The 56,141-nt window shown below is 64.6% G+C and carries 51 protein-coding genes and 1 other RNA gene (1 of these 52 running past the window's edge); 25 read left to right on the forward strand and 27 right to left on the reverse strand.

Annotated features, from left to right (window positions below; translation table 11 throughout):
- Positions 1-376: 376 nt before the first annotated feature.
- Positions 377-925 carry a phasin family protein gene (locus tag ACSQ3O_RS10360; RefSeq protein WP_094290910.1) on the reverse strand — a complete coding sequence of 183 codons (549 nt, stop codon included), beginning with the start codon at positions 923-925 and terminating at the stop codon, positions 377-379.
- Between the two features lie 200 nt (positions 926-1,125).
- On the opposite strand from ACSQ3O_RS10360, the gene ACSQ3O_RS10365 reads away from it, so the two are divergent.
- From ACSQ3O_RS10365 to ACSQ3O_RS10405, 9 genes are all read left to right on the forward strand, one after another.
- Positions 1,126-2,064, forward strand: coding sequence for a histone deacetylase family protein (locus ACSQ3O_RS10365; RefSeq protein ID WP_436138784.1), 939 nt, complete (start codon positions 1,126-1,128; stop codon positions 2,062-2,064).
- Entirely contained in the window at positions 2,061-2,552 is a 492-nt protein-coding gene (locus ACSQ3O_RS10370; RefSeq protein ID WP_436138785.1) for an acyl-CoA thioesterase, read from the forward strand. The genes ACSQ3O_RS10365 and ACSQ3O_RS10370 overlap by 4 nt, the downstream gene beginning before the upstream one ends.
- Positions 2,553-2,784: 232 nt before the next feature.
- Positions 2,785-4,005, forward strand: coding sequence for a nicotinate phosphoribosyltransferase (gene pncB / locus ACSQ3O_RS10375; protein ID WP_436138786.1), 1,221 nt, complete (start codon positions 2,785-2,787; stop codon positions 4,003-4,005).
- A gap of 84 nt (positions 4,006-4,089) precedes the next feature.
- Entirely contained in the window at positions 4,090-5,502 is a 1,413-nt protein-coding gene (locus ACSQ3O_RS10380; protein ID WP_436138787.1) for a sodium:proton antiporter, read from the forward strand.
- Between the two features lie 4 nt (positions 5,503-5,506).
- On the forward strand, positions 5,507-6,496 hold the full coding sequence (locus tag ACSQ3O_RS10385) for a 2-hydroxyacid dehydrogenase (RefSeq protein ID WP_436138788.1): 990 nt from the start codon (positions 5,507-5,509) through the stop codon (positions 6,494-6,496).
- A 71-nt stretch (positions 6,497-6,567) separates the two neighbouring features.
- On the forward strand, positions 6,568-8,292 hold the full coding sequence (gene rmuC / locus ACSQ3O_RS10390; protein ID WP_436138789.1) for a DNA recombination protein RmuC: 1,725 nt from the start codon (positions 6,568-6,570) through the stop codon (positions 8,290-8,292).
- A complete protein-coding gene (locus tag ACSQ3O_RS10395) occupies positions 8,289-9,488 on the forward strand; it encodes an MFS transporter (RefSeq protein WP_436138790.1) in 1,200 nt (399 codons plus the stop codon). Before rmuC ends, ACSQ3O_RS10395 begins: the two co-directional genes overlap by 4 nt.
- A 50-nt stretch (positions 9,489-9,538) precedes the next feature.
- Entirely contained in the window at positions 9,539-10,876 is a 1,338-nt protein-coding gene (locus tag ACSQ3O_RS10400) for a surface lipoprotein assembly modifier (RefSeq protein WP_436138791.1), read from the forward strand.
- Positions 10,877-10,932: 56 nt separating this feature from the next.
- Positions 10,933-11,892 (forward strand): FecR family protein, encoded by a 960-nt coding sequence (locus ACSQ3O_RS10405; RefSeq protein WP_436138792.1) that lies wholly within the window; start codon positions 10,933-10,935, stop codon positions 11,890-11,892.
- A gap of 36 nt (positions 11,893-11,928) precedes the next feature.
- On the opposite strand, the gene ACSQ3O_RS10410 is transcribed toward ACSQ3O_RS10405, so the two are convergent.
- The 5 genes from ACSQ3O_RS10410 to ACSQ3O_RS10430 all read right to left on the reverse strand — a co-directional run bounded on the left by ACSQ3O_RS10410 (position 11,929) and on the right by ACSQ3O_RS10430 (position 16,251).
- The gene (locus ACSQ3O_RS10410) at positions 11,929-12,792 is read right to left on the reverse strand and encodes a TIGR00730 family Rossman fold protein (protein ID WP_436138793.1); all 864 of its coding nucleotides are present in this window, start codon (positions 12,790-12,792) and stop codon (positions 11,929-11,931) included.
- A gap of 118 nt (positions 12,793-12,910) precedes the next feature.
- Entirely contained in the window at positions 12,911-13,294 is a 384-nt protein-coding gene (crcB, locus tag ACSQ3O_RS10415; RefSeq protein WP_436138794.1) for a fluoride efflux transporter CrcB, read from the reverse strand.
- Positions 13,295-13,414: 120 nt separating this feature from the next.
- Positions 13,415-14,719 (reverse strand): TRAP transporter large permease, encoded by a 1,305-nt coding sequence (locus ACSQ3O_RS10420; RefSeq protein WP_436138795.1) that lies wholly within the window; start codon positions 14,717-14,719, stop codon positions 13,415-13,417.
- 20 nt (positions 14,720-14,739) lie between these two features.
- Positions 14,740-15,249 (reverse strand): TRAP transporter small permease, encoded by a 510-nt coding sequence (locus ACSQ3O_RS10425; RefSeq protein ID WP_436138796.1) that lies wholly within the window; start codon positions 15,247-15,249, stop codon positions 14,740-14,742.
- A gap of 18 nt (positions 15,250-15,267) precedes the next feature.
- A complete protein-coding gene (locus tag ACSQ3O_RS10430) occupies positions 15,268-16,251 on the reverse strand; it encodes a TRAP transporter substrate-binding protein (protein WP_252658713.1) in 984 nt (327 codons plus the stop codon).
- Between the two features lie 187 nt (positions 16,252-16,438).
- On the opposite strand from ACSQ3O_RS10430, the gene ACSQ3O_RS10435 reads away from it, so the two are divergent.
- Positions 16,439-16,993 carry a winged helix DNA-binding protein gene (locus tag ACSQ3O_RS10435; protein ID WP_252658714.1) on the forward strand — a complete coding sequence of 185 codons (555 nt, stop codon included), beginning with the start codon at positions 16,439-16,441 and terminating at the stop codon, positions 16,991-16,993.
- A 102-nt stretch (positions 16,994-17,095) separates the two neighbouring features.
- Entirely contained in the window at positions 17,096-20,746 is a 3,651-nt protein-coding gene (locus ACSQ3O_RS10440) for a hydantoinase B/oxoprolinase family protein (RefSeq protein ID WP_436138797.1), read from the forward strand.
- A gap of 51 nt (positions 20,747-20,797) precedes the next feature.
- Here ACSQ3O_RS10440 and ACSQ3O_RS10445 read toward each other — a convergent pair whose 3' ends face one another.
- The 16 genes from ACSQ3O_RS10445 to gyrA all read right to left on the reverse strand — a co-directional run bounded on the left by ACSQ3O_RS10445 (position 20,798) and on the right by gyrA (position 39,653).
- On the reverse strand, positions 20,798-21,190 hold the full coding sequence (locus tag ACSQ3O_RS10445; RefSeq protein ID WP_436138798.1) for a monovalent cation/H(+) antiporter subunit G: 393 nt from the start codon (positions 21,188-21,190) through the stop codon (positions 20,798-20,800).
- Positions 21,187-21,465 carry a K+/H+ antiporter subunit F gene (locus ACSQ3O_RS10450; protein ID WP_137746486.1) on the reverse strand — a complete coding sequence of 93 codons (279 nt, stop codon included), beginning with the start codon at positions 21,463-21,465 and terminating at the stop codon, positions 21,187-21,189. The genes ACSQ3O_RS10445 and ACSQ3O_RS10450 overlap by 4 nt, the downstream gene beginning before the upstream one ends.
- Positions 21,462-21,992, reverse strand: a complete 531-nt coding sequence (locus ACSQ3O_RS10455; protein ID WP_137746487.1) for a Na+/H+ antiporter subunit E — start codon at positions 21,990-21,992, stop codon at positions 21,462-21,464. Before ACSQ3O_RS10455 ends, ACSQ3O_RS10450 begins: the two co-directional genes overlap by 4 nt.
- The gene (locus tag ACSQ3O_RS10460; protein ID WP_436138799.1) at positions 21,989-23,713 is read right to left on the reverse strand and encodes a monovalent cation/H+ antiporter subunit D; all 1,725 of its coding nucleotides are present in this window, start codon (positions 23,711-23,713) and stop codon (positions 21,989-21,991) included. The genes ACSQ3O_RS10455 and ACSQ3O_RS10460 overlap by 4 nt, the downstream gene beginning before the upstream one ends.
- The gene (locus ACSQ3O_RS10465; protein ID WP_094290930.1) at positions 23,710-24,075 is read right to left on the reverse strand and encodes a Na+/H+ antiporter subunit C; all 366 of its coding nucleotides are present in this window, start codon (positions 24,073-24,075) and stop codon (positions 23,710-23,712) included. The genes ACSQ3O_RS10460 and ACSQ3O_RS10465 overlap by 4 nt, the downstream gene beginning before the upstream one ends.
- Positions 24,066-27,032 carry a monovalent cation/H+ antiporter subunit A gene (locus tag ACSQ3O_RS10470; protein WP_436138800.1) on the reverse strand — a complete coding sequence of 989 codons (2,967 nt, stop codon included), beginning with the start codon at positions 27,030-27,032 and terminating at the stop codon, positions 24,066-24,068. The genes ACSQ3O_RS10465 and ACSQ3O_RS10470 overlap by 10 nt, the downstream gene beginning before the upstream one ends.
- Before the next feature lie 114 nt (positions 27,033-27,146).
- On the reverse strand, positions 27,147-27,611 hold the full coding sequence (locus ACSQ3O_RS10475) for a ComEA family DNA-binding protein (RefSeq protein ID WP_436138801.1): 465 nt from the start codon (positions 27,609-27,611) through the stop codon (positions 27,147-27,149).
- Between the two features lie 40 nt (positions 27,612-27,651).
- Positions 27,652-28,809 (reverse strand): lipopolysaccharide assembly protein LapB, encoded by a 1,158-nt coding sequence (gene lapB / locus ACSQ3O_RS10480; protein ID WP_436138802.1) that lies wholly within the window; start codon positions 28,807-28,809, stop codon positions 27,652-27,654.
- Positions 28,799-29,137, reverse strand: coding sequence for a LapA family protein (locus ACSQ3O_RS10485; RefSeq protein ID WP_298452293.1), 339 nt, complete (start codon positions 29,135-29,137; stop codon positions 28,799-28,801). Before ACSQ3O_RS10485 ends, lapB begins: the two co-directional genes overlap by 11 nt.
- Positions 29,138-29,257: 120 nt before the next feature.
- Positions 29,258-29,593 carry an integration host factor subunit beta gene (locus tag ACSQ3O_RS10490; RefSeq protein WP_063460558.1) on the reverse strand — a complete coding sequence of 112 codons (336 nt, stop codon included), beginning with the start codon at positions 29,591-29,593 and terminating at the stop codon, positions 29,258-29,260.
- A gap of 85 nt (positions 29,594-29,678) precedes the next feature.
- Entirely contained in the window at positions 29,679-31,379 is a 1,701-nt protein-coding gene (rpsA, locus tag ACSQ3O_RS10495; RefSeq protein WP_274110633.1) for a 30S ribosomal protein S1, read from the reverse strand.
- 180 nt (positions 31,380-31,559) lie between these two features.
- Positions 31,560-33,590 (reverse strand): bifunctional 3-phosphoshikimate 1-carboxyvinyltransferase/cytidylate kinase, encoded by a 2,031-nt coding sequence (locus ACSQ3O_RS10500; protein WP_436138803.1) that lies wholly within the window; start codon positions 33,588-33,590, stop codon positions 31,560-31,562.
- Between the two features lie 135 nt (positions 33,591-33,725).
- Entirely contained in the window at positions 33,726-34,598 is an 873-nt protein-coding gene (locus ACSQ3O_RS10505; RefSeq protein ID WP_137746496.1) for a prephenate dehydrogenase, read from the reverse strand.
- Positions 34,599-34,610: 12 nt separating this feature from the next.
- A complete protein-coding gene (gene pheA / locus ACSQ3O_RS10510; RefSeq protein WP_436138804.1) occupies positions 34,611-35,708 on the reverse strand; it encodes a prephenate dehydratase in 1,098 nt (365 codons plus the stop codon).
- 49 nt (positions 35,709-35,757) lie between these two features.
- A complete protein-coding gene (gene serC / locus ACSQ3O_RS10515) occupies positions 35,758-36,867 on the reverse strand; it encodes a 3-phosphoserine/phosphohydroxythreonine transaminase (RefSeq protein ID WP_436138805.1) in 1,110 nt (369 codons plus the stop codon).
- A gap of 113 nt (positions 36,868-36,980) precedes the next feature.
- Positions 36,981-39,653, reverse strand: coding sequence for a DNA gyrase subunit A (gene gyrA, locus ACSQ3O_RS10520; protein WP_436138806.1), 2,673 nt, complete (start codon positions 39,651-39,653; stop codon positions 36,981-36,983).
- Between the two features lie 224 nt (positions 39,654-39,877).
- Between gyrA and ompA the strand changes: the two genes are divergently transcribed.
- The 4 genes from ompA to ssrA all read left to right on the forward strand — a co-directional run bounded on the left by ompA (position 39,878) and on the right by ssrA (position 42,398).
- Entirely contained in the window at positions 39,878-40,522 is a 645-nt protein-coding gene (ompA, locus tag ACSQ3O_RS10525) for an outer membrane protein OmpA (protein WP_094290942.1), read from the forward strand.
- Between the two features lie 90 nt (positions 40,523-40,612).
- Entirely contained in the window at positions 40,613-41,323 is a 711-nt protein-coding gene (gene ubiG / locus ACSQ3O_RS10530) for a bifunctional 2-polyprenyl-6-hydroxyphenol methylase/3-demethylubiquinol 3-O-methyltransferase UbiG (protein WP_436138807.1), read from the forward strand.
- A 10-nt stretch (positions 41,324-41,333) separates the two neighbouring features.
- On the forward strand, positions 41,334-41,999 hold the full coding sequence (locus ACSQ3O_RS10535; RefSeq protein WP_137746501.1) for an HAD family hydrolase: 666 nt from the start codon (positions 41,334-41,336) through the stop codon (positions 41,997-41,999).
- 12 nt (positions 42,000-42,011) lie between these two features.
- Positions 42,012-42,398: a transfer-messenger RNA gene (gene ssrA / locus ACSQ3O_RS10540) on the forward strand.
- 746 nt (positions 42,399-43,144) lie between these two features.
- Here the strand turns inward: ssrA and ACSQ3O_RS10545 are convergent.
- The 5 genes from ACSQ3O_RS10545 to ACSQ3O_RS10565 form a co-directional block, all read right to left on the reverse strand.
- On the reverse strand, positions 43,145-44,452 hold the full coding sequence (locus tag ACSQ3O_RS10545; RefSeq protein WP_436138808.1) for a TniQ family protein: 1,308 nt from the start codon (positions 44,450-44,452) through the stop codon (positions 43,145-43,147).
- On the reverse strand, positions 44,452-44,775 hold the full coding sequence (locus ACSQ3O_RS10550) for a hypothetical protein (protein WP_436138809.1): 324 nt from the start codon (positions 44,773-44,775) through the stop codon (positions 44,452-44,454). The genes ACSQ3O_RS10545 and ACSQ3O_RS10550 overlap by 1 nt, the downstream gene beginning before the upstream one ends.
- A 21-nt stretch (positions 44,776-44,796) precedes the next feature.
- Entirely contained in the window at positions 44,797-45,600 is an 804-nt protein-coding gene (gene istB, locus ACSQ3O_RS10555; RefSeq protein WP_436138810.1) for an IS21-like element ISThsp10 family helper ATPase IstB, read from the reverse strand.
- Positions 45,590-47,116, reverse strand: coding sequence for an IS21 family transposase (gene istA / locus ACSQ3O_RS10560; RefSeq protein ID WP_436138811.1), 1,527 nt, complete (start codon positions 47,114-47,116; stop codon positions 45,590-45,592). The genes istB and istA overlap by 11 nt, the downstream gene beginning before the upstream one ends.
- A 102-nt stretch (positions 47,117-47,218) precedes the next feature.
- A complete protein-coding gene (locus ACSQ3O_RS10565; protein WP_436138812.1) occupies positions 47,219-48,409 on the reverse strand; it encodes a hypothetical protein in 1,191 nt (396 codons plus the stop codon).
- A 336-nt stretch (positions 48,410-48,745) separates the two neighbouring features.
- Between ACSQ3O_RS10565 and ACSQ3O_RS10570 the strand changes: the two genes are divergently transcribed.
- From ACSQ3O_RS10570 to hutC, 10 genes are all read left to right on the forward strand, one after another.
- Positions 48,746-49,006, forward strand: coding sequence for a hypothetical protein (locus ACSQ3O_RS10570; protein WP_212742262.1), 261 nt, complete (start codon positions 48,746-48,748; stop codon positions 49,004-49,006).
- Between the two features lie 139 nt (positions 49,007-49,145).
- Entirely contained in the window at positions 49,146-49,424 is a 279-nt protein-coding gene (locus ACSQ3O_RS10575) for a hypothetical protein (protein WP_436138813.1), read from the forward strand.
- A gap of 145 nt (positions 49,425-49,569) precedes the next feature.
- A complete protein-coding gene (locus tag ACSQ3O_RS10580; protein ID WP_436138814.1) occupies positions 49,570-50,040 on the forward strand; it encodes a Spy/CpxP family protein refolding chaperone in 471 nt (156 codons plus the stop codon).
- 16 nt (positions 50,041-50,056) lie between these two features.
- Positions 50,057-50,386 carry a hypothetical protein gene (locus ACSQ3O_RS10585; protein WP_436138815.1) on the forward strand — a complete coding sequence of 110 codons (330 nt, stop codon included), beginning with the start codon at positions 50,057-50,059 and terminating at the stop codon, positions 50,384-50,386.
- 17 nt (positions 50,387-50,403) lie between these two features.
- Positions 50,404-51,090, forward strand: coding sequence for a response regulator transcription factor (locus tag ACSQ3O_RS10590; RefSeq protein WP_298452253.1), 687 nt, complete (start codon positions 50,404-50,406; stop codon positions 51,088-51,090).
- A complete protein-coding gene (locus tag ACSQ3O_RS10595) occupies positions 51,087-52,475 on the forward strand; it encodes a sensor histidine kinase (RefSeq protein WP_436138816.1) in 1,389 nt (462 codons plus the stop codon). The genes ACSQ3O_RS10590 and ACSQ3O_RS10595 overlap by 4 nt, the downstream gene beginning before the upstream one ends.
- 383 nt (positions 52,476-52,858) lie before the next feature.
- Positions 52,859-53,824, forward strand: coding sequence for an ABC transporter substrate-binding protein (locus ACSQ3O_RS10600; protein ID WP_436138817.1), 966 nt, complete (start codon positions 52,859-52,861; stop codon positions 53,822-53,824).
- A gap of 22 nt (positions 53,825-53,846) precedes the next feature.
- Positions 53,847-54,683: an ABC transporter permease gene (locus ACSQ3O_RS10605; protein WP_436138818.1), complete on the forward strand. Its 837-nt coding sequence runs from the start codon at positions 53,847-53,849 to the stop codon at positions 54,681-54,683.
- Positions 54,680-55,459: an ABC transporter ATP-binding protein gene (locus ACSQ3O_RS10610; RefSeq protein WP_108625319.1), complete on the forward strand. Its 780-nt coding sequence runs from the start codon at positions 54,680-54,682 to the stop codon at positions 55,457-55,459. The genes ACSQ3O_RS10605 and ACSQ3O_RS10610 overlap by 4 nt, the downstream gene beginning before the upstream one ends.
- A 30-nt stretch (positions 55,460-55,489) precedes the next feature.
- Positions 55,490-56,141, forward strand: the 5' portion of a protein-coding gene (gene hutC / locus ACSQ3O_RS10615; protein ID WP_108497401.1) for a histidine utilization repressor. The gene runs 161 nt beyond the window's last position; 652 of the gene's 813 nt are visible here — the first part of the coding sequence; the start codon lies at positions 55,490-55,492; its stop codon lies beyond the right edge, outside the window.

A 56,141-nucleotide genomic window follows, 5' to 3' on the forward strand; every position in this document is an offset into this window, starting at 1 on the left:
TACTGGCGCAATGATAAAACAAACGCGAATTATTCTTAATAAATGTCCGGAATAGGGGCCGGGAATGCGCGGGGAGGCTGATGCAGCGCAAGAGCGATCTGTGTGGGGTTCGGCAGGCCTATGTTTGTCACTGGTGCCTGGGTGGATGTGCCGCGCGCCATGGTGCTCACCCGAGAGGAGAGGGCCGCGAGCAGGCAAAAAAAAGCCCGGTCGTAAAACCGGGCTTTAAAAGGATCCTTGAAACGGGGGTTTCGAGAGGATCCAAGGAGACAACTCGCGCGCTGAACACAGGGTGTGTGTCGCAGCGCTTGGGTGAATTATCAGGGTATTCCCTGAACGCGGCCTAGAGGTTGCACTCCAGACCGCAGGTAGGTGATTAACGCTTGCGGGGCGCAGCCGTCTTGGCGGCGTTGGCAGCGGTGCTGGCCACGGCGTTGAAGTTGGCTTCGGCCACGTCAGACGCTTGCTTGACGGCCTTTTGCACCGACTCAAAAGCGTTGTTGGCGGCGGAGACGGCGCTTTTCATCACGGCCACGGCGGTTTCGGAACCGGCGGGAGCGTTCTTGGCGGCGCTGTCCACCAGGTTGGTGAAAGCCTTTTGCGCGTCGGTGGCTTGCGACTCGAAAGCCTTGCCGAATTCGGCGCCGGTGCCCGAAGCGATGTCATACAGGTGACGGCTGTAGGCGGCGGTCTTTTCAGCCAGGGGCTGGAACAGGCCGGCTTGCAGGGCCAGCAGTTCTTGTGCGTCCTTCACGCCCAGCACGGCTTGGGTGTGGTTGGCGGCTTCCGACAGGGCAGCGCGCGAAGCGGTCACGTTCAGTTCCACCAGCTTTTCCACGCCTTCAAAGGCCTTGGTCGTCAGACCGAACAGGGTTTCGATGTTGGCTTTGTGCGAGGCCAGGATTTGTTCAGCGGTCAGCGTCATGTCATATCTCCTAAAAATGGGACCCAGAGGGCCAGGGTGGCTTACAGACATCTGCGCTGACCTTGACCCGGTAGAGTCATGTTGCAGTGCAGCATGGGTTGAATTTTAGGGGCTTGCTGCGCGTTTGCAAGGGTTTTTTGTTGCACTGCAGCAAATTAGGTACGGCGCCCCAGAAATCCCGGGCTTGCCACAATCGCGTCATGTTCGCCTACTACGCCGACCACTTTGTGCTGCCCCTGCCCGAGGGCCACCGTTTCCCCATGGCCAAGTACCGCATGCTGCGTGACCGGATTGCGCAGCAGCTGCCCGGTGTGGCGCTGCAGGTGGCAATGCCTGCGTCAGACGATGACCTGGCGCTGGCCCATACCCCGAAATACATCGACGCGATTACACACGGCACGCTGCCACCCGCTGCGCAGCGCGAGATCGGTTTCCCCTGGAGCGAGGCCATGGCCGAACGCGCGCGGCGATCGGTGGGCGCCACGGTGGCCGCCAGCCACCAGGCCCTGCGCGATGGCGTGGCGGGCAACCTGGCGGGCGGCACGCACCATGCCTATGCCCACAAGGGCAGCGGGTTCTGTGTTTTCAACGACGTGGCCGTGGCCGCCCGGCGCATGCAGGCTGAGCACGCCGCAGGGCGGGGCCACGGCGCCCCACCGCTGCAGGTGGCCGTGATCGACCTGGATGTGCACCAGGGCAATGGCACGGCGCATATCTTCCATGGCGATGACAGCGTGTTCACGCTGTCGCTGCACGGCGCGCGCAACTTCCCTTTTCGCAAGGAGGCGGGCGACCTCGATGTGGATCTGCCGGACGGCTGCGGCGATGTGGAATATCTGCAGGCGCTCGACGAAGCCCTGGTGGCGCTGGACCAGCGCTGTACGCCTGGCCTCGTGTTCTACCTTGCCGGGGCCGACCCGCACGAGGGCGACCGCCTGGGGCGCCTGGCCGTGACGCACGACGGCCTGGAGGCGCGCGACCGGCGGGTGTTCGACTGGGCCTGGCAGCGGCGGATCCCGCTGGTGTTCGCGATGGCGGGGGGATATGGCAATGATCTGGAAGACACCTTGAAGGCCCAGCTCACCACCTGGCGCGTGGCTTTGCAGTACCACCAGCGCTGGCAGAATGGGCGGCCATGACCTCTGCCGCCAGCACCCCGTCCACTACCCCCGCCACGCCTTCCGCTTCTACCCGCCCGGCCCCGCAGCCGCGCAGCGCCTACCGCGTGTTCCGCCCCATCACCACACGCTGGGCCGACAACGATGTGTATGGCCACGTGAACAACGTCGTGTACTACAGCTGGTTCGATACGGCGGTCAACGCCCACCTCATCGACCAGGGCGTGCTCGACATCCATGCGGGCGCCACCATTGGCCTGGTGATCGAGACCCAGTGCAACTACTTTGCGCCGCTGGCGTTTCCGCAGACGGTGGAGGCGGGCATCCGGGTGGCCAAGCTCGGGGGCTCCAGCGTGCGCTACGAGGTGGGGCTGTTCGCGCAGGGCGAGCCGCTCTCTGCCGCCGCAGGCCATTTCATCCATGTATATGTGGACCGCGACACCCGCCGCCCGGTGCCCGTGCCCGAGGCGCTGCGCAGCGTGCTGCAGGCGCTGGTGGTGCCCGCCTGACGGCTTGCATCGCGCCGGGGCTGTGTTTGCAATGGATTTGATAGCAAACAATCCATAAGCAGTGCGCGCAGGCGGCCAAAAAATTTCAAATAATCGCCCCGCAGGCGGCAGCGCCTGAACGCTGGCTGACGCTGGGGGCCGCGCCCGGCGCTGCGGGCTCCTATGGCCTACACTTTGCGGCTTCGCTGAACGGCCCCCCGCACCCTGGCTCCACCTTGCGCCCGCCCCGTCCATGATCATCACCAGCCTGCTCGACACCGACCTGTACAAGTTCACCATGATGCAGGTGGTGCTGCACCAGTTTCCAGGGGCGCAGGTCGAATACAAGTTCAAGTGCCGCAACCCCGGCGTGCAGCTGGCGCCATTTGCCAACGAGATCCGCGACGAGATCCGGTCGCTCTGCAGCCTGCATTTCCAGGACGCCGAACTGGCTTACCTGCGCTCGCTGCGTTTCATCAAGAGCGACTTCGTGGACTTTCTCGGGCTGTTCCGGCTCAACGAGAAATACATCACCGTCACGCCCCAGCACAACGGCGAGATCGAGATATCCATCCGGGGGCCCTGGCTGCACACCATCCTGTTCGAGATCCCGGTGCTGGCCATCGTCAACGAGGTGTACTTCCGCAACACGCAGAAGGTGCCCGACTTTCCGGAAGGCCGCAGGCGCCTCGACACCAAGATCATGCAGCTGCAGGGCGAAGGCCTGGGCGATCTCAAGATCGCCGACTACGGCACGCGCCGCCGCTTCAGCCGCGCCTGGCACGAAGAAGTGCTGCGCGTGCTGGTGGCGCGCCTGGGCACCGGCGACCGCCGCCCGGGCTCGCCCGCTGGCCCGGGCCAGTTTGCAGGCACCAGCAACGTGCTGTATGCGATGAAGCTGGGCGTGACGCCGCTGGGCACCATGGCGCACGAATACCTGCAGGCCTGCCAGGCCCTGGGCCCGCGCCTGCGCGACAGCCAGGTGTTCGGCTTCGAGATGTGGGCCAAGGAATACCGGGGCGACCTGGGCATTGCGCTGTCGGATGTGTATGGCATGAGCGCCTTCCTGCGCGACTTCGACCTGTACTTCTGCAAGCTTTTCGACGGCGCGCGCCACGACAGCGGCGATCCGTTTGCCTGGGGCGAGCGCCTCTTGGAGCACTACCGCAAAAACCGCGTCGATCCGCTGACCAAGACGCTGATCTTCAGCGACGCGCTCACGATTCCGCGCACCATCGAGCTGTACCAGCAGTTCCGGGGCCGCTGCCAGCTGGCCTTTGGCATTGGCACCAACCTGACCAACGACCTCGGCAGCCCACCCGCACACGAGCCGCTGCAGGTGGTGATCAAGATGACACGCTGCAACGACCAGCCCGTGGCCAAGCTGTCGGACACCCCCGGCAAGGGCATGTGCGATGACGAAAAATACCTGGCCTACCTGCGCCAGGTCTTCGACATCCCTGTGCCTGCCTGACAGCCCGGGAACTGGTGCACAGCACGCGCTGACTGGCGCCCTGATGCGCCCCTGAATTTTTAAAACTGGATGGAGACACAACCCATGAAACTCACGCGCGGGCTGGCAGTGGCCAGTCTTCTGGCGGCACTGCCCGGCTGGGCCCTGGCCGCAGACATTGATGGCAGCACGCTGTCGGTCCTTTGGGGTGTGCCGTTTGCAGGCATCCTGCTGTCGATTGCGCTCATGCCGCTGCTGGCACCCATCTTCTGGCACCACCATTTCGGCAAGGTCGCGGCCGCCTGGGGCCTGGCGTTTCTGCTGCCCTTTGCCATCACCTTCGGGCCGGGCGTGGCGGGTGTGAGCCTGGTGCATGCGCTGCTGGCCGAATACATCCCGTTCGTGATCCTGCTGACGGCGCTGTTCACCGTGGCGGGCGGCATCTTCATCCGCGGCAACCTGCACGGCAGCCCAGGGCTCAACACCGCCATCCTGGCCATTGGCGCGGTGCTGGCCAGCTTCATGGGCACCACCGGCGCGTCCATGCTGCTGATCCGCCCGCTGATCCGCGCCAACGACAACCGCAAGCATGTGGCGCATGTGGTGGTGTTCTTCATTTTCATCGTCTCCAACGCCGGGGGCTCGCTCACGCCGCTGGGCGATCCGCCACTGTTCCTGGGCTTCCTCAAGGGCGTGGACTTCTTCTGGACGGTGAGCCACATCTTCCAGGAAACCCTGTTCCTCGTGGGGGCGCTGCTGGCCATCTTCTTTGTGCTCGACACCTGGTACTACCGCCGCCGCGAAGAGCTGTTCAAGGCCGACCCCACGCCCGACAGCCGCTCCATTGGTTTTGACGGCAAGATCAACTTTGCGCTGCTGGGCGCGGTGGTGGCGCTGGTGCTGCTCAGCGGCTTTTGGAAGTCGCCCGTGGTGTTCAACATCGCGGGCACCGAGGTCGGCCTGCCCGGCATCGTGCGGGATGTGGGCCTCATCGTCGTGACGTTGGCGTCGCTGTGGCTCACGCCCAAGAAGGTGCACGAGGACAATCAGTTCGGCTGGGGGCCCATGCAGGAAGTGGCCAAGCTGTTTGCGGGCATCTTCCTCACCATCATCCCCGTCATCGCCATGCTCAAGGCCGGGGTCAACGGCCCGTTCGGCGCCATCGTGTCGGCCGTCACGCGGCCCGATGGTTCGCCCGACCCGGCCATGTACTTCTGGGCCACCGGCGCGCTCAGCTCCTTCCTCGACAACGCGCCCACCTACCTCGTGTTCTTCAATACCGCTGGTGGCGACCCGGCGGTGCTGATGACCACCCTGGCGCCCACGCTGGCCGCCATCTCGGCAGGGGCCGTGTTCATGGGCGCCAACACCTACATCGGCAACGCACCCAACCTCATGGTCAAGGCCATTGCCGAAGACCGGGGCGTGAAGATGCCGAGCTTCTTCGGCTACATGCTGTGGTCGGGGGGCATTCTGGTGCCGCTGTTCATCGTCATGACTTTCATCTGGTTTAGATAACTCCATGAGCCAACCCCGCATCCTGGTCGCGCGTGCGATCTTTCCCGACATCGTGGACCGCCTGCGTGAGCATTTCGACGTCGAAGCCAACCCCGACGATGTGATCTGGACCCCGGCCGAGTTGGCCGCGCGCCTGGCCGACAAGGACGGTGTGCTGACCACCGGCAGCCAGCGCATCGACGCCGCGCTGCTGGCGGCCGCGCCGCGCCTCAGGATCTGCGCCAACATGGCCGTGGGCTACAACAACTTTGACGTGGATGCCATGACCGCCGCAGGCGTTCAGGGGACCAACACGCCCGATGTGCTGACCGAGACCACGGCCGACTTCGGCTTTGCATTGCTGATGGCCACGGCCCGCCGCATGACCGAAAGCGAGCATTACCTGCGCGCCGGGAAGTGGACGAAGTGGAGCTACGACATGTTCGCGGGCAGCGACATCCACGGCAGCACGTTGGGCATCATCGGCATGGGCCGCATCGGGCAGGGGATTGCCAAGCGTGGCGCGCATGGCTTTGGCATGAAGGTGGTCTATCACAACCGCTCGCGCCTGTCGGCCGCGCTGGAAGCCGAATGCAAGGCCAGCTATGTCGGCAAAGAAGAACTTCTGCGCACGGCCGACCATGTGATGCTGGTTGTGCCTTACACGTCCGCGTCGCACCACACCATCGGCGCGGCCGAGCTGGCGCTGATGAAGCCCACGGCCACGCTCATCAACATTGCGCGCGGCGGCATCGTGGACGACGCGGCGCTGGCCGTGGCCCTGCGCGAGCGCCGCATTGCGGCGGCGGGCCTGGACGTGTTCGAGGGCGAGCCCAGCGTGCACCCCGACCTGCTCACCGTGCCCAACGTGGTGCTCACGCCCCACATTGCCAGCGCCACGGTGCCCACGCGCCGCGCCATGGCCAACCTGGCGGCCGACAACCTGATCGCCTTCCTGGGCGGGCACGGCCCGCTCACGCCGGTGAACCAGCCCGTGGCGGGTCTGCGCGGCTAGGTTTTGAAAAAAATTGGCTGCTACCGCGCGATGGATAAGCGGTAGCAGCTATCAAAATAATAGTAAATACCTTGACTACCGATACGCTTGTCTTGCTGGCCGTTCTGGCTCTGGTGGTGGTGCTGCTTGCGCTGGTGCTGCTGCGCCGCCCGCGTGTGGAGCTGCCCGCCGAATGGCTGGCGCGCCTGCAGTCACTGGAGGCCACGGCCCAGGCCACGCAGCTGGCCGTGGCCCGCAACGACGGTGCCATGGAGGCGATGGCGAAGCAGCTTTCGGGCTTCACGCAGGCCACGCAGCACCAGCTGGAGGCCCTGCGCGGCGCGGTGGACGAGCGGCTGGCCCAGGCCGTGGGCGAGTCCCGCACCGGCCGGGCCGAGCTGCTGGCCGCCTTTGGCGCGTTTGAGGCCAAGCTGGAGCAGCGCCTGGCCCAGGGCCAGGCCGAGGCCGCCCTGGCGCGCAAGGAGCTGTCCGACGCGCTGGCCGCCTTCCGCGCCGAACTCACGCAGACCGCGCAATCGCTCGCGTCAGACAGCCAGCGCTCGCGCGAGGCGCTGGCCGAAAGCACGCAGCTGTTCGAGCAGCGCATCCAGGAGCGCTTCGAAGCCCTGTCGGCCGCTACGCGCGGCACGCTTGACTCGCTCAAGACCGACATCCAGACGCAGATGGGCACGGTATCTACCGCGCTCAAGGACCAGCTCGAAGCCAACGGCAACCAGATTCGCAACCAGTTCTCGGTGCTGCAGGACGCCGTCTCGCAGCAGCTCACGGGCATGGTGCAGGGCAGCCAGCACAACGCCGAGCAGCTGCGCAATGCGCTCAATGAACGCCTGGCCGCCATCCAGGCCGACAACGCCACCAAGCTCGAAGAAATGCGCCGCACGGTGGATGAAAAGCTGCATGCCACGCTGGAGCAGCGCCTGGGCGAGTCCTTCAAGCTGGTGAGCGACCGGCTCGAACAGGTGCACAAGGGCCTGGGTGAGATGCAGACCCTGGCGGGCAGCGTGGGCGACTTGAAACGCGTGATGACCAACGTGAAGACGCGTGGCACCTGGGGCGAAATGCAGCTGGGCGCCATCATCGACAACGTGCTCACGCCGGACCAGTTCGCGCGCAACGTCAAGACCGTGCCGGGCAGCGACGAGCTGGTCGAATTTGCGATCCGCCTGCCCGGCAAAAGCGACGAGCACCCGGTGTGGCTGCCCATCGACTCCAAGTACCCCGTGGAGCAGTACCAGCGCCTGCTGGACGCGCAGGACGCTGCCGACAAGGCGGCCATCCTGTCAGCGGGCAATGCGTTCGAGACCTCGATCAAGCTTGAAGCGAAGAAGATCTTCGCCAAATACGTCTCGCCCCCGCACACCACCGACTTTGCCGTGCTCTACCTGCCCACCGAAGGCCTGTTTGCCGAAGTCATGCGCCGCCCCGGCCTGGTGGAAGCCGTGCAGAACGACTGCCGCGTGATGATCACCGGCCCGGCCAACCTGGCGGCCATGCTCAACAGCCTGCAGATGGGCTTCAAGACGCTGGCGATCGAGAAACGCTCGTCCGAGGTCTGGAGCCTCTTGGGCATGGTCAAGACCGAGTTCGCCAAGTTTGGCGATGTGGTCGAAGCCACCAAAAAGTCCATCGACGCCGCCGCCAAGAAGTTTGACGAGGTGGGCGTGCGCACCCGCGCCATCCAGCGCAAGCTGCGCGACGTGCAGGAGCTGCCCGCACCCGACGCCGCCCGTGCACCGCTGGCAGGCGCCCGCACGGCGGCCTTGCCTGGGCTGGACCCGGAGGACGACCTGTTGTGAACGCCACACTGGCCCGGTTGATCGCTGGCCAGATTTGCGTGCACGGCAGCATGGCCGGCATGCGCCTGGCCGCGCCGCTGCTGGCGCTGCGCGAGGGCCACAGTGCGGCGGCCGTGGGCTTGCTGGTGGCGCTGTTTGCGCTCACGCAGGTGTTTCTGGCGCTGCCTGCGGGCCGCTATGCCGACCGCCATGGGATCAAGCGGCCGGTGGGCTACTCGGTGGCCGTGGCCTGTGTGGGCGCGGGGATGGCCGTGGTGTTCCCGACCTTTCCCGTGCTGTGCCTGGCAGCGCTGATGACCGGCGCCGCCGCTGGGGCCGCCACGATTGCCGTGCAGCGCCACGCGGGCCGCGCCGTGCACGATGCGACCGAACTCAAGCAGGTGTTCAGCTGGCTGTCCATCGGCCCGGCGGTGTCCAACTTCATCGGCCCGTTTGCGGCCGGGCTGGCGATTGACCTGGCGGGCAGCACGCCGGGCAGCCTGGAGGGCTACCGCGCGGCGTTTGCCTTGCTGGCGTTGCTGCCCTTGCTCAGCTGGTTCTGCGTTCGGGGTCTGCCAGACATTCCGGCCCCTGTGGCTGCTGCGGGGGGCGCGGCGGGCGGCGCACCCCAGCGTGCCTGGGACTTGCTGGGCGATGCGCCGTTTCGCCGCCTGCTGATCGTCAACTGGCTGATCTCCTCTTGCTGGGACGTGCATGCGTTTGCCGTGCCGCTGCTGGGGCACGAGCGCGGGCTGTCGGCCGCCGTGATCGGCACCATCTTTGGCGCGTTTGCGATTGCCGCCACCGTGATCCGCGTGCTGATGCCTTTTGTGGCCAGGCAACTGCGCGAGCAGGCCGTGATGGCGGTGGCCATGCTGGTCACGGCCGTGCTGTTTGCGGTGTACCCGCTGCTGCACAGCGCCTGGGCCATGGGCCTGTGCTCGGTGCTGCTGGGCCTGGCGCTGGGCACGGGGCAGCCCATGGTGATGAGCCTGCTACACCAGATCACGCCGTCCCACCGCCAGGGCGAGGCGCTGGGCCTGCGGCTGATGGCGATCAACGCGTCCAGCGTGCTGATGCCGCTGATGTTCGGCTCGGCCGGGGCGGTGATTGGCGTGAGTGGCCTGTTCTGGGCCGTGGGCGCAGCGGGTCTCGGGGGCTCGCGGCTGGCGTGGCGCATTGCAAACAGGGTTCCCGAGGAGTCCCAAAAAGCGTAAACAGGTGTAAATTGCCTTTACCCGTCAGCGGGTTCCGAGAGGGGGCTGTCATGTACCTTCGATTCTGGTCACGGCGCGTGTTGCCATGGTGCCTGGCCTCGGCGCTGGGCGCGGGCCTGCCGTCTGTAGCGCTGGCCGATGAGGTGGTCGAGCAGGCCACCGCCCTGGTGCGCCAGGGGCAGGCGGCGCAGGCCTTTCAATTGCTGGATGCCCACGAGGCCCGGCGCGCGGGCGACCCCGTGTTTGACGCCGCCATGGGCGAGGCGGCCCATGCCGCAGGCCAGTACACGCGGGCCATCATGGCGCGCGAGCGGGTGCTGGCGGCCGACCCCGGCAACCAGGCCGCCCAGGTGGCGCTGGGGCAGTCGCTGCAGGCCGTGGGCGACCGGCGCGGGGTGCTGGCGCTGCCGCCCCAGGTGCAGGCCTTGCTGATTCCCGTGGATGCGGGGCACACCCTGGACCAGTTCCTGTACTCGTACGACCGCCCCGAATATGGCGGCCATTCCTCGATCAAGGGCTATGTGGAGTTGGGCGTGGGCCATGACTCCAACGCCAATGCCGCGCCCGTGGTGGGCGAGTTGCAGTCCCCCGTGCCGGGCACGCCGCCCTGGGCCCTGCTGCCCGAGGCGCGGGCCACCTCGGGCAACTATGTGGTGGCGCAGGGCGGGCTGCGGGGCCGGGCGGTGATCAATTCGCGCTGGTCGGTGGTGGGCACGGCGCTGGGCGCCACGCGGCACTACACGGGCCAGGCCGACCGGTTTGACCACACGGCCCTGGACGCCGCTTTGGGCATGGCCTGGCGGGCCGAGCGGCATGAGGTGATTGTCTCGGGGCAGGGCTCGTACTACGCACTCGACGGCTCGCGGCTGCGCACCATGGGCGGTGTGCTGGGCGAGTGGATCTACCGCATCGACGGCTTCCGCCAGTGGGGCAGCTTCTTGCAGGTTCTGGAGGTGCGCTACCCCACGCAGGACTTGCGCAACGTGCGGCGCAGCGTGCTGGGCACCTCGTATTCGCACCTGTTTCGCCAAGGCGCCTCGGTCTATGCGGGCGTGTATGGCGGGCGCGAGCAGCCCAAGGCCAGCGATGCCGACCCGCTGGGCCACCGCCTGTGGGGCGTGCGCCTGGGCGGGCAGTGGCCTCTGGCGCCGCAGTGGACGGTGTTTGCCAGCACCGACTGGGAGCACCGGCACTATGGCGGGGCAGACCCGTTTTTTGCCGTGACCCGCACCGACCGCCAGGCCCAGGTGGCGCTGGGCCTGAACTGGACCCCCGCGCCCGGCTGGCGCGTGACGCCGCAGTGGCAGTTCACGCGCAACGCCTCCACGCTGCCCATCACCGACTATGAGCGGCGGGTGTTTTCCATCCTGCTGCGCCGGGAGTTCTGAATGCAGCGGCACGTGTTGACCTGGGGCCTTGCTGCGGCGACGCCATGGAGGTGCTTATGACATCCGACCAAAAACGCGCCCGGCTGGCGCTGCTGATGGGCATGGTGGCGGCCTGGCCACTCACCGGTCTGGCGGCCGCCGGGCTGGTGCAGTTCACGGCGGGCGATGTGCAGCTGCGCCGGGGCGACAGCCTCTCGCGCCTGGCCAAGGGGGCCGAGCTGGACGGCGGCGACGTGGTGCTCACCGGCACCGAGGGGCGCGCGCAGATCCGTTTTACCGATGGCGGCCTGGTGGCGCTGTACCCGGACTCGCAGTTCACCGTGACCCGCTACGCCGACGGCGCAGGCACGGGCGAAGACCATTTTGTGGTCAACCTGCTGCGCGGCGGCATGCGCGCGCTCACCGGGCTCATCGGCAAGCGCAATCCCGCCAGCTACAAGGTCATCACGCCCACGGCCGTGGTAGGCATCCGGGGCTCGGCCTTCATGCTGGCCATCGATGCCAACGGTAAGGTGCTGGTGTCGGGCGAGCAGGACGAGATAGAGGTCTGCACCCAGGCCGGCTGTGTGGGCGTGACGGCTGGCGAGGCGGTACTGGTGCTCTCTGACCAGGAACTGCCGGTGTACACCCACACCCGCGCCTTGCTGCCGGTGCCCGAGCTGCCCACGCCCATGCTGGTGGGTGAGCAGCTGGATGTGCAAGGGCGCCGCGCGTTTGTGTACATCGTCCCGGCGCCCACTCCGGCGCCGGTTCCCGTGGCGCCACCGCCGCCCATCATGGCGCCACCTCCCCCGGTGCCCGTGGCACCACCTCCACCTACGGACGACTCCCAGCCCCCGGCGCCGACCACACCACCGCCGCCCACGCGGCCCACGCCGCCGCCGCCGACGACCACGGCGCCGCCGCCTGCCACCACGGCACCACCACCACCCACGGTGCGGCCACCGTTCGTGTTCGTCCCGGTGCTGCCGATCATCCTGCTGCCTCCGCCGCCACCGCCACCGGTGATCCGTTAGCAGTGGTGGCGCCTGGGCGCCAGTGCGCCCCGGGGGTCAGAGCTTGTAGAACGCCCGGATCAAATCCCAGGCTTCCTGTGGGTCGTCGGTGTAGTGGAAGAGCTTCAGGTCCTGCGCAGAGATGGTGCCTTCTTCCACCAGCACGTCGAAGTTGATCAGGCGCTTCCAGTAGTCCGTGCCGCACAGCACGATGGGCACGGGCTTGGCCTTGCCGGTCTGCACCAGGGTCAGCACCTCGAACAGTTCGTCGAGCGTGCCAAACCCGCCCGGGAAGGCCACCAGCGCCTTGGCGCGCATCATGAAATGCATCTTGCGCAGGGCGAAGTAGTGGAACTTGAAACTCAGCGACGGCGTGATGTAGCGGTTGCCGCTTTGCTCGTGCGGCAGGGCGATGTTCAGGCCCACATTCAGCGCGCCTTCGTCGTGTGCGCCCCGGTTGGCGGCTTCCATGATGCCGGGGCCGCCGCCGGTGCAGATGTACAGGCGCTCGGACTCGGGCTTGCCATTGCTGTACTGCGCGACCAGGCGCGAGAACTGGCGGGCCAGGTCATAGTGGCGCGCGTTGCGCACGGCGAGCTTGGCGCGTGCAATCTGCGTGGCGTCTCCTGTGGCTTCGGCGGCTTTCAGGGCCTCGGCGGCGTCTTCAGGCGCCATGAAGCGGGCGCTGCCAAACACGACGATGGTGTTCTCGATGCCTTGCTCTGTCTGCCCCAGGTCGGGCTTGAGCATCTCCAGCTGAAAGCGGATGCCGCGCGTTTCGCGGCGGAACAGGAATTCGGGGTCGGCAAAGGCCATGCGGTAAGCGTCGGCCTGTAGCGGGTTGCCGTTGGTGGCGTGGTTGTGCAGCTCGGCCCAGGCATCGGCCAGGCGGCGTTCATTGAGTTGGGTGTTGGCTTCCATGGCAGGACTCTTGGTTGGGTCTGTGAATTGGGGGGGGGGCCTTGGGGGCCGACCGGTGACAGGATGGGCAGCAGTGTGGCGGGAATTTATGACAAAAAAACCTGCTTGCGCGCAACCATCAAGCGCGTGACGCTATGAAATATGAAGCAGTTTGCATGCCAAGCACGGTCAGGCCCAGCGAGCCCAGCAGGTGCAGTGCGGTTGTGCCCAGCGCAAGGGCATAACGCTGCGCCATCAGCATCTCGACGACTTCGGCCGAGAAGCTGGAAAACGTGGTGAGTGCGCCCAGAAACCCCGTGACCAGCGCCAGCCGCCACACCGGGTCCAGCTGGGGCATGGCGTGGAACACGGCCACACACACGCCAATCAGGTAGCCGCCCACGAGGTTGGCGGTGAGGGTGCCCCAGGGAATCAGCCCGCCAGGGCTGAGCCACAGGCCCAGGCGCCAGCGCGCCAATGCGCCCACACAGGCGCCGATGCAGATGGCAAAAACGTTCAACATCGGGCCATTGTCGCTGGATTTAAGGGCCTCACAATCGCTTCGCGCCGCCCCTAAAGCACAAAGCGGGGCGGCCTTGATGGGGCCGTCCCGCTTTGCTGTGTCTGCTGGCTGCAGGTGGGTTCAGCGCGCTGCCATCTGCTGCGGCAGCCAGGTCACGATGCCGGGGAAGATGTAGATCAATGCCACGGCGCCGCACATGAGCAAAAACATGGGCACGGTCACCTTGGCAATCCAGGGCAGCTGGCGCCCCGTCATGCCCTGCAGCACGAACAGGTTGAAGCCCACGGGCGGTGTGATCTGCGCCATCTCGACCACCAGCACGATGAAGATGCCGAACCAGATCGGGTCGATGCCGGCCGCCTGCACAGTGGGCATGAGCACGCCCATGGTCAGCACCACCATCGAGATGCCATCGAGGAAGCACCCGAGGATGATGAAGAACACTGCCAGTGCCGCAATCAGCTGCGCCTTGTTGAGCCCTAGCGACGCAATCCATTCGGCCAAGTGGCGCGGCAAGCCGATGTAGCCCATCGACAGCGTGAGGAAAGCAGCACCCGCGAGGATCAGCGCGATCATGCAGTACAGCCGCGTGGCGCCCATGAGCGAGGCCTTGAAGGTGCTCCAGTTCATCGAGCCCTGCACGGCCGAGAGAATGAGCGAGCCCACCACGCCCACGGCCGCTGCCTCGGTGGCGGTGGCAAAGCCGGTGTAGATGCTGCCCAGCACGGCGGCAATCAGCAGCACCACAGGGATCAGGCTGCGCGACTCGGCCAGCTTCTGCATGAAAGTAAGGCGCACGTCGGCGGCCGGCACCTGGTCGGGGTGGCGCAGCGCCCACAGCATGATGTAGCCCGAGAACAGGGCCGCGAGCAGAATGCCCGGCAGCACGCCCGCAATGAACAGCTGCGAGATCGACACCTCGGCCGACACGCCGTACACGATCATGATGATCGACGGCGGAATCAAGAGGCCCAGCGTGCTGGCCCCGGCCAGCGTGCCCACGACCATGTGTTCGGGGTAGCCCCGGCGCGTCAGCTCGGGCAGCGTCATCTTGCCGATGGTGGCGCAGGTGGCCGCGCTGGAGCCCGACACCGCCGCAAAGATCGTGCAGCCCACCACGTTGGTGTGCAACAGGCGGCCCGGCAGCGCCTGCACCCAGGGGGCCAGGCCCTTGAACATGTCCTGCGACAGTCGGGTGCGGAACAGGATTTCGCCCATCCAGATGAACAGGGGCAGGGCGGTGAGCGTCCAGCTGGAGGCACTGCCCCAGATGGTCACGGCCATGGCGTCGCCTGCTGGGCGCGCCGAGAACAGTTGCATGCCGATCCAGGCAACGCCCGAGAGGGTCAGCCCGATCCATACGCCGCTGCCCAGGATCAGAAACAGCGACAGGACCAGCAGGCCGGTAATGGCGAGATCACTCATGGTGGGTAGTGCCCGATTTCTTATTCATTGCGCAGGGCTTCGCCAGAGGCTGCTTCAGAGCGTTTGCCCATCAGCTCCAGCACCAGCTCGTCGATGAAGGCGATGGCCAGGATGACCGTGCCCACGGCCATGGCGATCTGCGGAATCCACAGCGGTGTGGCGTCGCTGCCGGTGGAGATGTCGTGAAACTCGTGCGATTGCCAGGCCAGCTTGCAGCTGTACACCGCAAACAGCACGGCCAACAGCGTGGCAATGGCCAGCGCCCAGATCTCGAACGCCTTCTTGGCGCCGCCCCTCAAAAAGTTGAGCAGCAGCGTGACGCGGATGTGCTCGCCGCGCTTCAGGGTGTGGGCCAGCGCCAGAAAACCCGCAGCGGCCATCAGGTAGCCTGCATAGGCATCGGTGCCCGGCACGTGGAAATGGAACTGCCGGCTGGCGATGGACAACAGCACCATGCCCAGCAGGCCGACCATGAAAAGCGCCGCCAGGGCGGCGGCGCTGTCGTACAGAAAGTCCAGCAGACGACGCATGTGCGTGGGTGCCCGGGCTTACTTGCGGTAGGCGTCGATGAGCGCCTTGCCTTCGGGGCCGGCCTTGTCCAGCCATTCCTTGAGCATGGTGTCGCCCACCTTGGCCATGTCGGCCTTCAGGGCGGCGGGCGGCGCTTCCACGCTCATGCCATTGGCCTTGAGCTTGGCGATGGTGTCGGTATTGACCTTGGCACTGGCGGCCCAGCCGCGTGCTTCGGCATCGGCACCGGCCTTCAGCAGGGCGTCCTGGCTGGGCTTGTCCAGTGCGTCAAACGCCTTCTTGTTCACCAGCACCGCGTTCTTGGGCAGCCAAGCCTGGGTGTCGTAGTAGAACTTGAGGTGCTCGTACAGCTTGCTGTCGACGCCAGTGGCGCCCGACGTCATGGTCGATTCGACCACGCCCGTGGCCAGCGCTTGCGAGAACTCTGCGGCCTGCACCGTCACAGGCTGCGCGCCCACCAGCTCGGCAATGCGGGCGGTGGCGGGGCTGTAAGCGCGCCACTTGATACCCTTGAGGTCGGCGGCCGAGGCCAGGGGCTTCTTGGTGTAGATGCCTTGGGGAGGCCAGGCCACGGCATACAGCAGCACCATGCCTTGTTCGGCCAGCTTCTTTTCAAGGAAAGGCTTCTGCGCGGCGTAGAGCTTTTTGGAGGCGTCGTAGCTGTCGGCCAGGAAGGGCAGGCCATCCACGCCAAACAGCTGCCATTCGTTCTGGAAGTTGGCGAGCAGGATCTCGCCCATCTGCGCCTGGCCGCCTTGCACGGCGCGCTTGATCTCGGGGGCCTTGAACAGCGCGGCGTTGGCATGGACCGTGATCTTGAGCTTGCCGCCCGTGGCCTTGTCCACATCGCTGGCCAGCTGCACCATGTTCTCGGTGTGGAAGTTGGTGGCGGGGTAGGCGGCGGCCAGGTCCCACTTGGTCTGGGCGAATGCCGAGGTGGCAGACAGGCCCGCAGCCAAGGTCAGGGCGAGTGCGGTCACGGGGAAGATTCGACGCTTCATGGATATTGCTCCGCAGGGTTGGATGTACAAGGTTGGATGTAACAAATCACTGTATCGGAAGCCGATCCGATTGCGATAGGTGTTTTGCCTAAACGCTGACAAATTGCCAACAAATTACCATCGACTTGCCTACAATGCCCCATGCATAACCCGTGCCAATGACAGAACCTGCAGGCCCGAACCTTCCATGAAATCTGACGCCAAGCCCAAGGCCAAGTCCGTGCTTCCACCCAAAGCCGACTCCGGCCCCATCGTGTCGTCGGCGCACCTGGTGTCGGCGCAGAGCGCGGAGATGAGCGAGTTCGAGTTTGGCCTCATCGTGGCGGGTAATGCGTTCCACCGCTGGGTGGTGCACTGCATGGCAGCGGCGGGGCTCAAGGACCTGACGCCGCTCGACGTGGTGGTGCTGCACCATGTCACGCACCGCGCGCGCGACAAGCGCTTGGCCGACATCTGTTTCATCATGAACGTGGAAGACACGCACCTGGTGAATTACTCGCTCAAAAAGCTGCAGACGCTGGGTGTGGTGGCCTCGCAAAAGAATGGCAAGGAAGTGACCTATGCCGCCACCGACACCGGCCGCGCCTATGTGCAGCGCTACCGCGAGATTCGCGAGAGCTGCCTGATCGATGCGCTCAAGGCCGACGATGCGCTCAACCGCGACATTGGCGAGCTGGCCCGTTTGCTGCGTGTGCTCTCGGGCATGTACGACCAGGCGGCGCGCTCGGCAGCGTCTTTGTGATGCAGACAGCCTATGTGGCTTGCATGGCTCAAAATCTGAATAAAAAATGGCTCTTGCGCGCAATTTTAAAGCGCTGATAGCTATCAATTGAGTAGCATTGATATGTCCAACCAACCCTCTCCCATGTCCCGCTGGCAGTTCTGGATTGACCGGGGCGGCACCTTCACCGACGTGGTGGGCAAGCGGCCGGACGGCACCCTGGTCACGCACAAGCTGCTGTCCGAGAACCCCGTGCAGTACAAGGACGCGGCCGTGGCCGGCATTCGCCACCTGCTCGGTTTGAAGCCCGGCGAGGCGGTGACGCCCGAGCTGGTGGAGTGCGTGAAGATGGGCACCACCGTGGCCACCAACGCGCTCTTGGAGCGCAAGGGCGAGCCCACGCTGCTCATCACCACCAAGGGCTTCAAGGACGCGCTGCGCATTGCCTACCAGAACCGCCCGCGTTTGTTTGACCGGCACATCGTGCTGCCCGAGCTGCTGTACGAGCGCGTGATCGAGGCGCAGGAGCGGGTGGGCGCGCAGGGTGAAGTGATCGAGCCGCTGGACGAAGCGCATTTGAAGGAACGCCTCTGGGCCGCCTACGACGCGGGCCTGCGCAGCGCGGCCATTGTGTTCATGCACGGCTACCGCTACACCGCCCACGAAGAGGCTGCGGCCCGCATTGCGCGCGAGGTGGGCTTCACGCAGGTGAGTGCATCGCACGCCACCAGCCCCATGATGAAGCTGGTGAGCCGGGGCGACACCACGGTGGTGGATGCGTACCTCTCGCCCATCCTGCGCCGGTACGTGGACCAGGTGGCCAGCGAGATGCCGGGCGTCAAGCTGTTCTTCATGCAGTCGTCGGGCGGCCTGACGGATGCGCAGGTGTTCCAGGGTAAGGACGCTATCCTGTCGGGCCCCGCAGGCGGCATCGTCGGCATGGCCCGCACCGCCGGTTTGGCAGGCCACGACAAGGTCATCGGCTTCGACATGGGCGGCACCAGTACCGACGTGAGCCACTACGCGGGCGAGTTCGAGCGCGAGTTCGAGACCCAGGTGGCAGGCGTGCGCATGCGTGCGCCCATGATGAGTATCCATACCGTCGCTGCGGGCGGCGGCTCCATCCTCGGTTTTGATGGCGCACGCTTCCGCGTCGGCCCCGAAAGCGCGGGTGCCAACCCTGGCCCCGCCAGCTACCGCCGGGGCGGCCCGCTGGCCGTGACGGATGCGAACGTGATGGTGGGCAAGATCCAGCCCGCGCATTTCCCCAAGGTGTTTGGCCATGCGGCCAACGAGGCGCTGGACCGCAATGTGGTGGCGCAAAAGTTTGCGCAACTGGCGGTGCAAAGCGGCCGCTCGCAAGAAGACGTAGCCCACGGCTTCATCCAGATCGCCGTGCAGCAGATGGCCAATGCCATCAAGAAGATCAGCGTCGCGCGTGGCTATGACGTGACGCGCTACACCCTGCAGTGCTTTGGCGGCGCAGGCGGCCAGCATGCGTGCCTGGTGGCCGATGCCCTGGGCATGACCCGCGTGTTTGTGCACCCGCTGGCCGGTGTGCTCAGCGCCTACGGCATGGGCCTGGCCGACCAGAACGTGATCCGCGAACAGGCGGTGGAAACCAAGCTGGTGCCCGAAGCACTCGCAGGCATCGAAGCCACGCTGGAGCAACTGGCCACCACCGCCCGCACCGAGCTGGAGCGCCAGCAGGCGGGCGCGGGCACTGCGGTGGTGCACCGCCGCGTGCATGTGCGCTACGAGGGCAGCGACTCGGCGCTGATTGTTCCGTTTGGTTCATTGGCCGAGATCACCGCTGGCTTTGAAGCGGCCTACCGCCAGCGCTTTGCCTTCCTCATGCAAGGCAAAGGTCTGGTGGTCGAAGCGGTTTCTGTCGAGGCCGTGGTGCCCGGCGACGCCCCCGTGGAGCCACGCCACGCGCTGCAGTCTGCCCGCGAGGTGCCGCGCCGCAGCACCGTGCGCATGTACACCGGCGGCGTGGACGGCGTGCCCGCGTGGCACGACGCCGCCCTGGTGGTGCGCGAGGATCTGCGCCCCGGCGACGTGATCCCCGGCCCGGCCATCATTGCCGAGAAGAACGCCACCACCATCGTGGAGCCCGGCTGGGAGGCCGCGCTGACCGAGCTGGACCACCTGCTGCTCAACCGCCACGTGGCGCGCGCCGTGCAGCATGCCGTGGGCACCACGGTGGACCCGGTGCTGCTGGAGGTGTTCAACAACCTGTTCATGAACATCGCCGAGCAGATGGGCCTGCAGCTGCAGAACACCGCGTACTCGGTCAACATCAAGGAGCGGCTGGACTTCAGCTGTGCGCTGTTCGACACCGCAGGCAACCTGATTGCCAACGCGCCGCACATGCCGGTACACCTGGGTTCGATGGGCGAGAGCATCAAGACCGTGATCCGCGAGAACAGCGGCAAGATGCAGCCCGGCGACGTGTTCGTGCTGAACGACCCGTACCACGGCGGCACGCACCTACCGGACATCACCGTCATCACGCCGGTCTACATTGCCGATGAGGCGACACCCACGTTCTACGTGGGTAGCCGGGGCCATCACGCCGATGTGGGCGGCACCACGCCAGGCTCCATGCCACCGTTCTCCACGCGCATCGAGGAAGAGGGCGTGCAGATCAACAACGTGAAGCTGGTGGAGCGCGGCGTGCTGCGCGAGGCGGAGATGATTGCGCTGCTGGAAAGCGGCGAGTACCCCAGCCGCAACCCGCAGCAGAACATGGCGGACTTGCGCGCGCAGATCGCAGCCAACGAGAAAGGCCAGCAGGAGCTGCGCCGCATGGTGGGCGAGTTTGGCCTGGATGTCGTGCAGGCCTACATGCGCCATGTGCAGGACAACGCCGAAGAGTCCGTGCGCCGCGTGATCACACGGCTCAAGGACGGTGCATTCACCCTGCCGCTGGACAACGGCGCGCAGATCAGCGTGGCCGTGAAGGTGGATGCGCAAAGCCGCAGCGCCACCATCGACTTCACCGGCACCAGCCCGCAGCAGACCCACAACTTCAACGCGCCCACGGCGGTGTGCATGGCGGCGGTGCTGTATGTGTTCCGCACGCTGGTCGATGACGACATTCCGCTCAACGCCGGGTGCCTCAAACCGCTCAACGTCATCATCCCGCCGGGCAGCATGCTCAACCCCAATCCGCCAGCCTCGGTGGTAGCGGGCAATGTGGAGACTTCTACCTGCATCACCAATGCGCTGTATGGCGCGCTGGGCCTGATGGCGGCGGGGCAGTGCACCATGAACAACTTCACCTTTGGCAGCACGCGCTACCAGTACTACGAGACCATCTCGGGCGGTAGCGGCGCGGGTGGCGTGTGGGATGTGAATGGGCAGCTGGTGGGCGGGTTTGGCGGCACCAGCGTCGTGCAGTGCCACATGACCAACTCGCGCCTGACAGACCCGGAGGTGCTGGAGTTCCGCTTTCCGGTGCGGCTGGAGGGCTACGAGATCCGCAAGGGCTCGGGCGGTGCGGGGCAGTACAAGGGCGGCGACGGCGGCATCCGCCGTGTGCGCTTTCTGGAGCCCATGACGGCCAGCATTCTGTCGAACGGCCGCCACCATGGCGCGTTTGGCATGGCAGGCGGCAAGCCGGGTGCCGTGGGCATCAACAAGGTGGTGCGCAGCGATGGCCGGGTGGAGCTGCTGGACCATATCGGCCAGGCCGAGATGCTGCCGGGCGATGTGTTCGAGATCCACACGCCGGGCGGTGGCGGTTTCGGGTCTTCAGACCAAAAATAGTGCTAAAAATGGCTGCTTGCGCGCGTCCATCAAGCGCAGGCAGCTATCAAATCAGGAGTCTTTGGACTCTTCGGGCGCCTTGGGCTGGCTGAGGCTGGGCGGCACATCGAGCCCGGTCTGCCGGGCGCGAAACAGCGCCGCGCGCATCAAGAAGATCGACATGATGGGCACGGTGATGGCCACGAACACGGCGATCAGCAGCGCATGCAGCGCCAGGCTGCGGTCGGCCACTGAGAAGTACAACACCGTGCCATGCATGATCAGCCAGCAGCCCAGCGTGGCGATGACGGAAGGCGCGTGCACCCGCTCGAAGTAGGTGGGCAGGCGCAGCAGGCCGGTAGAGCCCAGCAGGGCCAGCCCGGCGCCCCCCAGCACCAGCAGGGCCACGATGATTTCCAGCCACAGGGGCAGCACGGCGATGCCGGTGGTGGCAGCTTCGGTCATTCGATCACCTCGCCGCGCAGCAGAAACTTGGCCATGGCCATGCTGCCCACAAAGCTGAACAGCGCCAGCAGCAGCGCGGCCTCGAAGTAGTTCTTGCTGCCATACAGCAGGCCCAGCACCAGCATCACCAGCATGCCGCAGAGGTACATGCAGTCGAGTGCCAGCACGCGGTCTTGTGCCGAAGGGCCTTTGAGCAGGCGCACCAGCGCGCAACCCATGGCCAGTGCCAGCATGAACAGGGCGATGGGGAGGGCCCAATCCAGTATCGGGGTCATTCAAAGATCTCCATCAGAGGGGCCTCGTAGCGCTGTTTCACGTCGGCGATCACGGTGGCGGGGTCGTCCAGCTCCAGCACGTGCAACAGCAGCATGCTGCGGTCCAGCGACAGCTCGGCCCAGGCCGTGCCGGGGGTGATGCAGACGATCATGGCCAGCACGGCCAGCGCGTTGGGGTCGCGCACATCGAGCGGGATGTGCACAAACCCGGCAGGGTGCCGCCTGCGGCCGGGCGCCAGCAGCAGGCGGGCCACGGCCAGGTTGGAGCGCGTGGTGTCGGCCACCACGGTGAAGGCCAGGCGCAGCACGGCGCCGGGTTTGCGCACGCGCACGGGCCGCGGGCGCAGCCCGGCCGTGAGCAGCGGTATCGCCAGCGCCAGCACGCTGCCCAGCACCACATGCCCGGCACTCAGGCTGCGGTTGAGCAGCAGCCACAGGCCCAGCAGCGCCAGCGACAGCAGGGGCGCGGGCACCAGCCGCTTGAAGGGCCGGGGCGATGTGGCGGTGGGTGGGGACTCTGGCTTCATGGCTGTGCGCCCCCTGGTGTGGCGGAAGGCTTGGGCGGGTTGGGCACGGGGTCGGCGGTCATCACGGCGCGCACATACCCTGCGGGTGCGTGCAGTGCGTCGGCCGTGGCCTGGGTGTAGCGCATCACGGCCCCGGCCTGCCAGGCCAGCGCGGCGCAGGCGCCCAGCAACAGGGCAATGGGCAGGCCTTCCAGCACCAGCAGCTTGGGGGCCGAGCGGTCGTGCGCGGCCCAGAAATGGCGAATGCCTGCGCGGGTCAGGGCCACCAGCGCCAGCAGGCCTGAAAGCACCAGCAGGGCCACCAGCGTCCAGCCCGCAGCGCCCAGCTGGAGCCCGCTGGAGGCACCCAGCCCCAGCGGGTTGAGCAGCGCGTGCACCATGGCGAACTTGCCCACAAACCCCGGCAGCGGCGGCAGGCCCGCAATCACCAGCGTGCAGGCGATGAAGGCCAGGCCCAGGAAGGCGGCGGCCGCAGGGATCACCTGGCCGATCAGGGCCTGCTCCTTGTCGTCGAGGTTCATGCCTTCATGGGGCACCAGGTCGGCCGAGAGGAAGGGCGCGTCGTCCGTCTGCTCGTGGGGCGCGAGGCTGGCGCCATCGTTGCGCCAGCGGTCGATCAGGTCGGTGAGCAGGAAGAGGGCGCTCACGGCCAGCGTGGAGCTGAGCAGGTAATACAGCAAGCCGCCCGTGAGCAGCGTCTGCCCAAAGCCGGTGGCCGCGAGCAGCGTGCCCGACGACAGGATGGCGGCGAACCCCGCCAGGTGCCCCAGGCGCTGCGAGCCCAGCATGCCGATGGCGCCAAACGCCATGGTGAGCAGGCCGCCGCCCACCAGCCACTGGCTGCCAAACTGGGCCGATTCACCGGCCTCGGCGCCGAACAGCAGCGTCCACAGCCGCAGCACGCTGTACACGCCCACCTTGGTCATCAACGCAAACAGTGCGCCCACAGGCGCCGTGGCCGCGCTGTAGGCGGGCACCAGCCAGAAGTTAAGCGGCCACACAGCGGCCTTGATGAGAAAAGCCACGGCCAGAATGGCCGCCGCCGCATGCAGCAGGCCCCGGTCTGCGGGCGCAATGCCAGCAATGCTCTGCGCCAGGTCTGCCATGTTGAGCGTGCCGGTGATGCCGTACAGCATGGACACGCCAATCAGAAACAGCGATGAGGCCGCGAGGTTGATGGCGATGTAGTGCAGCCCCGCCGACACGCGCGGGCGCCCCGAGCCATGCAGCAGCAGCCCATAGGAGGCAGCGAGCATGATCTCGAAAAACACAAACAGGTTGAACAAATCGGCCGTGAGAAACGCCCCCGCCAGCCCCATGAGCTGGAACTGGAACAGCGGGTGAAAGTGAACCCCTGCCCGGTGCCAGCGCGCCGCCGAGAACAGCACGGTGGCCAGTGCCACGGTGCTGCACAGCACCAGCATCATGGCCGAGAGCCGGTCGATGGTGAGCACGATGCCAAACGGCGCAGGCCAGTTGCCGGGCAGGTACACGCCCAGGCCGCCGGGCAGGTTGGGGTCCTTTGCCTGAATCAGAAGCAGCACCGCAATCACCAGGCCCAGCACGGTGGAGGCGATGTTGAGCGTGACCTTGGTGCGCTGGCGCTCCTCGCGCAGCAGCAGCATGAGCCCTGCTGTGAGCAGGGGCAGGGCGATGGGCGCGAGGATCAGGTGCGGCATCAGCGATGCCGCGAGGGAGGTAGTGAAACCGGGTCCCGTCATGGCATCTCCTGCGCATCCTTTGCGCGGCTGCCATCCACATGGTCGGTGCCCGCCATGCCACGCGAGGCCAGCAGCACCACCAGAAACAGAGCCGTCATGGCAAAGCCGATCACGATGGCTGTGAGCGTGAGCGCCTGGGGCATGGGGTCGGCGTAGTGGGCCAGGTCCTGCGGAAGGCCGGGTTGCAGCACGGGCTCTTTGTCAATCGCCAGGCCCAGGCGGCCCATGCTGAAGATGAAGAGGTTGACGGCATAGGAGAGCAGCGACAGGCCCATGATGACCTGGAAGGTGCGGGGCCGCAGCAGCAGCCACACGCCCGAGCCGGTGAGCACGCCAATGGCCAGGGCCAGTATCAGTTCCATGCAGTTTCTCCCCGGGTGGTGGGCACCGTGGCGGCAGCGGCCTGTTCAGCCCCCTCGTCGTCGGCGCGCGCGTTGTTGTAGCGGTGGCTGCGCACCGACTGGTGGGCAATGCCGGTGAGGATGAGCATGGTCGAACCCACCACCAGGGTGAACACGCCGATGTCGAAGAACAGCGCGCTGGCCACATGGATCTCACCTACCACGGGCAGCGAAAAATGCGCCGTGTGGCTGGTCAAGAACGGATAGCCCCAGGCCAGCGCGCCCAGGCCCGTGGCCAGCGCGGCCAGCAGGCCTACGCCGATCCAGCGGCGCGGGTACAGGGGCAGGTGGGCCTCGACCCAGGAGGTGCCCGAGACGATGTACTGCAGCAGCAGCGCCACCGAGAACACCAGGCCCGCCACAAAGCCGCCGCCGGGCTCGTTGTGGCCGCGCATGAAGAGGTAGACCGCGACCAGCGTGGCAAAGGGCAGCATCAACCGCACGAGCACGGCCGGCACCATGAGGTAGCCCACGGCGGTATCGGCGGTCTGGCGCGGGTTGGCCAGGTCGGTGTCCACATCGGCGGGCAGGGCGCGCTGCTGGGGCGGCAGGTCCATCACCTCGCGCGCGGGGCGGAAGCGCCGCAGCAGCGCATACACCGTGAGGGCCACGATGCCTAGCACCACGATCTCGCCAAAGGTGTCGAAGCCCCGGAAGTCCACCAGCATCACGTTGACCACGTTGGTGCCACCGCCTTCTGTGAACGCGCGTTCCAGGAAGAAGGTGGAGGTGCTGTCGGGGAAGGGACGGCTCATCATGGCAAACGACAGCAGCGCCATGCCAGCGCCTGCGCTCAGCGCCAGCGCCAGGTCGCGCCAGCGGCGCAGCTGGGTGCGGCGCTCTTCGGCCAGGGTGGGCACGCGCAGGCTTTCGTCGCGGCGGGGCAGCCAGCGCAGGCCCAGCAGGATGAGGATCGTGGTCACGATCTCCACCACGATCTGCGTGAGTGCCAGGTCGGGGGCTGAGAACCACAGAAAGGTCAGACACACGCACAGCCCCGCGCCGCCCAGCAGCGTGAGTGCGGCCAGCCGGTGGTACTTGGCCTGCCAGGCCGCTGCCACGGCGCACACAGCGCCCAGCAGCCACAGCAGCGCAAAGGCAGGTGACAGCGGCAGCTGCACGCGGTCGCCAATCGGCAGGCCCCGCGCCCACAGGGGCAGCGTGCCCGCCACCAGGGCCGCTGTGGCCAGCCACAGCATCTGCCACTGCAGGCGGCTGGTGCCCAGCAGGCGGCGGCCGTTGCGGCCCGCCAGCGTGAGGGCGGCGAGCAGGTGCTCGAACATGCGTTGGCCGCTCAGGCGGTGCATGAGCGGGGGCGCGTCTAGCACGCCCCGCGCGCGCTGGACGCGCAGCACGGCATACAGCGCAATGCCACCCGCGAGCGCCACCAGGCTCATCACAAACGGGGTGTTGAGGCCATGCCAGACTGCGAGGCTGTAGGTGGGCAGCTCGCCGCCGACCACGGGCCGTGCGGCAGCAGCCAGGTAGGCGCCCACCGACCAGGCGGGCAGCGTGCCCACCACCAGGCAGGCGAGCACCAGCAGCTCTACGGGCACGCGCATCCAGTGCGGGGGCTCGTGGGGGTGGTGGGGCAGGTCGGTGGCGGGCGGGCCCCAGAACACATCCACCGTGAAGCGCAGTGAGTACGCCACGCTGAACATGCCTGCCAGCGTGGCCGCCACGGGCAGCAGCCAGCTGAGCAGCGGCGTGGTGTTCACGTACACGGTCTCGGCAAAGAACATTTCCTTGGACAGGAAGCCGTTGAGCAGTGGCACGCCCGCCATGGCGGCGCTGGCCACCATGGCCAGCGTGGCGGTGATCGGCATCATGGTGCGCAGCCCCGACAGGCGCCGGATGTCGCGCGTGCCGCTTTCATGGTCCACGATGCCCACTGCCATGAAGAGCGAGGCCTTGAAGGTGGCGTGGTTCATGATGTGGAACACGGCGGCCACGGCGGCCAGCGGGCTGTTGAGGCCCAGCAGCAGGGTGATGAGGCCCAGGTGCGAGATGGTGGAGTACGCCAGCAGCCCCTTGAGGTCGTTCTGGAACATGGCCGCATAGCCGCCCACCAGCAGCGTGCACAGCCCCGCGCCGCCCACCAGCCAGAACCATTGCTCAGTGCCTGCGAGCGCAGGCCACAGGCGCGCCAGCAAAAACACGCCCGCCTTGACCATGGTGGCCGAGTGCAGGTAGGCCGACACGGGCGTGGGCGCTGCCATGGCGTTGGGCAGCCAGAAGTGGAACGGGAACTGCGCACTTTTGGTGAGTGCGCCCAGCAGAATCAGGACGAGCGCGGTGGTGTACAGCGGGTGGTTCTGGATGAGCTGACCAGCGACCAGCACATGGTCGAGGTCATAGCTGCCCACGATGTGGCCCAAGACCAGCATGCCCGCCAGCATGGCCAGGCCCCCCGTGCCCGTCACCGTGAGCGCCATGCGCGCGCCGCGCCGCGCGTCCTTGCGGTGGTGCCAATAGCCAATCAGCAGGAACGAGAACAGGCTGGTCAGCTCCCAGAAGAATGCGATCTGGATGATGTTGCCCGACAGCACCACGCCCGCCATCGCGCCCATGAAGGCCAGAAAAAACGAGAAGAAGCGCGGCACCGGGTCGGCAGGCGACATGTAGTAGCGCGCATACAGCACCACCAGGCTGCCTACGCCCAGCACCAGCATGCAGAACATCCAGGCAAAGCCATCCATGCGGATGACGAGGTTCAGACCCAGTGCGGGCAGCCAGGCCAGTTCTTGCCAGATCACGCCCCCATCGGCGATCTCGGGGAAGTAGAGCGCTGCCTGCACGGTGCAGAACAGGGCAATGAGCCCGGCGAGCGTGGACTCGGTATTGCGGGCATTGGCGGGCAACACTGCCGCCAACAGGCTGCCGATGAAGGGAAGGAGGATGAGGGTGATCAGGGGCATGCCTGAATGATTTTAGGGGCAGCTCCTAAAAACCCTGCTCGCCCCTACCGTTGCGCATGCCCTATCGCAAAAAAACAAGCCCGCTGGAGCGGGCTTGCTGCTTATGAAGTCTGCTTAGTTTTTGCTAGCGCTGGCTGCTGGGGATGGGGCTGCTGGTGCTGCAGCCGGGGCCGCTGTGGGTGTGGTGGCCGGTGCGGCGGCGTTCTTGTCTGCGCTGCTGCGGGCCTTGCGGTCGCTGCCCTGGTGGCTTGCAGTTTTGTCTTTCTCTTTCTGCTTGCTCTTGGCTTCTGCCTTGGCGGCGGCTGCAGCGCTGTATTTCTTGCCGTTGACTGTCAGGCCTTCCTTGGAGAAGTTCACGGCGCTTTTGTTGCCTACGCCGCCCACGCGGCCAATGAAGTCTGCCCAGTCCTTGAAAGGCGCGCTCTTGCGCTCTTCCAGAATACGGCCCGACAGGCCGGGGCCGATGCCCTTGATGCCGTCAAGTTCGGCCTCGGTGGCGGTGTTCACATCCACGGCGGCGAAGGCTGTGGTGGTGGCCAGCAGCAGGGTGGCGATCAGGGTCAGCAGTGTCTTGAGCATGGAGCGTGTCCTTGGCGTGGAGGGAGCTGGAAGGAGCGGGTCAGAGTTCTTCAACGCGGCGTGCGGGGTAGCTGTCCCAGGTCTGGCAGCCGGGGCATTGCCAGAAATGCTGGCGGGCTTCAAAGCCGCAGGCTGCGCAGCGGTAGCGCGTGAGCGGTTTCACGGCATGCTCCAGCGCGCGCTGGATCTGGGGGTGGAACTCCTCATGCTCCAGCTTTTCGGTGGCCAGCCATTTGGCAGCGGCCACCAGCGAGCGTTCCTTGTCGAGGTGCTCCACATAACGCTGCCGGGCTGTGCCGCTGGTGGTGGCGTCGGCAGCCTCCATGGCCACGATGCTCTCCAGCACGTCGAGCGAGGGCGCCTGTTCGTAATGGGCCTGCAACAGTCCGTGGACTTCGGCGGTGCGCCCGCTGGCCGTGGCGGCTTCGACCATCAACTGGGCAGCCAGTGGCAGGGCGGCGGGATTGCGCTCGCCCAGCGTTTTGAGGGTGGCCAGCACGGCCGCAGGCTGGCCCATGAGGCGCTGCAGCCGTGCCAGCTCGATGTGGGCGCGTGCTGCCTCGGGGGCGGCGGCGACCGCCTGCTCCAGCAGCGCCTGGGCACCGGGCAGGTCGCCTTGTGCGCTCAGTGCCAATGCCTGTTCGCACAGGTAATGCGCTTGCCGGGTGCTGAAGTCGCCCTGGTCGGCGTCGTGCATCTTGCGGGCGATGCTGGCGGCATGGGGCCAGTCGCGCGAGCGTTCGTAGATGGCCAGCAGGGCCAGGCGGGCCTGGGCTTCGAAGGGCGTGCCTTCCAGGCGGTGCAGGGCATCTTCGGCGCGGTCGAGCAGGCCCGCCTTGAGGAAGTCGAGCGCCAGCGCGTGCTGGGCACGCTCGCGGTCGGTGCGGGAGAGGTCGCCGCGCGAGAGCAGGTGCTCATGCACACGCACTGCGCGGTCGTATTCGCCCCGGCGGCGAAACAGGTTGCCCAGGGCAAAGTGCAGCTCCGAAGTGTCGGGGTCGTTCTGCACGGCCTCGATGAACGCGTCGATGGCCTGGTCCTGCTGCTCATTGAGCAGGAAGTTCAGGCCTTTGAAGTAAGCCTTGGGCGCGCGGCGGTTTTCGGCGCGCAGCTGGCGCAGGTCAAAACGCGATGCCAGCCAGCCCAGCACAAAGGCCACGGGCAGGCCCAGCAGAATCCAGCTCAGGTCAAATTCCATGGATCGAGGGCAGGTCGGGAGGTGGTGGGGGCGCGGCAGGTGTGCCGTTGCTGGGGGCGGCCGCTGCGGGTGCCTGGGCTGGCACTGCAACCGCCGCGGCGGCCTGGGCGCGGCGGGCGGCTGTGCGGTGGCGCCACCAGCGGGGCACCATGCCCAGCACGCCCACGGCGAGCCCGGCCGAGAAGGCTGTCAGCACCACCAGCACCAGCGGCGCGCGCCACTGGGTGCCAAAGAAGAAGTGCACGGTCGCGTCCTGCTGGTTGTTCAGCGCGAAGGCGAAGAGCGTAAAAAAAATGGCTGCCTTGAGCAGCCACAGGAGGTATTTCATCGGTCTCCCCAGTGGTGGGGCGATTCTAAGAGCTTGCGTGCAGAGTTCTCCGCAAGTCTGGAGAGCATCAGTATCAATAAAAATGGCCGCTTCGGCGCGACCATTAAGCGTTTTTAGCTATCAATTTTGATCTGGCAAGCCCGGCGTGGCCTGGGTCTTTTCTTCCATCTCGGCAGTGCGCTTGTCCACGGCTTCGCGCAGGGCCTTGCCGGGTTTGAAGTGCGGTACACGCTTTTCAGGAATGGCCACGGCCTCGCCGCTGCGCGGGTTGCGGCCCATGCGGGGCGGACGGTGGTTGACCGAGAAACTGCCAAAACCCCGGATCTCGATGCGGTGCCCACGCACCAGGGCATCGCCCACGGCGTCCAGAATGGTCTTGACGGCGTATTCGGCATCGCGGTGGGTGAGCTGGCCAAAACGGGCGGCCAGTTCTTCGACGAGGTCTGAGCGGGTCATGGAATCTTGGGACATAGGCAGTCTTGGCTGAAAAAAGAGCGGGCGCCGAGGCGCCCGCTGTCTGACCGTTTAACGGGTCAGCGCTTTACTTTTCCGAGTTGTCCAGCTTGGCGCGCAGCAGGGCGCCCAGGCTGGTCGTGCCGGCGCTTTCGCGGCTCGATTGCTGGCTCAGGCTGGCCATGGCGCCTTGCTCGTCGGCCATGTCCTTTTGCTTGATCGACAGCTGGATGTTGCGGGTCTTGCGATCCACGTTCACCACCACGGCCGTGACTTCGTCGCCTTCCTTCAGCACGTTGCGGGCATCTTCCACGCGGTCGCGGGAGATTTCCGAAGCGCGCAGGTAGCCCACGATGTCTTCGCCGAGGTCGATTTCAGCGCCACGGGCGTCCACGGTCTTGACCTTGCCGGTCACCGTCTGGCCCTTGTCGTTCACGGTCACGAAGGTCGTGAATGGGTCGCCGTCGAGCTGCTTGATGCCCAGCGAGATGCGTTCGCGGTCCACGTCCACGGCCAGCACGATGGCTTCCACTTCCTGGCCCTTCTTGTAGTTGCGAACAGCGGCTTCGCCGGGTTCGTTCCACGACAGGTCAGACAGGTGCACCAGGCCGTCGATGCCGGCAGCCAGGCCCACGAACACGCCGAAGTCGGTGATCGACTTGATAGGACCCTTGACGCGGTCGCCGCGCTTCGTGTCCTGTGCGAATTCTTGCCATGGGTTGGCCTTGCACTGCTTCATGCCCAGGCTGATGCGGCGCTTGTCTTCGTCGATTTCCAGAACCATGACTTCGACTTCGTCGCCCAGCGAAACCAGCTTGGCGGGAGCGATGTTCTTGTTGGTCCAGTCCATTTCAGACACGTGCACCAGGCCTTCGATGCCGGGTTCGAGTTCGACGAACGCGCCGTAGTCGGCAATGTTCGTGATCTTGCCGAACAGGCGGGTCGATTGTGGGTAGCGGCGGTTCACGCCCATCCATGGGTCGTCGCCCATTTGCTTCAGACCCAGCGAGACACGGTTCTTCTCGGTGTCGAACTTCAGGATCTTGGCCGTGATTTCCTGGCCAGCCGTCACCACTTCGGAAGGGTGACGCACGCGGCGCCATGCCATGTCGGTGATGTGCAGCAGACCGTCGATGCCGCCCAGGTCCACGAACGCACCGTATTCGGTGATGTTCTTGACCACGCCTTGAACGATGGAGCCTTCCTTCAGGGTTTCCATCAGCTTGGCGCGCTCTTCGCCCATGGAGGCTTCCACCACAGCGCGGCGGCTCAGCACCACGTTGTTACGCTTGCGGTCCAGCTTGATGACCTTGAATTCCATGGTCTTGTTTTCGTACGGCGTCAGATCCTTGATCGGGCGCGTATCGATCAGCGAACCGGGCAGGAATGCGCGGATGCCGTTGACCAGGACAGTCAGGCCGCCCTTGACCTTGCCGGACGTGGTGCCGGTGACGAATTCGCCGGATTCCAGGGCCTTTTCCAGGCTCATCCAGGAAGCCAGACGCTTGGCGGTGTCGCGCGACAGGATGGTGTCGCCGTAGCCGTTTTCGATGGAGCCAATGGCCACCGACACGAAGTCACCCACTTGGACTTCGACTTCGCCCTTGTCGTTCTTGAACTCTTCCAGCGGCACGTAGGCTTCGGACTTGAGGCCAGCGTTCACGACCACGAAGTTGTGCTCAACGCGCACGACTTCAGCGGTGATGACTTCGCCTGGGCGCATTTCCGTACGCTGCAGGGATTCTTCAAAAAGGGCGGCAAAAGATTCGGACATGTGTTTCCTTGCCACAAACAGGATTCCAGTAGCACCATTGCTACTGTTTTTATAGCTGTTTGCGGTGGTTTTTTGCGGCAGAGCCGCGGGTTAGGTTAACGATCCACACCACCTGTGCGCTGGCGCGCGAGAGGGGCGGCATGGGCCTGTGGCGCGGCCTTTCGGCCTTGCCTGGAGCCCGAGGGCTCCACGGGGTCAGTGCTGCGCAGAGGCTGCGAAGCGCTGGCGCTCTTGCCACCAGGCCAATACCTGTTCGACGGCTTGTTCAATCGTCAAATCGGAGTTGTCCAGGACCAGAGCGTCCTGCGCGGGCTTGAGAGGTGCAACGCTGCGGGAGCTGTCCCGGGCGTCGCGCGCTTCCAGATCCGCGCGAAGGTCTTCGATACTAGCCGAAAAACCCTTAGAAATCAACTGCTTATAACGGCGCTCAGCGCGGCAGGCGGCGCTGGCCGTGAGATACACCTTCAAGGGGGCCTCGGGGAAGATCACGGTGCCCATGTCGCGGCCATCGGCCACCAGCCCTGGCAGGCGCTGGAAGCTGTGTTGCAGATCGACCAGCGCCGTGCGCACGGCGGGCAGGGCGGACACGCGCGAGGCGTTCATGCCGGCTTCTTCGGTGCGAATGGCTTCGGTCACGTCGTCGTTGCCCAGCCACACCTTGCCACCTTCAAACCGCACCGGCAGCGTCTGGGCGAGGGTGGCGATAGGGGCTTCATGGTCCGCATCGATGGCGAAACCTGCCCGCAGCGCGGCCAGGGCGGTGATGCGGTACATCGCGCCGGAGTCCAAAAAACGGTAGCCCAGCCGTTGCGCCACCGCCGCAGCCACCGTGCCCTTGCCCGAGGCCGTGGGGCCGTCGATGCAGATCACCGGGATGTGGGCGGTTTCGACCTGAGCAACCGAGAACAGGGCCTCGAAATAGTCCGGGAAGGTCTTGGCCACGCACTTGGGGTCTTCGATGCGCACCGGCAGGGCGGCCGGGTTGAAGGCGGCCAGCGAGAAGCACATGGCCACGCGGTGGTCGTCGTAGGTGTGGATGCTGGCGGCCTTCCAGTCAGCGGGCTGGGCAGGGGGCGTCACGCGGATGTAGTCCGCGCCTTCCTCTACCGTGGCGCCGAGCTTGCGCAGCTCGGTGGCCATGGCGGCGATGCGGTCGGTTTCCTTCACGCGCCAGCTTGCGATGTTGGTCAGTGTGGTCGTGCCCTGGGCGTACAGTGCCATCACGGCCAGTGTCATGGCCGCGTCGGGGATGTGATTGCAGTCCAGATCAATGGCCTTCAGGGGCCAGGCGCCACGTTCGATCTGGAGCCAGTTGGGCCCGCCGGTGACCACGGCACCCATGGCGCGCGCGGCCTCGACAAAACGGATGTCGCCCTGGATCGAATCCAGCCCCACACCCTGAATCTTGATGCTTTTTGGGCCTTCTCCGCCCGTTGCTATTGCCCCAAGTGCTATGAAATAGCTAGCGGATGAGGCGTCGGCCTCCACATGGATGCTGCCGGGCGACTGGTAGCGGCTGCCTGCCGGGATGGTGAAACGCTGCCAGTTCTGGTGCTCGACCACGATGCCAAACCGCGCCAGCAGCTGGAGCGTGATGGCGATGTAGGGCTTGGAGATCAGCTCGCCCACCACCTCGATCACGATGGCCTGCGCGCCCGCCGCCAGCGGCAGCGCCATGAGCAGGGCGGTGAGGAACTGGCTGGATACATCGCCGCGCACGCGGATGGGCTCCGCCAGCGCCAGCGCAGGCACACCCTGGCCGTGGGCGATCCTGAGCGGCGGGTAGCCGTCGTTGCCCAGGTAGTCGATATGGCAGCCCAGCTGGCGCAGCGCATCAATCAGGTCGCCAATGGGACGCTCGTGCATGCGCGGCACGCCGGACAGCTCGAACTCGCCGCCTAGCAGGGCCAGCGCGGCCGTGAGCGGGCGCATGGCCGTGCCGGCATTGCCCAAGAACAGCTTGGCGGGGGATTGGGGCAGGCGGCCACCCAGGCCGGTGATGCACACCGTACTGCCCGCTTCGTCCACCGTGCACCCGATCTGGCGCAGCGCGTCCAGCATCACGCGCGTGTCGTCGGACGCCAGCAGGTCGTGCACGGTGGTGGTGCCGTTGCTCAGCGCGGCCAGCAGCAGCACCCGGTTGGAGATGCTCTTGGAGCCCGGCAGGTGGACTTCACCCGCAGCGGCTTGCAAAGGGGGGAGATCGAGGAATGCGGTGCTGTACATCAGTGTCTTTCGTCCATTGGTGCAAGCGCCCGTCATTACTGGCGCAGGCCCATCCCAGTGCACCTGTGGAACTGGCTTTGCCAGGCCACCGGGTGCGTCCCCCTTGGGGGAAGGCGCCGCAGGCGACTCAGGGGGTTATTTTCTCTTCGCACCCATGCGCCAGTGGGCACGGGTTTCGCTGGCCAGGGTCAGCATGTCTTCCAGGGCCTGGGCATTGCCTTTTTCCATGGCCTGCTCGATGTTGCGCAGGGCCTGTTGGAACAGCTTGGACTGGGCCAGGAGTTCTTCGCGGTTGGACAGCAGGATGTCGCGCCACACCTTGGGGTCGCTGGCCGCGATGCGGGTGAAGTCGCGGAACCCGGGGCCTGCGAGGGACAGGAAATCGTCGCCGTGTGATTGCCCGGTGATGCTGTTCATCATCGCAAAGGCCAGCACATGGGGCAGGTGGCTGACGGCGGCAAAGGCTGCGTCGTGCGACTCGGGCGACATGCTGGTTACGCGGCAGCCCAGGGCGTTCCAGATCTTCTCTGCGTTCTGCAGATGGACCGTGAGCGTGCGCTCGGTGGGCGTCAGGATGACCTGGCGCCCGCTGTAGAGGTCGGCCTCGGCGTGTTCCACGCCCGACACCTCGCGCCCCGTGATGGGGTGGGCGGGCACAAACGAGCCCACCTGGTCGCGCAGGGAGCGCTGCGCAGCGTGCACTACGTCGGCCTTGGTCGAGCCCACGTCCATGATGAGCATCTGGGGCGTGACCAGGTGCTTGATGGCTTTCAGCGTGGCTTCGGTGGCGGCCACGGGCACGGCCACCAGCACGATGTCGGCACCGGCCACAGCGAGCAGGGCCGAGGGCGCTTCGACGTCGATCACGCCCAGCTGGCGCGCGCGGTCGGTGGTGGAGGGGGACTTGCTGTAGCCCACCACGCGCTTGACCAGACCTGCCTTCTTCATCGCCAGGGCAAACGAGCCGCCCATGAGCCCGCAGCCGATCAGTCCCAATTGTTCAAACATAGGGGTGGCTCCTCAGGACGACACGGGGTAGGTGCCCAGGACCTTGTAGAACGCGCACAGGCTGCGCAGTTCTTCCAGGGCCCGCGCCACATGGGGCTGGGCGGGGTGGCCGTCGAGGTCGATGTAGAAGTAGTACTCCCACTGGCCCGTGCGTGCGGGGCGGGACTCGAAGCGTGTCATGGACACGCCGTGGGTTTTCAGCGGCACCAGCAGGTCGTGCACTGCGCCTGGCTGGTTGGGCACCGACACCACGAGGCTCGTGCAGTCCTTGCCCGAGGGCGGCGGCGTCTGCAGCGTGTGCGGCAGGCAAATGATGGCAAAACGAGTGCGGTTGTACGCGTCGTCCTGGATGGCGTGCGAGACGATGTGCAGCCCGAACTGGGTGGCTGCGCGTTCGCTGGACAGCGCTGCCCAGGCGGGGTTGGTGGTGGCCAGGCGCGCGCCCTCGGCGTTGCTCGACACGGGGCGGCGCTCGGCATGCGGCAGGTGCTTGGACAGCCAGGCCTGGCATTGGGCCAGCGCCTGCGGGTGGGCCAGCACGGCCTCGATGCCGTCGAGCGAGTTGGTGGTGCGCAGCAGGTTGTGGCGCACCAGCAGGCTCACTTCGCCGACCACATGCGTAGGGGTGTGCAGGAACAGGTCAAGCGAGCGGGTGACCACGCCTTCGGTGGAGTTTTCCACCCCCACCACGCCGTACTGCGCGCTGCCCGCGGCTGTGGCGTGGAACACCTCGTCGAAGTTGGCGCAGTACATCAGGTCGGCCGCGCCACCAAAGAACTCGACGGCAGCCTGCTCGCAGAACGTGCCCTCTGGGCCGAGCACGGCCACGCGTTGGGGCGATTCGAGGGCCAGGCAGGCGGACATGATCTCGCGCCAGATGGCCGCCACATGTGGGCCCTTGAGCGGGCCGGGGTTGGCGTGGGTGATCTTGTCGATGACTTGCGCCACACGGTCGGGGCGGAAGAAAGGCGTGCCTTCACGTTTCTTGACTTCGCCCACCTGCTCGGCCACCAGCGCGCGCTGGTTCAGCAGCGTGAGCAGTTGCTGGTCGATGGAGTCGATCTGCACGCGCAGACTGGCGAGATCGGGTGAGGCTTGCGGAGTATTCATGGATGGGGTCTGTGTGCGCGGGCGCGTGAACGGGACGGCAGGTGTTCGTTCAGGCGTGCTTTTGCTCAAATTCTCGCATGTAGTCCACCAGCGCCTGTACGCCCTCGATCGGCATGGCGTTGTAGACGCTGGCGCGCATACCCCCCACGGACTTGTGGCCCTTGAGTTGAAGCAGGCCACGTTCCTTGGCTCCTGCCAGGAACGCGTCATTGCGGCTTTCGTCGCGCAAGAAGAACGGAATGTTCATGCGCGAACGGCAGTTGGCCGCCACCTTGTTCACATACAGCTGCGAGCTGTCGATGGCGTTGTAGAGCAGGGCGGCCTTGGCGATGTTGCGCTGCTCCATTGCGGCCACGCCAGTCAGGCTGCCTTCGGTCTGGCGCTTGAGCCACTGGAAGGTGAGGCCCGCGATATAGATGCCCCAGGTGGGGGGCGTGTTGTACATCGACTGGTTGTCGGCCACGGTTTTGTAGTCAAAGGCGCTGGGGCAGGCGGGCAGGGCATGGCCCAGCAGGTCTTCGCGCACGATCACCAGCGTGAGGCCTGCAGGCCCCAGGTTCTTCTGCGCGCCGCCAAAGGCCAGGCCCACGCGGCTCCAGTCCACGAGTCGCGACGCCACATGCGACGAAAAGTCGATGACCAGGGGGGCATCGCTGCCCAGGGCCTTCAGGTCGGGCAACTGGTGGAACTCGATGCCGTTGATGGTTTCGTTGCTGCAGATGTGCAGGTAGCTCGCACCCCGGCTGAGCGTCCAGGATGCCGGGTCGGGCAGGGTGGTGAAGCCGGTGTCTTCGGCAGAGGCCACGATGTTCACCTCGGAGGCGTACTTGCGCGCTTCCTTCTGCGACTTCTGGCTCCAGCTGCCGGTGACCACAAAATCCACGGCACCGGCGCGCGAGAGGTTCAGCGGCACGATGGCGTTTTCTGCCAGGCCACCGCCCTGCATGAACAGGATCTTGAAGTTGGCGGGCACAGCCAGCAGCGCCCGCAGATCGGCTTCGGCCTGCTCGTAGATGGACAGAAACTCCTTGCCCCGGTGGCTCATCTCCATCACGCCCATGCCACTGCCATGCCAGTCCAGCATTTCGGCAGCGGCTTGCTTCAGCACTTCGGCGGGGATGGCGGCCGGGCCGGCCGAGAAGTTATGGGGGCGGGTCATGGTTTCAAAGTCAAAAATGCTGCTTGCGCCTGTTGTATAAGCGCTTGCAGCTACATTTTTAATAGCAGTCGGGGCCGCGTCTGGCGCGGCACCCGGCGAGGGCAAGGGGCGGCTCAGGCGTCGGATGCAGGGGCTGCGCCGGAATCTGCGGATCCGCCACTGTCTGCATTGCCATCAGCATCGCTGTCGGCATCGGCCACGTTGGCATCGTTTTCCACGATGCGCTGCAGGCCGCTGAGCTTGGAGCCTTCGTCTAGTGCGATCAGGGTTACGCCCTGCGTGGCACGGCCCAGCTCGCGGATTTCGGACACGCGGGTGCGCACCAGCACGCCCTTGTCGGTGATCAGCATGATCTCGTCGTCCGCATGCACCAGCGTGGCGGCGACGACCTTGCCGTTGCGCTCGCTCTGCTGGATGGCGATCATGCCCTTGGTGCCCCGGCCGTGGCGGGTGTACTCGACGATGCTGGTGCGCTTGCCATAGCCGTTTTCGGTGGCGGTGAGCACGCTCTGCGTTTCGTCTTCGGCCACCAGCATGGCGATCACGCTCTGGCCGTCTTCGAGCATCATGCCGCGCACACCACGCGCCTGGCGGCCCAGGGGGCGCACGTCGTTTTCATCAAAACGCACGGCCTTGCCGCCGTCGCTGAACAGCATCACATCGTGTTTGCCATCGGTCAGCGCGGCGCCAATCAGGTAATCGCCGTCGTCGAGGTTGACGGCGATGATGCCGCCCTTGCGGGGGTTGCTGAACTCATCGAGTGCGGTCTTCTTCACGGTGCCCATGCTGGTCGCCATGAACACGAAGCGGTCGGCCGGGAACGTGCGCATGTCGCCCGTGAGCGGAAGCACCACGTTGATCTTTTCGCCCTCTTGCAGCGGGAACATGTTGACGATGGGGCGGCCGCGCGAGCCACGCGAGCCAGCGGGCACTTCCCAGACCTTGAGCCAGTACAGGCGGCCCCGGTTGGAGAAACACAGGATGTAGTCGTGCGTATTGGCGATGAAGAGCTGGTCGATCCAGTCGTCTTCCTTGGTCGCCGTGGCCTGCTTGCCACGTCCGCCGCGCTTCTGGGCGCGGTATTCGGACAGGGGCTGGCTCTTGATGTAGCCAGTGTGGGACAACGTCACCACCATGTCGGTGGGGGTGATCAGGTCTTCGGTGGAGAGGTCCTGTACGCTGTATTCCACCACGCTGCGGCGTGCGCCCAGCTTGTGCTGGCCGAACTCGGCCTTGATGGAGGTGAGTTCTTCGCCAATGATGGTGGAGACGCGCTCGGGCTTGGCCAGGATGTCCAGCAGGTCTTCGATGACCGCCATGACTTCCTTGTACTCGGCCACGATCTTGTCCTGCTCCAGGCCCGTGAGGCGCTGCAAGCGCATCTGCAGGATTTCCTGAGCCTGCGTTTCCGACAGGCGGTACAGGCCATCCTGGCCCATGCCGAACTCGACTTCGAGGCCTTCGGGGCGGTAGTCGTCAGCGTTGATCACGCCACCATCGGCGCGCGTGCGGGTCAGCATCTCACGCACCAGCTTGCTGTCCCACGAGCGGGCCATCAGCTCGGACTTGGCCACAGGCGGCGTGGGTGCGTTGCGGATGATCGCGATGAAGTCGTCGATGTTGGCCAGGGCCACTGCCAGGCCTTCCAGCACATGGCCCCGGTCGCGCGCCTTGCGCAGCTCGAACACCGTGCGGCGCGTCACCACTTCGCGGCGGTGCTGCAGGAAGACGACGATCAGGTCCTTCAGGTTGCACAGGCGCGGCTGGCCATCGACCAGCGCCACCATGTTCATGCCGAAGGTGTCCTGCAACTGAGTCTGCTTGTACAGGTTGTTGAGCACCACTTCGGGCACTTCGCCGCGCTTGAGCTCGATCACCAGGCGCATGCCGGATTTGTCCGACTCGTCCTGGATATGGCTGATGCCTTCGATCTTCTTCTCATGCACCAGCTCGGCCATGCGCTCCTGCAGCGTCTTCTTGTTGACCTGGTAAGGCAGCTCGTCCACGATGATCGCCTGGCGCTGGCCACGGTCGATGTCCTCGAAGTGGCAGCGCGCGCGCATGATCACGCGGCCACGGCCCGTGCGGTAGCCGTCCTTCACGCCATTGATGCCGTAGATGATGCCGGCGGTGGGGAAATCAGGCGCCGGGATGATCTCCATCAGCTCGTCGATGGAGGTGTCGGGGTTGCGCAGCATGTGCAGGCAGGCGTCCACCACCTCGTTGAGGTTGTGCGGTGGGATATTGGTGGCCATGCCCACCGCAATACCTGCCGAGCCGTTGACCAGCAGATTGGGCAGCTTGCTGGGCAATACCAGCGGCTCTTTTTCACTGCCATCGTAGTTGGGGCCGAAATCTACGGTTTCCTTGTCGATATCGCCCAGCATTTCGTGCGCGATTTTGGCCAGGCGGATTTCGGTGTATCGCATGGCGGCGGCGTTGTCGCCGTCCACCGAGCCGAAATTGCCCTGGCCGTCCACCAGCATATGGCGCAGCGAGAAATCCTGCGCCATCCGCACAATGGTGTCGTACACCGCTGAATCGCCGTGCGGGTGGTATTTACCAATCACGTCACCCACGATACGGGCCGACTTTTTATACGGCCGGTTCCAGTCGTTGTTGAGTTCGTGCATGGCAAACAACACGCGCCGGTGCACAGGCTTCAAGCCATCGCGCGCGTCGGGCAGTGCCCGGCCGACGATCACGCTCATCGCGTAATCGAGATAACTGCGCCGCATTTCCTCTTCGAGGCTGATCGGCAGGGTTTCTTTGGCAAACTGGGTCATTGGGGGCTGCGGTGGCGGCAAAGGAGGGTCATTTTAGGGCTAAGACCGTGTAGCGACCGCGCAACATATCGAAGCAATTCCGGTTTTGTCCTACGGACCTCGGCGCGTCACCACCGCTTTTGCCCTGTTACGTATGGCACAATCGTTTGAACGCTTTGGGTGGTGGTCATCCCTAGCGTCCTGATTCGCAGCGCGGCTGCGGCTTTTTCCCCAAGAGGAGAACCATGAAGAAACTGAACAAAGTGGCGATGTTGTTTGCCTCTGCAGCGCTCGCAACCGCCGCTGGCGCACAAACCGTTGACAACTGGCGCAATGCCAGCGGTGATCTGGTCTGGAAGAACGGTACGAACGAATACTGCTGGCGCGATGCCAACTGGACGCCTGCTACGGCTGCCGCTGGTTGCGACGGTGCTATCGCTGCACCCGCACCTGCCGCCGCTCCTGCTCCAGCCGCTGCACCCGCACCTGCCGCCGCTCCTGCACCAGCAGCCGCCCCCGCTCCTGCCGTGGCCACCAAGGTGACCTACGCTGCTGACGCATTCTTCGACTTCGACAAGTCGGTGCTGAAGCCAGAAGGCAAAGCCAAGCTGGACGACCTGGTCTCCAAGGTCAAGGGCATCAACCTGGAAGTCATCATCGCCGTGGGTCACACCGACTCCGTGGGCTCTGATGCTTACAACCAGAAGCTTTCGGTGCGTCGTTCCGAAGCCGTGAAGGCTTACTTGGTGTCCAAGGGCATCGAAAAGAACCGCGTTTACACCGAAGGCAAGGGCGAAAAGCAGCCTGTGGCTGACAACAAGACCGCCGAAGGCCGCGCCAAGAACCGCCGCGTGGAAATCGAAGTCGTCGGTACTCGCGCTTCCAAGTAATCTTCGGATTGCTTCACAAAAAAGCCCCGGCAACGGGGCTTTTTTGCGTCTGGAGTCTTTAATGCACCAGGTTCAGGGACAATTGCGAGCATGAGTGACACCGTCAATGCAGATCCGGCCGAACTGGCCAAGTTTTCAGAATTGGCCCACCGTTGGTGGGATCCGGACAGCGAATTCCGCCCGTTGCACCAGATCAATCCGCTGCGGCTTGACTGGATCAATGGCTTCAGCCCATTGAATGGCAAGCGGGTGCTAGATGTGGGTTGCGGAGGTGGCATTCTGGCCGACTCCATGGCGCGCAAAGGCGCGGAGGTGCTGGGCATTGATTTGGCCTCGAGGGCATTGCGCGTGGCGCAACTGCACGCGTTGGAAGCGGGTACTCCGAACATCCGCTATCAGGAAATCAGTGTGGAAGCGTTGGCCCAGGAGCAGCCAGCAAGTTTCGATGTGGTGACCTGCATGGAGATGCTGGAACATGTTCCAGACCCGGCATCCGTGGTTCGCGCGTGTTCCCAACTTGTCAAACCTGGGGGGTGGGTGTTTTTCTCTACGATCAACCGCAATGCCAAGGCTTTTATGTTGGCCATTGTGGGCGCGGAGTATGTGCTGAACATGCTGCCCCGTGGGACGCATGAATATGCCAAGATGATTCGTCCCAGCGAATTGGCTGCCAGCTGTCGCAATGCCCAGCTCGATGTGTTGCACACAAGGGGGCTGGAATACAACCCTTTGACAAAGCGTTATTGGCTGAGTGAAGACACCAGCGTGAATTACTTGTTCGCCACCCGGCGTCCTGGCTGAGGTGGTGAACATGTTCCACGACATCCGTGCAGTTTTGTTTGACCTGGATGGAACGCTGATCGACAGCGCGCCAGATCTGGGGGCGGCCGCCGACAAGATGCGTACTGATCGCGGTTTGCCCTCCTTGCCCCTTGATCGTTACCGGCCGATGGCGGGTGCGGGCGCTCGCGGCATGCTGGGGGAGGCTTTCGGCATGACCCCGGACCACCCTGATTTTCCCGTGTGGCGCGAAGAGTTCTTTGTGAACTACGAGTCGCGCATGACCGAGCGCACCACGATTTTTGAAGGTGTGCCCGAACTGGTTCACCAGCTTTTGCAGCGCAACCTGCTGTGGGGGGTGGTGACGAACAAGGCGGCACGTTTTACAGAACCGCTGACCCGGGCGATTCCGCTTTTTGAAACGGCCGGGGCGGTGATCAGTGGCGATACCACTCCCCATGCAAAGCCGCATCCAGCCCCCTTGCTGGAAGCTGCGTCCCGTTTAAAGCTCTCCCCAGCGCAGTGCATCTACGTGGGCGATGACGAGCGCGACATCATTGCGGGCCTTGCCGCCGGCATGGGCACGGTTGCCGCGACCTACGGTTACCTCGGCGCAAAGACCGATCCCGGAGAGTGGGGCGCCCATGCTGCAATTAAATCTCCTTCCGAGCTCTTGCAATTGCTTGCGCGCACCTAAAATAGAGGGTCTGGGGCTGTCCTGGTTTCGACGTGGGTTCGGAATCGGTGTGGTGCATGTCGAGCTTGAGTCACGCTCGTAAATCTCGATTTAAAAAACTAACTGCAAACGACGAACGTTTCGCACTCGCTGCTTAATTGCCAGTGAGCCTTGCAACAGTTGGCCGATGGGCTGGGCAAGGGGGTTCTGAGCAATCAGGGCCTCCCGGCTGCAAGGATAATTACATGGGCTGGCTTCGATCCGGGTACCTTGGGTTGGGGCGAGAAAATAGGGTGCTGGCGGCTTGTGTAGCGTGCGACTGCGCGACACGGGTGGCGAGATTCAAAACAGACCGCTAAACATGTAGATCTGCCCGGTGAAGGCTTACGGACGCGGGTTCAATTCCCGCCAGCTCCACCACCATATCCAAGAGCGTTCGCTGCCTTCAGCTGTGGCGTTAAGCATAACTTGGCCACTCGGCCAAGTTATGCCTTACTTCCCGTTTGGCCACTTTTTGCCTTATTGCGTTCTTGTGCTAGCAAGAAAGCCCGCGAGTTGATAGCTCGTGGGCTTTTTTTCTTATGAGGCAGCACGTTGCGGTGTTTGCGTCTCATGTCGTTGCGGGCCATCGGCATCCCCAGCCGAGGTCCGTCGCCGTCGCGTAGCAGCTAAGTTAGGGGTCTCTTTGTCGCGCAGCAGCTAAGTTACGGACGATTTTGTCGCGTTCCAGCGAAGTTAGGTTGCCAAACCACTCTCCGCTCCCCCTGCGAGCGCATCGCAGCGTAGTTTCCGAAACGTTGCTATACGTATGGCAATCAGCGGACTGCTTGTTGCCGCTCAGCTGGTCGGACGATAACGACAGCGGTTGAGGGATGGCCTGGACTGTGGGAAAGTCTTGAGAACCAGGCAAGGTGGCGAAGCCAGCGCCTTGAAACGAACGGCTGGCGGGTGATGCCGGCTCCGCGGTGCCAGTTTTGCGGGGATGGGACGGAAGGCTTCTTGCGATTTGCCATCGCAGGATGGCTAGGCTCATCCTCACCCCAGTGCCCTTCTTTCAACAACCGAAATCGATGATTTCTCATAGGTTGCTATGGACCACTGCATTCTTGTGGTGGCGACTGGTCTAAGAAAGATACAGGAGGCGGGGGTTGAATACCCACCGGGGCTCATCTTCCACGCTCTCGAACCTCACGAAGTACTCTAAACAGTCCGTGTACACCAGACAGCACGTCTGGTTGTACGTGGGAGGTCACCTCCCTCAGGTTCAGAGATTTTCCTGTGGAAAGAACCGACCTTGCAGCCGACTCTATGTGGGGCATAGCTGCTTCCACTCGTTCATCTCGGACTCTTTTTCGGTAAGCCTTCCAGCGTTCGGCAATCTGGCGGGTCATCTGATTGAAGTTCAGGTAAAGCTGCCTTGGCTCTATGCCAAGCCGCCGGGAGACTTCCCGCACAGATATTGGGGCGGGCTCCAACAGACATCTTTGCAGTTGTATTTCAACTTCACGCCAGTCGATTTCTCGACGTTGTGCCCTTTGTTGGGTCACCGGCTTGAGCAGCGCTAACGCAAGTTGCTGTCCTTCTGACGGCGCATTCCATCCGAAGAGGTCACCGCTCAGCAGCTTTAACAGACTGATGCCGGACTGCGAAGCAACTCTGAGGCTAGCCTCTAGCGTGGGAGTGTTGTCAGTCTGTAGCCAGTAGTGGATGGTGCTTTTAGAGATGCCCAAACGCTTGGCGAAATGAGCACTTTTCCCTCCATCCATCTCGCCGATGATGTGACTGATTGAATCTACGAGCGCCTGCCGCTGTGGCAGTACGTCTAGCTGGTCTTGCGCTTGCAGAAGTTCTCTGATTTGCCGTGCTCGCCATAGCTCGACAGGCTTGATAGAGAGCTGAGTGTCGTGACCATGTGCCTCACAGCCGAGGAACGAACCACATTTTGTGCACCAGCCGGGTACGACCAGAGATGCGGCATGGCGCACATTGTCTTTGCCGCAGCACGGGCAATGCTGCGTCAATCTGCTGCGATGGACATGGCAGACGCTGACAGACTTCGACTCCCATGCAAGACGGAAATAAGGTGTTCGGCCACTGTTGTGGTCGTCAGCAAAGCACTGTGGGCAAAACTGCCCTTTGCTGATGATGGGCAGGCCATTCTGGGCAATCACTTCCTTCCACGGCAGAAATGTGAGCCTGTCCAATCGAGGAACGCTAGTCATAGCCGAGAGCGCGCTTGACCATGTCAGTGCCGATTCGCCAATGCCTGACAGACTTCTGTGATACCAATCGAACTGCTCTTCAACCTCATGTTCGAAACGCTGTGCTACAGCGCGCGAAAGGCTGAGTGTCGATGTGCTGTGAGAAACTGCCAGACGACATAGGTAGCTCAGTAGGCTTTCGACTTCTCCAGTGCCGAGACCTATCGGTTCCAGTGCATGCAGCACAGAGCGCGGATTTTTTGCCAAGGCCATCAAGCAACCTTCCGTTGTGAGCCATGAGTTTTGGGCAGCTTGGGCATGACGCGAGTCAACCCCGGGTTGATGGCGGCCTCTCCCTCCAAGATTTCTTCCAAAATTTGCTGACGTTGCAGTTCTGAAAGAAGCGCTGTGCGCAGGTGTTCTGTTGACCAGCTGCCTTTGTTTTCGGCCAGTTTTGCGGCCCGCGTGAGCACGGCGCTAAGCGTCCCAATGCAACCGAGGGTGTTTTCGTGAAGGACGTCTGCGTATGGCATCAGCTCTTGTCTGTTGATTTCCACGCAAAGCTGACCCACCATTTCCATCGAATCTTGACCCACCCTGGTTCGTGAGCTTTGCGCTCACGTTGTGGATAAGTTCTTGGTCGCCTTCTCCTTCTTGGTGGTCTGTGGTGGTTGCTGTGCGGAGCTATTCTTGAACCGGTAGCTGTCATTGCCGGTCTCAAGAATATGGCAGTGATGCGTGAGCCGGTCCAGCAATGCCGTGGTCATCTTGGCATCCCCGAACACACTGGCCCATTCGCTGAAGCTCAGGTTGGTGGTGATCACGACGCTGGTGCGCTCGTAGAGTTTGGACAGCAGGTGGAACAGCAAGGCGCCTCCTGATGCACTGAACGGCAGGTAGCCCAACTCGTCCAGAATCACCAGATCCACATATGCAAGCCGGTGGGCCATCTGCCCTGTCTTGCCTTGGGCCTTCTCTTCTTCCAGCGCATTGACCAACTCTACCGTGGAGAAGAACCGCACCCTTCGGTGATGGTGTTCAATGGCTTGCACTCCGAGGGCTGTGGCAATGTGGGTCTTGCCTGTGCCCGGCCCGCCCACCAGCACCACGTTGTTGGCATCCTCCAGGAACTCACACCGGTGCAACTGGTGCACCAGTGCCTCGTTCACCTCACTGTGGCCGAAGTCGAAGCCTGCCAGGTCCCGGTACGCGGGGAACCTGGCCACCTTCAATTGGTAAGCAACCGAGCGCACCTCCCGCTCGGCGGTCTCAGCCTTGAGCAGTTGGGACAGGATGGGCTGTGCTGCCTCGAAGGCCGGCGCACCTTGCTCAGCCAGTTCCGCAACCGCCTGGGCCATGCCGTGCATCTTGAGCTCGCGCAGCATGATCACGATGGAAGCGATGGCAGGGTCATGACGCATAGCGCACCTCCCTCAATTGGTCATAGCGCAGCACGTTGGCCTGGGGTTCCACAGACAGCTTGAGGGCCTGGGGCGAGGTGACCGGTGCTGGGGCGGGCTTACCGTCCAGCAGGCGGTGGAGCACGTTCAGGATGTGGGTCTTGCTGGCAGCCCCTGACTCCAGTGCCAACTCCACTGCAGCGAGCACAGCTTGTTCATCGTGGTGCAGCACCAGAGCCAGAACCTCCACCATCTCCCGGTCGCCGCCGGGTTGCTTGAGCAAGGTGGCGTGCAGTCGCTTGAAGGCCGCTGGCAGTTCTAGGAACGGAGCGCCGTTGCGCAAAGCTCCTGGTTTGCGCTGCAGCACCGCCAAGTAGTGGCGCCAGTCGTACACGGTCTGTCCCGCACCATGGTGGTTACGCTCGATCAGACGCTGGTGCTCGCACACGATCTGGCCTTCGGCGGCGACCACCAGGCGATCCGCGTAGACCCGCAGGCTCACCGGCCGATTGGCATACGGTGCCGGCACGCTGTAGCGATTGCGCTCGAAGTGGACCAGGCAGGTGGGCGAGACGCGCTTGGTGTGCTCCACAAAGCCATCGAAGAGCCTTGGCACAGGCATCAAGGCTGCCCGCTCCTCGGCCCAGACATCCGCGACGGTGCCCGGCAGCTTGCCGTGCTCGATCTCGTGCCACAGCGCCACGCAGCGCTCCTCAAGCCAGGCATTGAGATCGGGCAGGCTCGGGAATGGCGGCACCACCTGCCACAGGCGATGGCGGGCGTCGCGCACGTTCTTCTCTACCTGGCCCTTCTCCCAGCCCGAAGCCGGGTTGCAGAACTCTGCCTCGAACAGGAAGTGACTGACCATGGCAGCAAAGCGTGCGTTGACATCTCTCTCCTTGCCCCGGCGCACGCGGTCTACGGCGGTGCGCATGTTGTCGTAGATGCCTCGGCGGGGCACACCGCCCAGCACGACGAACGCATGGTTGTGGGCATCGAACAGCATCTCGTGCGTCTGCAGAAGATAGGCACGCAGGTAGAACGCCCGGCTGTGACTGAGTTTGAAGTGAGCCACCTGCAGCTTGGTGCGCACGCCGGCGAGAACAGCCCAGTCCTCGCTCCAGTCGAACTGGAAAGCCTCACCCGGACCGAAGGCCAGGGGAACGAAGGTGCCGCGGCCGGTGGTCTGCTGGGCCACAAGGCGCTGCTCGTGCCAGAGGCGGGCAAAGGCCGCTACGCGGTTGTAGGAGCCGGTATAGCCCAGGCCCCGCAGATCGGCGTACATCTGCTTGACGGTGCGCCGCTGCTTGCGGGACCGGCCCGCTTCCGTCTTGAGCCAGCCGGCGAGCTTCAAGGCGAAGGGATCGAGCTTGGATGGACTGACCCGCTTGGCATAGTGCGGCTCGGCCTCGCCGGCGCGCAGGTACTTGCGGATGGTGTTGCGCGAGAGGCCCGTGCGGCGGGCGATCTCCCTGATGGACAGCTGCTCTCGCAGGGCCCAGCGCCTGATGACACTCAGTGTTGCCACGTCTATCACTCCTGGTCTCCTGCTGCTCAACAAAGCAGCAGGTTAGGGTTAGTACGTGGGTCAGGTTTGGATGGAAATCCCGGGGGTTAGTGGGTCACTTCTGCGTGGAAATCAACACTCCAGGCGCTCCCGGAGTTCGATGGCCTCATGCGTTACCAGCTGCTCTAGCTGCTGCTCGACGGCTTGAAAGTAGGCGTGGATGCTTCGGGTCTGCTCCCAAGCCGCGATAGCCGAAAGCAGGTCGTTCCGAGAATCCTGTCGAGCCTTTTCTTGGCGAGCCTTTTCTGCTTTTTCCCGTGCGCGCCGCCACTCTTCATCGCGTTTGCGTTCCTCCTCTGCAGCTCGCACCTCTGCCTCAGCTCCCTTGCGCTCAAGGTCCGGCACTGCAGCTTCTAGCGCTTTGACGATGCTGGGCATCATGGCGGCAAACTGTCCAGCCTTGCTTTCCCGCCAGACTTGGACCCATGGCACCCTCCAGTTTGCGGAGTAAGCCTGGAGCGCAAGCCTGCCCGATGCGATGTCGTCGTGTGTACGCCAGTAGTGAGGCTCTTTGAAGCGGCGCAATTGCTCAGACGTTAGGTCTCTGACAGGGACGTACTTATCGCTACCAACACGCATCATTTCGACGTTTTCCGTCATCTCGAACAAAGTGAGGCCGAGTTCCAATCTACCAATTCGGACGATGGTCACGCGGTCGGGAGACCAGACTTGCCGGTAGTACCTGTTTTTGATGGGTACCTCGCGCACGTCGACTTCAGCGCGACGGGCGTGTGCATTTGATGCGCCCAGAGCAACCTGGTGTTTCCTGCCCTCCAGCGCATTGAATAGGGCGTTCGCCGCATTCAATGCGTCATCCAAATGCTTCTCGGACACCACGATGTCTACAAGACACCTTTTATATGGGCGCAGAAGTTCGTTGTCCGTTGCACGGGTCTTGAGGAAGAGTGGTCGTGCGCCGACCAGTAGGTCGTGTCGTCGCTCCACCGGTGTCGTGGTGCTGGTCTGTAAGGCCGACTTTTTTCGTTTTTGGACGGCGGTTCGTTGGGCCGTTCCGATAGCTGCACCAGGCTTCCACTCAGTGATGTCGCTGAGCTGGGGCGCTGGAAGTGGAGGACGCGCCGGATTCTTGCCAAATTCCAGCTTCGCCCAATAGCCTCTTTCGGGGCGCGGCACTCGAAGTTCGGTGCAGACGCGTGCCAAATAGCTCGAAGAGACACCAAAGCCCTGCGCGACTTTGAGCATCGGCTCCCGCCATACCAGTTCGTAGAGCTGCTCTCGCGTGACTGATGCGGGCGTAGTCATAGCCATCTCCTGTGTCTCAAGTTACGGGCCTCTCCCCGTAGTGCAGCGAGGGCCTACCGGATTCCGTTTGGACACTTTATGGCTAACTTTTTCCCGTTCGGCCACTTTATGCTTTTTTGCAGGGCACCCGGTCATGCGCGCTCCCTGGGAGCCGCGGACAACATATGCTTAATTTTGCAGACAGGAAATGCGCAACGGCACATCAGCGAACGCTCTTTTTCATTAATAGGGCGCGTTTTGTCGCAATCACCCCTGCATTTGTAGGTGTGTGTATCGGCCCTTGATTAAGCCAACCCCACGCCGCACAATGCCCGCTCGTTCAAGCCGGAGGCCACTATGCCAATGGAGTACCTGCAGGGGCTGGCGCGGGATGAGTTGCCCCTCATTGAATCGGACGTCATCAACATCGACAAGCTACGGGTGTTGCGTGCTGCGGGCATGGTAGAGGTGCAGTTGCCACCGGTGGACGCGCCGCAGCAAAAGGCGCAGGTGCTCTACATCACCGGACTGGGGCGGGCCACCCTGCGTGCTGGTGGCTGGCCCTCTTCGGTGCCGCGTCTTCGACCACTGTGTGACCTGGAACCTTCTTTTGATTGATGGCTGTACGGGTGACGCGCGCCTGAGGCTCCGCTTCAATAGGGCGGCCCCGCGTGGCGCTGGTGTCAGGGGGGGCGGACGACGGTTCGCGCCCGTGTCCATGTCTGGCTGGGGCCATGATTCCCTGAGGGAGACCATGATGGTGCTGACCTTGCACATCCGGCATGAAGGCTCCCACCAGTACCTCGCCAGGGTGTTTGATGGCAAGGTGCAAGTAGGGCGCGCGACGCTGCATGGCCGCATCGACGAAGCCGTAGCTGCTTATGGCGCGAACGGCGATCAGTGGTTTCCGGGCGTGACGGCATTTGCCATCTGGTACGGTGGCTGGAGCATTGGCGCCAAGCCTTTGGCGCAAATGGAGGATGAGGCGGCGCTGCTGGCCAACCGGTTGGTGGTGTTGTCGGCCGTGGTCCGCTGAGCTGGGAGGGGCATAAATGCCTGTAACTCCCCATATGTCATACGAAACAAAATGAAATAAACCGAAACTGCGTCGAGACGACGTAGCGTGTGCCACGCGGCACCATCAGGGTCATGTTCAACACCGTCCTCGAAAGGACTGCATCATGAAACCCTGGATCAAGAAAACCCTGATGGGCATCTTCGGCGCTTCTATCGCGGTGGGCGGTCTGACGGCCTGCTCCAGCAGCAACCATCACCACCGTGGCCCCATGAGCGCCGAGAAGATGGCGGAAGTGCGTGGCAAGGTGGTCGAGCGTGTCAGCAGCAAGCTGGACCTGAACGAAGCACAAAAGGCCAAGCTCAATGTGCTGGCCGACAAGATGGAGGCGCAGCGCACGGCTTTGATCGGCAAGACGGCCGACCCGCGTGCAGAGATGCAGGCCATTGTGGCGGGCGAAAAATTCGACAGGGCCCGGGCCCAGACCTTGCTGGACGAGAAGACCCGCGCCGTGCAAACCAGCAGTCCCGAGGTGATCAACGCGCTGGCCGACTTTTATGACAGCCTCAACCCCGAGCAGCAGCACAAGGTGCGTGAGCTGATGCAGCGGCGCAAGGGCTGGATGGCGCGCGGTTGAGGCGGGGAGCATCACCATGTCCCCCACGCTGGAACCCATCCACCGCCTGGCGCAGGGTGTGCGCACGCACGGGCCTGCGTTGCTGGCGGGCATGTCCGATCCCCACGATGAGTTGATGTCCCTGGTCTGGGGCCCGCGTTTCGATCGCGAGCATGCGCTGGGCCTGGTGGCCCGGCAGCCCGAGGTGGCGGCCCATACCTTGCCCGCCTTGCTGGCCGCTGCCGATCATTTCGATGCACTCCATGCCGGAGCCCAGGGCCGCCTGCGCCGCTTGATAGTGCGGCACCGTGCACTGCGCGGAGTGGACGATGGTGGTGTTGCAGCCTTCGACGGAATGAACGCCTGACGGTGTGAGAATTGCGCATGCAACGCATCCTGCTCATCGACGACGACGCCCAGCTTGGGCCCCCGCTGGCCATTTATTTCCAGCGTTTCGAGCTGGAGCTGGTCCATGCCCTCAAGCCCAGCGAGGGGCTGGCCCAGTTGGGGGCTGGGGGTTTTGACGCTGCCATCCTGGATGTGATGCTGCCCGAGATGGATGGCTTCGAGCTGTGCCGCACCATCCGCAAGCAAGGCGATCTGCCCATCGTGATGCTCACGGCCCGGGGCGAGGTGATGGACCGCGTGGTGGGGCTGGAGCTGGGGGCGGACGACTACTTGCCCAAGCCGTTTGAGCCACGCGAGCTGGTGGCGCGGCTGCAGACCGTGCTGCGCCGCCGCCGGGGGCCAGGGCAGGGCGCGGCCGTAGGTTCGCTGGAGTTTGACGGGCTCACCATTGACGCCGCCCGCCGCAGTGTGTTGCGCCAGGGCCTGGCTGTGGAGCTGACCGGCACCGAGTTCGACCTGCTGCATCTGCTGGCCCGGGAGCCGGGCAAGGTGTTCAGCCGCGACGACATCCTGAACCAGCTGCGCGGCCACGAGGCCGAGCTGTACACCCGCGCCGTGGACATTGTGGTGAGCCGCCTGCGCAAGAAGCTGGAGCCGCTCGACTGCATCAAGACGCTGCGCAACGCCGGCTATTCGCTGGCCCTGCGGCGGGCTGCGCCATGATGCGGCTGCGGGACACACACGCGGCCCACGATCCCCACTGCCCGTGGCACCGCCGCGCGCGGCACGCGGTAGGGCATTCGCTGCGCATCCGCCTGGTGCTGGTGTTCATGGCCCTGGCCGTGACGGTGGCCATCACCTTCATGGGCGGGGTGCAGAAAGCGGTGGCCGTGGGTTGGAAAGAAGCGGCCCGCCCCCTGTTGATGGACTATGTGGACCGGCTGACCGCCGAGATCGGCAGCCCGCCCAGCATTGAGCGCGCCCAGGCCATTGCCAACCGCCTGCCTGTCACCCTGCGCATCGACGGGCCCCAGATCCACTGGGCTTCGCACCCCGACCAGCCGCGCCCCGACTGGATGAGCGACAAATTCCGCAAGCAGGACCACTGGGCGGGCGATGAAAGTGGCCACAACCTGCTGCAGCGCACCACGGCCGATGGCCACCACATCGAGTTTGGCCTGAACGCCCTGTCGTGGGAGAAGCGCCCGCGCATCGCCTGGGGCACGCTCACCGTGCTGCTGCTGCTGACGGCGCTGGCCTATGTGTATGTGCGCCACCTGCTGCGCCCGCTGGACGACATCCGCCAGGGCGCCCAGCGTTTTGGCAACGGCAACTTCGCGCAGCCCATCCCTGTGCGGCATGCCCACCGGCCCGACGAGCTGGGGCAGCTGGCGGCCACCATCAACACCATGGGGGATGACATCCACCAGATGTTGGAGGCCAAGCGTGCCCTGCTGCTGGCCATGAGCCACGAGCTGCGCAGCCCGCTCACGCGTGCCCGGCTGAACACCGAGCTGCTGCCCGAAACGGCCGACGTGGAGGCCCAGCGCCTGGCCCTGTTGCGTGACCTGGGTGAAATGGCGGGCCTCATTACCGACCTGCTGGAGAGCGAGCGCCTGGCCGGGCGCCATGCCGCGCTGCACCGCGAACCCACGGACCTCACAGAGCTGGCGCGCGAGGTGATCGCCGAGCTGGGCTCCCGCCACGCGGGCGCGGCGCAGATCGTGCTGCATGCGCCGCCAGACCTGCCAGCCGTCCGGCTCGACCGTTCGCGCCTGCGGCTGCTGCTGCGCAACCTGCTGGACAACAGCCTGCGCCACAGTGAATCGGCCGCCTTGCCCCCCGAGCTGCACCTGCGGCTGGAGGGCGACCGGCGCGTGGTGGAGCTGGAGGTGCGCGACCACGGCCGGGGCGTGCCCCCCGAACATCTGCCGCACTTGGCCCAGGCCTTCTACCGCCCGGACACCGCCCGCCAGCGCACCACCGGCGGTGTGGGCCTGGGCTTGTACCTGTGCCGTCTCGTGGCCCAGGCGCACGACGGCCAGCTGCACATGCGCAATGCCGAACCGGGCCTGTCGGTCACGGTGCGCCTGCCCGTGGTGGAGTGAGCCTCTGCCCCCAGGAGGGGGCGTAGTGTTGTCCCGCTGTCGCGGCGCCTGCCCGGCAGCGGCCTGCACTGGGGTGGTGCGATGGCCCTTGTGGATCCTTGGCCCGGTGATGGGAGGAGGGTTATGAAAGAAAATGGCCGTCACCGCGCTTTGGTAAAGCGCTTATAGCTATCAATTTGGTAGTAATTTTTTGCTTCTCTTCAGGCCCCGCAGAGTCCGCGTCGCCTGGCCCCGTTTTTGCTCTGTAGAGATCACCTCGCCCGATGATCCGGTTTTGCTGGTGTTTACCCTGTATATACAGGTATGCTCCCGGTGTCATCATGGCGACCGGAACGCGGGTGCGGGCCGGCTGGGGTGGTACTTTTTTCAAACAGGAGCAGATGATGACTCGATCGGTTGTGAAATGGACGTCGCTGGCAGCGGCAGCAGCATGTGTGATGGCACTGGCCGCACCGGCCCAGGCGCAGGACACCAAGATTGTGCTGGGCATGTCCGGCTGGACGGGTTTTGCGCCACTCACGCTGGCCGACAAGGCAGGCATCTTCAAGAAGAACGGCCTGGATGTGGAGATCAAGATGATCCCGCAGAAGGATCGCCACCTGGCCTTGGCCTCCAAGTCCATCCAGTGCGCCGCCACCACTGTGGAAACGCACGTCGCCTGGAACGCCAACGGCGTGCCCATCGTGCAGATCTTCCAGATGGACAAGTCTTACGGCGCCGACGGCATTGCAGTGCGCGGCAACATCAACAGCTTTGCCGACCTCAAGGGCAAGACCATCGGCGTGGACGCGCCCGGTACGGCCCCGTACTTCGGCCTGGCCTGGATGCTCAGCAAGAACGGCATGAGCCTCAAGGACGTGAAGACCACCACGCTGTCGCCCCAGGCCGCTGCCCAGGCCTTCGTGGCAGGGCAGAACGACGCCGCCATGACGTACGAGCCGTACCTGTCTACCGTGCGCGACAACCCTGCCTCGGGCAAGATCCTGGCCACCACGCTTGACTACCCCATGGTGATGGACACCGTGGGCTGCGACCCCACCTGGCTCAAGGCCAATGGCAAGGCCGCACAAGCGCTCACCAACTCGTACTTCCAGGCGCTGGACATGATCAAGGCCGACCCGGCCAAGTCCAACGAGATCATGGGCGCCGCCGTCAAGCAGACGGGCGAGCAGTTTGCCAAGTCCTCGTCCTTCCTGCGCTGGCAGGACAAGGCTGCCAACCAGAAGTTCTTTGCAGGCGAGCTGACCACCTTCATGAAGGACGCTACCGCCATCCTGCTGGAGGCCGGCATCATCCGCAAGGCGCCTGAAGACCTGAACGTCACCTTTGACGCCAGCTTCATCAAGTAAATAGACGGAAGAAGAGCGCTCCATGTCTGCCGTGCAACCCCTGTCCGTTACCGAGCCGAAAGCCCCCGTGCGCCGTCGCTCCCTGGCCCCCCTGGAGCCCGTGAGTGCCCGCGCCCGCTGGATGCTCGGGCTGGCCTTCTTCGTCGTGTTCGTGGCGGTGTGGGCGTTCTTCACGCTGGGCGGTTTTGTGTCGCCCACCTTTCTCGCCAGTCCCATCACCATGGCCAAGGAAGGCTGGCTGCTGTTCACCGAGTACGGCTTCATCAAAGACATCGGCATGACCATCTGGCGTGTGGTCGGTGGCTTCATCCTGGCCGCCGTCATAGCCGTGCCGCTGGGCATTGCGATGGGTGCGTACAAGGGCATCGAGGCGTTCTTCGAGCCCTTCATCTCGTTCTGCCGCTACCTGCCTGCGTCGGCCTTCATCCCGCTCTTGATCCTGTGGGCGGGCATTGGCGAGGCGCAGAAGATCCTCGTCATCTTCATCGGCTCGGTCTTCCAGATCACGCTGATGGTGGCTGTGACGGTGGGCGGCGCGCGGCGCGACCTGGTGGAGGCAGCCTACACGCTGGGCGCGGGCCACAAGGGCATCGTCACGCGGGTGCTGATCCCCGGCGCCGCACCCGAGATCGCCGAGACACTGCGCCTGGTGCTGGGCTGGGCCTGGACCTATGTGATCGTGGCCGAGCTGATCGGCTCGTCGAGCGGCATCGGCCACATGATCACCGACAGCCAGTCGCTGCTCAATACCGGCCAGATCATCTTCGGCATCATCATCATCGGCCTCATCGGGCTGGTGTCCGACTTCGCCTTCAAGGCGCTCAACCACCGCCTGTTTGCCTGGAGTTTTGTGCGATGAGCAGCGTATCCATCCAAGCCGTCTCGCGCGTCTTCGAGACCGCCAAGGGCCAGCGCACACAGGCGCTGCAACCGGTTGATTTTGAGGTGCGTGACAACGATTTCGTGACCATCCTCGGCCCCTCGGGCTGCGGAAAGTCCACGCTGCTGCGCATCGTCGCAGGGCTGGACCACGCGACCAGCGGCCGCGTGCTGCTGGACGGTGTGCCAGTGGAAGGCCCTGGCGCCGACCGCGGCATGGTGTTCCAGAGCTACACGCTGTTCCCCTGGCTCACCATCGAGCAGAACATCCGCTTCGGCCTGCGCGAGCGGGGCATGCCCGAGGCGCAGCAAAAAGAGCGCGCCGCGTACTTCATCGCCAAGGTCGGCTTGCGCGGTTTCGAGCAGCACTTTCCCAAGCAGCTGTCGGGCGGCATGCAGCAGCGCACCGCCATTGCGCGCGCGCTGGCCAACGACCCCAAGATTTTGCTGATGGACGAGCCCTTCGGCGCGCTCGACAACCAGACCCGCGTGCTCATGCAAGAGCTGCTGCTGGGCATCTGGGAGGCCGAGCGCAAGACCGTGCTCTTCGTCACCCACGACATCGACGAAGCCATCTTCATGGCCAACCGCGTCGCCGTGTTCAGCGCCCGGCCCGGCCGCATCAAGACCGAGCTGGCGGTGGACCTGCCGCACCCGCGCCACTACACGATCAAAACGAGCCCCGAGTTCATGGACCTCAAGGCGCGCCTCACCGAAGAGATCCGCGCTGAATCCATGGCGGCGGACCTGCACTGATCTGAACCTGCACCAGCCCCGCATCCACACATGAGCGCCCGTCCTTCCCGCCGCACTGCAGCCACTGCCCCGCGCAGCGCCACGCCCGCCAAGGCGGTGGTCGCCGTGGCTGCACCCGCGCAAGCCATGGCGCTGTACGAGCAGGTCAAGGACCACATCTCGCGCAAGATCCAGGAAGGCATCTGGCGCGCGGGCGACCGTTTGCCGTCCGAGAACGAGCTGGTCACCCAGTTCGGCATCTCGCGCATGACCGTGAACCGAGCGCTGCGCGAGCTGGTGGAGCAGGGCCGCATCGTGCGCGTGGCGGGCGTGGGCAGTTTTGTGGCCGAGGACAAGCCCCAGTCCACGTTGTTGCAGATTGCCAATTTAGCCAGCGAAATCCGCCAGCGCGGGCACGACTACCGCTGTGACGTGCTCACGGTGGAACGCACGTCCGCCACGCTGGAGGTGGCCGCCGCGCTGGACCTGCGCACGGGCGAGTCGGTGTTCCACTCGCTGTGCATCCACCGCGAAGACGGCCTGCCCGTGCAACTGGAAGACCGCCACGTGAACCCGCGCCAGGTGCCCCAGTTCGTCGCGCAGGACTTCACACTGCTGCAACCCTCCGAATACCTGGTGCGCAACGTGCCCTTCGACCAGATCGAGCATGTGGTCGATGCCGTCATGCCCACCGCCGAGCAGG

The sequence above is a fragment of the Acidovorax sp. LjRoot74 genome, assembly GCF_964254355.1.
Lineage (GTDB): Bacteria > Pseudomonadota > Gammaproteobacteria > Burkholderiales > Burkholderiaceae_C > Acidovorax.

Excerpts from the sequence above, each read along its gene's own strand:
- ACSQ3O_RS10595 (WP_436138816.1), top strand. The coding sequence starts at position 51,087 with ATGATGCGGCTGCGGGACACACACGCGGCCCACGATCCCCACTGCCCG.
- ACSQ3O_RS10365 (WP_436138784.1), top strand. The coding sequence starts at position 1,126 with ATGTTCGCCTACTACGCCGACCACTTTGTGCTGCCCCTGCCCGAGGGC.
- ACSQ3O_RS10605 (WP_436138818.1), top strand. The coding sequence starts at position 53,847 with ATGTCTGCCGTGCAACCCCTGTCCGTTACCGAGCCGAAAGCCCCCGTG.
- ACSQ3O_RS10440 (WP_436138797.1), top strand. The coding sequence starts at position 17,096 with ATGTCCAACCAACCCTCTCCCATGTCCCGCTGGCAGTTCTGGATTGAC.
- ubiG (WP_436138807.1), top strand. The coding sequence starts at position 40,613 with ATGAGTGACACCGTCAATGCAGATCCGGCCGAACTGGCCAAGTTTTCA.
- ACSQ3O_RS10400 (WP_436138791.1), top strand. The coding sequence starts at position 9,539 with ATGTACCTTCGATTCTGGTCACGGCGCGTGTTGCCATGGTGCCTGGCC.
- ACSQ3O_RS10500 (WP_436138803.1), bottom strand. The coding sequence starts at position 33,590 with ATGTACAGCACCGCATTCCTCGATCTCCCCCCTTTGCAAGCCGCTGCG.
- ACSQ3O_RS10475 (WP_436138801.1), bottom strand. The coding sequence starts at position 27,611 with ATGCTCAAGACACTGCTGACCCTGATCGCCACCCTGCTGCTGGCCACC.
- ACSQ3O_RS10580 (WP_436138814.1), top strand. The coding sequence starts at position 49,570 with ATGAAACCCTGGATCAAGAAAACCCTGATGGGCATCTTCGGCGCTTCT.
- ACSQ3O_RS10465 (WP_094290930.1), bottom strand. The coding sequence starts at position 24,075 with ATGGAACTGATACTGGCCCTGGCCATTGGCGTGCTCACCGGCTCGGGC.
- ACSQ3O_RS10360 (WP_094290910.1), bottom strand. The coding sequence starts at position 925 with ATGACGCTGACCGCTGAACAAATCCTGGCCTCGCACAAAGCCAACATC.
- ACSQ3O_RS10505 (WP_137746496.1), bottom strand. The coding sequence starts at position 34,598 with ATGTTTGAACAATTGGGACTGATCGGCTGCGGGCTCATGGGCGGCTCG.
- istB (WP_436138810.1), bottom strand. The coding sequence starts at position 45,600 with ATGCGTCATGACCCTGCCATCGCTTCCATCGTGATCATGCTGCGCGAG.
- ACSQ3O_RS10575 (WP_436138813.1), top strand. The coding sequence starts at position 49,146 with ATGGTGCTGACCTTGCACATCCGGCATGAAGGCTCCCACCAGTACCTC.
- ACSQ3O_RS10420 (WP_436138795.1), bottom strand. The coding sequence starts at position 14,719 with ATGAGTGATCTCGCCATTACCGGCCTGCTGGTCCTGTCGCTGTTTCTG.
- ACSQ3O_RS10405 (WP_436138792.1), top strand. The coding sequence starts at position 10,933 with ATGACATCCGACCAAAAACGCGCCCGGCTGGCGCTGCTGATGGGCATG.
- ACSQ3O_RS10435 (WP_252658714.1), top strand. The coding sequence starts at position 16,439 with ATGAAATCTGACGCCAAGCCCAAGGCCAAGTCCGTGCTTCCACCCAAA.
- ACSQ3O_RS10370 (WP_436138785.1), top strand. The coding sequence starts at position 2,061 with ATGACCTCTGCCGCCAGCACCCCGTCCACTACCCCCGCCACGCCTTCC.
- ompA (WP_094290942.1), top strand. The coding sequence starts at position 39,878 with ATGAAGAAACTGAACAAAGTGGCGATGTTGTTTGCCTCTGCAGCGCTC.
- ACSQ3O_RS10610 (WP_108625319.1), top strand. The coding sequence starts at position 54,680 with ATGAGCAGCGTATCCATCCAAGCCGTCTCGCGCGTCTTCGAGACCGCC.
- ACSQ3O_RS10565 (WP_436138812.1), bottom strand. The coding sequence starts at position 48,409 with ATGACTACGCCCGCATCAGTCACGCGAGAGCAGCTCTACGAACTGGTA.
- ACSQ3O_RS10430 (WP_252658713.1), bottom strand. The coding sequence starts at position 16,251 with ATGAAGCGTCGAATCTTCCCCGTGACCGCACTCGCCCTGACCTTGGCT.
- pncB (WP_436138786.1), top strand. The coding sequence starts at position 2,785 with ATGATCATCACCAGCCTGCTCGACACCGACCTGTACAAGTTCACCATG.
- ACSQ3O_RS10600 (WP_436138817.1), top strand. The coding sequence starts at position 52,859 with ATGACTCGATCGGTTGTGAAATGGACGTCGCTGGCAGCGGCAGCAGCA.
- pheA (WP_436138804.1), bottom strand. The coding sequence starts at position 35,708 with ATGAATACTCCGCAAGCCTCACCCGATCTCGCCAGTCTGCGCGTGCAG.
- ACSQ3O_RS10470 (WP_436138800.1), bottom strand. The coding sequence starts at position 27,032 with ATGCCCCTGATCACCCTCATCCTCCTTCCCTTCATCGGCAGCCTGTTG.
- ACSQ3O_RS10545 (WP_436138808.1), bottom strand. The coding sequence starts at position 44,452 with ATGGCCTTGGCAAAAAATCCGCGCTCTGTGCTGCATGCACTGGAACCG.
- ACSQ3O_RS10485 (WP_298452293.1), bottom strand. The coding sequence starts at position 29,137 with ATGAAATACCTCCTGTGGCTGCTCAAGGCAGCCATTTTTTTTACGCTC.
- ACSQ3O_RS10590 (WP_298452253.1), top strand. The coding sequence starts at position 50,404 with ATGCAACGCATCCTGCTCATCGACGACGACGCCCAGCTTGGGCCCCCG.
- ACSQ3O_RS10570 (WP_212742262.1), top strand. The coding sequence starts at position 48,746 with ATGCCAATGGAGTACCTGCAGGGGCTGGCGCGGGATGAGTTGCCCCTC.
- lapB (WP_436138802.1), bottom strand. The coding sequence starts at position 28,809 with ATGGAATTTGACCTGAGCTGGATTCTGCTGGGCCTGCCCGTGGCCTTT.
- ACSQ3O_RS10535 (WP_137746501.1), top strand. The coding sequence starts at position 41,334 with ATGTTCCACGACATCCGTGCAGTTTTGTTTGACCTGGATGGAACGCTG.
- ACSQ3O_RS10585 (WP_436138815.1), top strand. The coding sequence starts at position 50,057 with ATGTCCCCCACGCTGGAACCCATCCACCGCCTGGCGCAGGGTGTGCGC.
- serC (WP_436138805.1), bottom strand. The coding sequence starts at position 36,867 with ATGACCCGCCCCCATAACTTCTCGGCCGGCCCGGCCGCCATCCCCGCC.
- gyrA (WP_436138806.1), bottom strand. The coding sequence starts at position 39,653 with ATGACCCAGTTTGCCAAAGAAACCCTGCCGATCAGCCTCGAAGAGGAA.
- ACSQ3O_RS10385 (WP_436138788.1), top strand. The coding sequence starts at position 5,507 with ATGAGCCAACCCCGCATCCTGGTCGCGCGTGCGATCTTTCCCGACATC.
- crcB (WP_436138794.1), bottom strand. The coding sequence starts at position 13,294 with ATGTTGAACGTTTTTGCCATCTGCATCGGCGCCTGTGTGGGCGCATTG.
- ACSQ3O_RS10490 (WP_063460558.1), bottom strand. The coding sequence starts at position 29,593 with ATGACCCGCTCAGACCTCGTCGAAGAACTGGCCGCCCGTTTTGGCCAG.
- ACSQ3O_RS10455 (WP_137746487.1), bottom strand. The coding sequence starts at position 21,992 with ATGAAGCCAGAGTCCCCACCCACCGCCACATCGCCCCGGCCCTTCAAG.
- ACSQ3O_RS10445 (WP_436138798.1), bottom strand. The coding sequence starts at position 21,190 with ATGACCGAAGCTGCCACCACCGGCATCGCCGTGCTGCCCCTGTGGCTG.
- ACSQ3O_RS10380 (WP_436138787.1), top strand. The coding sequence starts at position 4,090 with ATGAAACTCACGCGCGGGCTGGCAGTGGCCAGTCTTCTGGCGGCACTG.
- ACSQ3O_RS10425 (WP_436138796.1), bottom strand. The coding sequence starts at position 15,249 with ATGCGTCGTCTGCTGGACTTTCTGTACGACAGCGCCGCCGCCCTGGCG.
- ACSQ3O_RS10450 (WP_137746486.1), bottom strand. The coding sequence starts at position 21,465 with ATGACCCCGATACTGGATTGGGCCCTCCCCATCGCCCTGTTCATGCTG.
- ACSQ3O_RS10460 (WP_436138799.1), bottom strand. The coding sequence starts at position 23,713 with ATGACGGGACCCGGTTTCACTACCTCCCTCGCGGCATCGCTGATGCCG.
- ACSQ3O_RS10410 (WP_436138793.1), bottom strand. The coding sequence starts at position 12,792 with ATGGAAGCCAACACCCAACTCAATGAACGCCGCCTGGCCGATGCCTGG.